This window comes from Trinickia soli, from assembly GCF_002879855.1.
Lineage (GTDB): Bacteria > Pseudomonadota > Gammaproteobacteria > Burkholderiales > Burkholderiaceae > Trinickia > Trinickia soli.
Genome location: NZ_PNYB01000009.1, coordinates 57,672 through 115,342 on the forward strand (window position 1 = coordinate 57,672; position 57,671 = coordinate 115,342).

Here is a 57,671-nt window from a genome sequence, read left to right on the forward strand (position 1 = left end):
CCGGCGAAACGGCCCGCCCGGCTCGAAAGAGGCGCGTGTTTACGCGAGCGAAGTCATCATGAAGAACGTCTTGAGCATTCAACCGCACGTCGTGTTCGGCCATGCGGGCAATAGTGCCGCCGTCTTTCCGATGCAGCGGCTGGGGGTGAACGTCTGGCCGCTGGACACGATGCAGTTTTCGAACCACATGCAATACGGCCATTGGGCAGGCAGCGCGATCGACGCACCGCAGATGGCCGAGCTCGTCGAAGGCATCGGCGCGATCGGCATGCTCAGGCGCTGCGATGCGATCCTTTCGGGCTATCTCGGCGCCAAGCTGCACGCCCAGGCCGTGATGGACATCGTCCGCACCGTGAAGGCGACCAACCCGGAAGTCTGGCACTTCTGGACGCCCGTCATCGGCGCCGGCGCCGGCGCGAGCGTCGACGAATACCTGCTCGAAACGATGCCCGCGCTGGCCGACGGCCTCTCGCCCACGCACGACACGTTGCAAAAGCTCGTGGGCCGCGCCATCGATAATGTCGACGAAGCCGTAGCGGCCTGCCGCGAGTTGATTCGCCGCGGCCCGCAGATCGTGCTCGTCAAGCAGCTGGTCGACCGCCATAGCCCGGCCGACCGCGTCAACCTGCTGCTCGTCACGGAACGGGAAGCCTGGATGACGCAACATCCGCGCTACCCGTTCGCTCGTCAACCGGTCGGCGTCGGCGAGCTCATGAGCGCGACCTTCGTCGCGCGGCGCTTGAACGGCGATTCGTTGCGGACCGCCTTCGAGCACGCCGTCTCGGCCGTCCACGCCGTGCTTAAAGCGACCTACGCCGCGGGTCGCTATGAACTCGAACTGATCGCCGCACAGGACGACATTGCGCGGCCGCGCGAGTGGCTTGGCGCCTGGACCGTCGATACGGCGATCGAACGTCGCAAGCGCCCCTGACGGCGAGGCAGGCCCACCCTCGCGCCCGGATCGGCGGGTCAGCTTCGCGCGATCACCCCGCGCCCCACGGTCCGCTCCGCTCAATCGAGCTTGAACTGCGCGACGGCCGTCGCCAGATTGACCGCCTGCGTCTGCAACGCCGCTGCAGCCGCCGCCGATTGTTCGACGAGCGCCGCGTTTTGCTGCACCATTTCGTCGAGTTGCGAAACGGCGCGATTCACTTCCTGAATGCCGCGTGTCTGCTCGCCGGCCGCATGCGTGATTTCGGACATGATCGTCGTCACGCTCGACACGTTCGAGACGATTTCCGTCATCGTGTCGCCCGCACGTCTGACCTGGCTCGACCCCGACGAGACGCTGTCGATCGTCGATTCGATCAACGACTTGATCTCCTTCGCTGCTTGCGCGCTGCGCTGAGCCAGGCTGCGCACTTCGCCGGCCACGACCGCGAAGCCGCGGCCTTGCTCGCCCGCACGCGCAGCTTCGACGGCCGCGTTCAACGCAAGGATGTTCGTCTGGAACGCGATGCCGTCGATCACGCCGATGATGTCGCCGATCTTGCCCGAGGCCGATTCGATCGTTCCCATCGTCGTCACGACTTCCGAGACGACCTGACCGCCGCGCGAAGCGACTGTCGAGGCCGATGCGGCCATGTCGTTCGCCTGCCGCGCCGAACTCGCCGATTGCGTGACCGTCGACGTAATTTCTTCCATCGACGCGGCCGTCTCCTGCAAGCTCGCCGCCGCCGATTCGGTGCGGCCCGACAGATCGAGGTTGCCTGCGGCGATTTCGTCGGCCGCCGTACGTACCGATTCGCTCGTATCGCGAATGTGCCGCATCACGTCGCGCAGCTTATCGACGAACGTATTGAACGAGCGCGCGATCTGCGCCACTTCGTCCCGGCCGTCAGCCGGCAATCGACGAGTCAGGTCGCCCGTGCCGGAGCCGATCGCATCCATCGCGTCGCGCACGAGCGACAGACGCTTGAACGAGTGCGACGTCACGGCCGAGACGATCGCCGCGGCCAGCGCGACGATGATGACGAGCGCGATCGCCGACGTCGTGAGGAACGAGCGAATGCCCGCCTTCGCTTCGCTTTCGTCGAGCGCGACGACGACGGTCCAATCCGTGCCGGGCACATTCATTCCGCGCAGCAGCACCTGGTGACCGTCCGCGTCGGTCGCGAGCGGCGCTGAAGCACTGCCGAGCGAGGCGATCGTCGCCGCACTCATGCGCGGCATCAACGTCGAAATGGGCTTGAGCGTGAGCTTGGCATCGGGGTGCGCGACGATGTCGCCCGCGCCGTCGACCAGCAAGCCGAAGCTCGCCGGGGTCGGATGAATCGACTTCACGTTCGCGATCACGCTATCCATGTTGACGTCGCCTGCCACGACCGCTTTGAGGCCGCCGTCGCGCACGATCGGCACGGCGAACGTCACCACGAGCTTGCCGGAGCCCGCATCGACGTAAGGCGCCGTCCCCACGGGCTTGCCGGCCGCGGCGGCTTGCTTGTACCAGGGACGCTCTGTCGGATCGTACGTAGGCGGCACGCCCGTCGGATCGCCAAATTTGGCCGTCTTGTCGGCATAGCCCGCATAGACATTCACGAACCCGCCCGAAGCCATGATCTGCTTGAAGGTCGGAATGGGATCGGCCGCGCTCAGCGCGACGTCTTGCAACGCGGCCACGGCCGCGGTCTTGGACGACACCCATTCGCCAATACCGGCGTCGTGCCCGTTTGCGAGTGCGACGAGGTTGTTATTGATCGTGTCGTTTTCGTGGGAATTGACTACAAAGAAGTTCAGGGTCGCGTTGACAATCAGAGAACCGACCACGATGGCAAGACAGGCCGCGAGCACGCGGCCGCGAATTGACGCAAACATTGAAACAGTTTCCTTCAGACGAATGGGTTGCGAGGATTCGTAGTCCCCGATCAGGTAAACGGCATACCGCACTGCAACTTGACGCTCTTCCTGCTAGGGAATATGCCGAGTGCTATTTACCATCCATTGCGCATTGCACTGCAAAAATACGACTAATAGGAGGTTTTAGCGGAATTGGCGCAGGCGTATTTCTCCCGATTGCCCCTGGTCAACCGGCTGTGCCGAAATGCGCATAGGAAGCGTCGCGAAAGGTCAAGACGGGGCCATATTGGCTTTCTATAGTCCCATCGAGCGATCGCAATGGCGCTTCTCTCGCCTAGCGGTTCGATCAATACAACGCCTTGCAGGAGGGATGCCGCCACACGCCGGACCATACGAACAAGAGACGTGCATCGAGCGCCCGCCTCGAAAGCGCGAGCGCCGCCAGAGAGCCGCACAAAAGCGGCGTCAGCGGCGCATGCACGCCACAGCACTACATTCATGCTTGCCGACAAAGGAAACAACATGCGTTTTGCGAAGAACTTCACCCCTGTCGCAGTTGCAGTTGGAGCACTTCTCGGGCTTGCCCCGCTCGCCTCTCATGCAGATACCGTCGTAAAGATCGGCTTTGCCGCTCCGCTCACCGGGCCTAATGCCAATTACGGCAAAGATCTGGAAAACGGCGTCAAGATGGCGCTCGACGATGCGAAGGCGCAAGGCATCAAGATCAACGGTCAGCCGGTTTCGTTCGAACTCGTCGCAGAAGACGACCAGGCGGACCCGCGCGTGGGCGTGCAAGTCGCGCAAAAACTCGTGGACGAAGGCGTCTCGGTCGTGGTCGGTCACTTCAACTCGGGCACGACGATCCCCGCTTCGGAGCTTTATGAAAAAGCAGGCCTGCCCGATATCGACCCGGCAGCCACGAACCCCATCATCAGCGGCCGCGGCTACAAGAACGTCTTCATGGTGATTTCGAGCGACGCGCAAAATGCCGGCACGGCCGGCACCTATGCGGTAAAGACAATGGGCAAGAAGCGTATCGCCGTGATCGACGACCGCACCGCATTCGGGCAAGGAGAAGCCGACGAATTCGTGAAGGCCGTGAAAGCGCAAGGCGGCGCTATCGTCGATCGCGAATACACGACGAATCAGGCGACCGACTTCAAAACGCAGCTCACGAACATCAAGGCGAAGAATCCTGATCTGATTTTCGTCGGTGCGCTCAATCCGCAGGCTGCCGGCATCATGAAGCAGATGAACCAACTCGGCATCAAGGCGCAATATGTCGGCGGCGGCGGCGTGAAGGACATCGACTTCATCAAGCTCGCAGGCGATGTATCCGAAGGCGCGATGGCATGGGAATACGGGCGTCCGCTCGATAGCACGCCAGTCGGCGCGAAATTCGCCGAACGCTTCAAGCAGAAGTTCGGCGAAGACGTGCTCTCCTATGCGCCGTTCGGTTACGACGCGGCGTGGGCCGCCATCAAGGCCATGCAGGCAGCCAATTCGACCAAGCCCGACGACTATCGCCCGAAGCTGCAAAGCATCAGCTTCGATGGCATCACGGGCCATATCGCTTTCAACGCAAACGGTTCGTTGAAGAATGGCTCGTCGACGGTCTATCAGGTCAAGGGTGGTCAATGGGTAACGGTCAAGACGGTCACCGGTCTCTGATCCACTGTTAAGCTCTGCGCACTTTTGCGCAGGCTATCCGCGCGGCGCCTGACGGGCGCCGCGCTTTTTGATTTTGTGTTTTACCGGAAATTTCTTTGGATGTTTTGGAGTCCTAATGATTTCGAAAATCGTCGTCGTGGGTGGCGGTGTGATCGGCAGCGCCGTGGCGTATTTTCTCCGCAGCATGGATACGAGCGTCGAAGTGACGGTGCTCGAACGCGACCCGAGCTACGCGCGCGCCTCCTCGGCGCTGTCGGCGGCGTCCATCCGGCAGCAGTTCTCGACACCCCTTTCCGTGCAGATGTCGCTCTACGGCATCGGGTTTTTGCGCTCGATCGGCGAGCGGCTTGCCGTCGGCGGCGAAGCGCCGTCGATCGATCTGCATGAAGGCGGCTACCTCTTTCTGGCCACTCCCGCGGGCGAAACGATCCTGCGCGAGAATCACGCGCTGCAAACGTCCCTCGGCGCACAGATCCGTTACCTGCAAAAGGATGAACTGCAAGCGACGTTTCCATGGCTGAACACGGAAGACCTCGTCGCGGGCACCTATGGCGTGTCGGGCGAAGGTTGGTTCGATGGCTATGGGCTCGTGCAAGCGCTGCGTAAAAAAGCGCAATCGCTCGGCGCGCGCTACCTGCCGGTCGAAGCGACGGGACTGCGCCGCGACGGACGACGCGTGACGCAGGTGCTGACCTCCGCCGGCGATGCGCTCGATTGCGACGTGATGGTCAACGCTGCCGGCCCCTGGGCCCGGCGTATCGCGCAACTGCTCGACATCGACCTGCCCGTCTACGCACGCAGGCGCAGCATCTTCAACGTCAGCTCGCCTGCGAAGCTCGAGCGCTGCCCGTTGTTGATCGATCCGACCGGCGTCTACTTTCGACCCGAAGGTTCGACCTATATTTGCGGGACGTCGCCGAGCGCCGACCGCGATCCCGACGACCTGCCGCTCGACGAAGTCGATCATGCGCTGTTCGACGACGTGATCTGGCCGACGCTCGCCCATCGCGTACCGCAATTCGAGGCGCTGCGCGTGCAACATGCATGGTCCGGCTACTACGAATACAACGTATTCGATCACAACGCCATCATCGGCTATCACCCCGACGTCGATAATTGCGTATTCGCGAACGGATTCAGCGGCCACGGCTTACAACAAGGCCCCGCTACGGGGCGCGGCGTTGCCGAACTGATCCTGCAAGGACAATTCGCTTCGCTCGACCTCTCCCCACTCGGTTTCGCGCGCGTGCTCGAAAACCGCCCCGTCATCGAACGCAACGTCGTTTGACGCGCAGGACAGGAACCGCGTAAGCCCGAGTACATTTAAGGCACGGGTAGCGGACACGCCGGCTCCGATCAGGCCACGTTGCGCGCTGCCTCTTCATGAAGCCATCGACGTAAAGCGTCGATGGCTTCATGCTTTGCGCTATCCGCACGCCAGACCACGTAATGGGCGTAGATGTCGGTGACGCTGCGCTTCCATAGCCGCATGAGACGACCCTCGGCCACATCCCGCTCGACGAGCGAGCCGCGTGCGAGCGCAACGCCCTGCCCGTTCGCCGCTGCTTCGAGCAAGGCGTTCGCGTCGTCGAACAGGGGGCCGCCACGCGGCTCGGTGAAGTCGAGTCCCACGGCCTGAAACCAAGGCTCCCATGGCTGCGAGCGATGCCTGAGCAGCGTGCAATGGGCGAGATCGGCGAAGCGGCGCGGACGTACGCCGTTGCGATAGATCGGGCTCATCACGGGGAAGATCGCTTCGTCCATGAAATGGTCCGCTTGGACGCCGGGCCATGTACCGGGGCCGTACCGCAGCGCTACGTCGATGCCGTCGCGTCCGTTCAAGCGCGCAAGCGCGACGTCCCTGCGCAGCTCCAGCGCGATCAGCGGATGCTTGCGCCGAAAATCTTCGAGCCGGGGCGCGAGCCAACGATCCGCGAACGGCGGCAGCACGCTGACCGTCAACGACACCGATTGGCGCGGCCGGCGATGCACGCGATTGCTTAAGCGTCCTGGCGGTTCGAATGCGCGCTCCAAGACATTCAACCCTTGTCGAATCTGCAATGCCAGGCTCTGCGCGCGCGGTGTCGGCCAAGCGCCGCCGCGCTCCCGCACGAACAACTGCACGCTCAGTCGTTCTTCCAGCGCGCGCACATGCTGGCTGACCGCGCCTTGGGTCAATGCAAGCTCGTCTGCGGCGCGCGTGAAGCTTTCCAAGCGCACGGCCGCTTCGAATGCACGCAGTGTTTGCAATGGAGGAAGGTGGGTTCGCTTCTGCATGCCGTCATTAGTATCACTAATACATGGGTCAGGCAAATTGTCGTTTGCATCCGGCCCTGCGTGGTCGATAAGCTTTCGCACTATCGCAACCGCAACCGCAACAGCAACCGCAGAACGCTCCCGTCACCATGACCTATCGACTCTACTATTCCCCAGGCGCCTGTTCGCTGGCCGTGCACGTCGTACTCGAAGAAATCGGCACACCCTATACGTTGCAGGAAGTGTCCGTGGCGCGTGCCGAGACACAGCAGAGCGCCTACCTCGCACTGAACCCAAAAGGCCGCGTCCCCGCGCTCGCGATTCCCTCCGAGACGAAGCTGCTGACGGAGTTGCCCGCCATCCTCGTCTACCTGGCTCGGCAGCGCCCGGAGGCCAACCTGTTGCCGATCGCGAGCGCGGTCGAGGAGGCTCGCGCACACGAATGGCTCGAATGGCTCTCAGGCTGGGTACATGGCGTCGGTTACGGCGGAATATGGAGACCTGAACGATTCTGCGCGCAGGACACGTCCGCGCACGAGGCGATTCGCGCCAACGGCCGCCGGGTCGTGCAAGAGGCCTACGCGACGATCGAACGCACGCTCGGCGATGGTCGCGAGTGGGCCCTGCCGAGCGGCTATACGATCGTCGACCCGTTCTTGCTCGTGCTCTATCGATGGGGCAATCGAATCGGGCTCGGCATGCGTGTCAATTACGCGGCATGGACTGCGCTGGCCGAGCGCACGCTCGAGCGCCCCGCTGTGCAGCGCGTGCTCGCGCGCGAGGGCATCTCGATCGAATGAGCCAAACACCCGTGCATCCGTGCATCCGTGCGTGAGCGCCACTCATTGAACCTTCTGCATTAAACCTTCCGTATACGCAATGACACGTGCACGACCCGCGCGTGTCACATTCCTTTCCCGCATCCGTCATCTTCGCCCGCTATCGTCTTCGTCGTAAACGTTTCCCCTACGACAAAACGAGGCCTCAAGGCCCGCGCGCCACATCGCTACGCTTCCAGTCCCCGCAGTCGGCTTCAGTCAACGGAGAGCTTCATGAAGCGATACAAGAAAGTCAGAGGTGGTCCCGCAACCCTGCGTACCGGCTTGGCGTTGGGCACACTTGCGCTCGCCGCGAGCGGCGCGCTGATGCCGGCACTCGCCGACAGTGAGCCGCAACGCGCTGTCGATCCGTCGATGGCGACCGTCTCGCCGATCAAGCATGTCATCGTCATCGTCGGCGAAAACCGCACGTTCGATCAGGTCTTCGGCGCCTACAAGCCGCGCGCCGGCCAAAGCATCTCGAACCTGCTGTCCAAAGGCATCATCACGGCCGACGGCCGCCCCGGTCGCAACTTCGCTCTCGCCGCGCAAAACACCGCACAAGCCGTCGATCCGACGCGGTTCGAAATGAGTCCCGGCGGCAAGGCGCCGTACACCGTGCTGCCCGCCCCGAATACCGGCTCCGCACCGAGCGCTGCGAGCGACACGAACCCGCCGCCGTTCGCGACGCTCGCCGCTGCGCAAGCGGCCGAAGGCGCCGTGCTCGAACCGCAAGACGTCGCCCAATTGATGACGGGCGCGACCGGTCTCGCCAAAGGCGTGCCCGACACGCGCTTCGGCGCGAATACCTTCACGCTGCCGAACGGCCCCTATCAAATCTCACGCGTCGGCCCGAACTACGATCAGTATGTCGCGAGCCCGGTCCATCGCTTCTATCAGGCGTGGCAGCAGGCCGATTGCAACGCGAAGTCCGCTACGCTGACGAACCCGAGCGGCTGCGCGATGGACCTGGTCGCATGGGTCGAGACGTCGGTCGGGGCGGGCACCAACGGGAAGCCGCAGCCGCCTGGCTTCAACGATCAAACCACGCGCGAAGGTTCGACTGCACTCGGCTACTACAACGTGCAGACGGGCGACATGCCCTACTTCAACGAACTTGCGCGCAAGTACACGATCAGCGATAACTACCACCAGCCAGTGATGGGCGGTACGGGCTCGAACAGCATCATGATCGGGACGGCCGACGCGCTCTATTACACCGATGGCCATGGCAACGCCACGACGCCGCCTTCGAATCAAATCGAAGATCCGCGTCCGCAAGCCGGCACCAACAACTGGTATGCGCAAGACGGCTACTCGGGCGGCTCGTACAGCAACTGCTCGGACACGTCGCAACCGGGCGTCGGTGCCGTGCGCAGCTATCTGAACTCGCTGCCGTACCACCCGAAGGCCAATTGCGCGCCGGGTGCCTACTATCTGCTCAACAACTACAACCCGGGCTACAACGGCGACGGCACAGTCAACACGAGCGCCTTCACGATTCCGCCCTCGCCGGTGCGCACGATCGGCGATACCTTGCTCGCGAAGGGCATTTCGTGGAAGTACTACGGCGAAGGTTGGAATTCGTTCGTGGCCAATTCTCCGACGAGCACGTATTGCAACATCTGCAATCCGTTCCTCTATGAAACGGCGATCATGACGAACCCGGCGACCGTCAAGGCACATCTGCAGGACACGACAGACTTGTACGCCGACATCTCGCGTGGTGCACTGCCTGCGGTGTCGTTCGTGAAGCCGGGGTGGCTGCTGGACGGGCACCCTGCTTCGTCGAAGTACGGCTTGTTCGAAGCGTTCTCGCGCAAAATCGTCGATGCGGTGCGCAGCAATCCGAAACTGTGGGCATCGACGGCGATCTTCATCACGAACGACGAAGGCGGCGGCTACTATGACTCAGGCTACATTCAGCCCGTCGACTTCTTCGGCGACGGCTCACGTATCCCGCTGATCATCGTCTCGCCTTACTCGCGCGGTGGCCGCGTCGTGCATCAATACACCGATCACGTCTCGATTCTGAAGTTCGTCGAACGCAACTGGTCGCTTGGACCAATCACGAACCGCAGCCGCGACAATCTGCCGAACCCTGTACAGCTCGTCGGCAATCCGTACGTACCGGTGAATTCGCCCGCGATCGGCGACCCGTTCGATGCGTTCCACTTCGATCATCGTCATCACGGCAACGGCGATCGCGACGGCGACGACAAGCACGACGATCACGGCGATCACGACAATCAGGGCGGCTCGCTCTGGTCGCCGTTCTAACGCCAAACGTCGCATCGCCAGCAGCAACATCATCGTATCGGGCGAGCGCTGCTCGCCCGAACGATGATTTGCGCCGACGTATCGCGTTCGATGCGCACCAGCGTCTCGCGCATCGCATCGAATTCGTTAGGACTACAAACCTGTTTTCCGAATTCGGCTTGCAGTCGGCGCGACACCTGCACGACGCGCGAAGCCGGATCGAAAACATAGTGCGCCGAGTAGCGCAGCATGTCGGCGTCGATCGTCAGATCCTGCGGGAGATAGACGAGCGCGACGTCATGCGGCAACGTCAGCGTGCCCTGCTCGTCGAACGTCCCCCCGATGCAGACGAACGGTTGGACACGCCGCGAATGGGCCAACCACGCTTGCACTTGCGACGCAATCCCGCCCGCGAGGCTCGATAGTGCGGGAATGGCCGTCATACCGTCAGGCCAAAGGACATGTTCGAGGCCGCCTGTCATCGAGACCGCAAACGGCCCGCTCGTGGCGTTGACATCGTCGGTCTGCACCGAACTCGTGCCGCGCAATCCCGTCTGGCGCAACCGCTCCTGTGCAATCTGCACGGTATGGGCGTGCGTGGAGCGCCGGAATACGTTGCGTTCAAGCTCGGCGGTGAAGCCATCGTCCTCGACACGATATCCGTAGCGGGCATCGCCGTTCTCGTCGATCTCCAGATCGAGCCGCGCCTCGCGCGATCGAAGTTGCGTCGCCGGCGTGCGTGCCAGCACACCGTCATCGACGAGCAGCGCCGGCCGGTCCATGACGCTTGCCGGCAAAAATCCGAACGCGATGCCGCCACCCGCAGTGGTATCGGCGTAACGCGCAAGCTCAGGAATCCAGACGATGACGTGATTGATCGCGCTCGCACCGTAGCCCGGCACCGACGGCAGCGTATAGACCGAACCGAGGCTGATCAGGGCCGGTTCGCTCCGGATGCCGACGGCTGCAAGCAGCGCCACGTACACCGCGACATGGTCTTTGCAATCGCCGTATCGATTCCGAAGAATATCCACGACGCGATGGGGCTTGCCCGCCGTCTCGCCAAGAAAAAGCGCTACGTAGCGAATATTCGTGCGCGTCCAATCGTAAAGTCGCGCTGCTTTCGACCAGTCGTCGGGTACATCGCGTGTCAGTGCATGCGCGAGCGCAACGACCTGCGGATCGCCCGCCGTTGCATCGACGGCGTCCTCGCGATAGCGCTCGGCAAACGCCGCGAAGCTCGGAAACGTCGTGACCATGAGACGGTCGCCGTCGTTCGCATAGCCCACCGCGCCGTGTTCGATCGGTGCGAACGGCCCGTGCCGATAATCGAACTCGTAGCGCGTTCGCCCGTTCGCAGTCACGGGTGGACGAGCCTGATAGCCGCGGGCGTCCGCGTAGAGCGGCATGTCGGCAGGCAGATCGAAGATCAGACGTTGATCGAGCACCGGCTCGCGTGCGGGCGTCGCAAAGTACTGAAAGACGCCGGCGTGGGTCGCCTTGCGCGACTTGCGAAACGTCAGGTGCTCGCGCCATCCCGGTTCGATGCCTGGAAAAATGACCGACCGCAGCACGCCGTCTGCGAATGTGGGCGCCCCCGCCGCGCGTGGCTCCTGGACATCTCTGATTGCCTCGGGTCCGACGCGATGAATACCGCCTTCAGGGTCGATCGATTCGGCCGCCAACGCATCGATGCGCTCGATGTCCTTGTTGAACCAGACATAGCGCTGCGCGACTGCGTCCACGCCCGCCGCCGTTTCGACACGAAGCGTCGTGTCGTCATCTTCGACGACGGAGCCGTCATGCTCCACCTTGAACACGTGGACGTCCGACTCGATCGTTGCAGGCGCAGCGTCGAGCGTGGTCGACGGGACCTCGATCGGCGCTGCCGGCGTTGCGCGGGCATCGATGCTTGCCGCCACGCCTATGCCGATACCCAGCAAAACGGCGGAGACAGCACGAAGGCGCCTCGTCGCCCACCCCATCCCGCGCTTCCCACAGATCGACATCGCTGATCCGGATCTGGTTAGGACTGCATCTTGTTTTTCGTCGCCCGCCCGGCATCCTGTCGTTTCCAGCCAGCCTGATATCCGAGCGGCGACGTGCCGAATTCCATTCGAAAGGCGCGATTGAAATTCGACAGATCGGAAAACCCGCAGTCGAGCGCAATCTCGACGACTTTATCGCGCGTTTCGACGAGTCGTTGCGTCGCGGCGCGCAAGCGCGCGCGCAACACGTATTGGTGCGGGGTCACGCCCGTCGCGCGTTCGAAGGTCCGTAGAAAGTGATACGGGCTGAGCCCCGCATGTCCGGCCAGCCGATCGAGGCCAAGCTCGGCATCGGGCCGCTCGTCGATCCATCGCAACGTGTCGACCACGCGCGCCAACGCCGCCGCTGGAATCGGCTTCGCCCGATCCGCGGGCGTCCCCTCGAGGAGCCGCAGCACGCGTACGGCCAACGTCAACCCGATCTCATCCCACGCCAAATCGGCGGTGACCGTCACTGCGTTGCCTGCCGCCGCAACGAATGGAGCCAGCGCCCGCGACGGCTCAATACGCGCCGCCTTCAACGAAACGCGATGGCCCCCGATGCCGGCGTCGGCATACAAACGTTCGAAGTACTCGGGCCGATAGCGAAACGCGACGCAGCGATCCCCGGCTCGATGACGATGTCCGCATTCGAAACACTCGCCGGCGTTGCCGAGCATCGCCGCACCCGGTGCGAGCAGTCCCGCCCCGGTTTCGGAGCGGTATTCGAACGCCCCCGCCGCGACAAGCGCGATGCAATACGAGCCATGGCGTTCCTCGAACGGAGGATCGCCGGGCCCGCAGGTGCAGAGCACGTCGGCCACGCTCCAGCCTTCGCCTTGCGCGATCGTGCGCGGTGCGGTCGTGCCGCGCGCTGCGTCGCGGGCGCGGCGGGCTAGTGCTTGCTGCAAATCCACCGCAATTTTTACCAAGATTCGCCTCGTCCCGTTGCTTAGCATTGCGATGGGTTCGAACAACACGGGAGATCAAGATGAACCGATCGCAAAGCGACTTGCCGCAACCCTTCCTATCCGCGTTGGCCACGTCCGGCCGCGCCGCCGGGATCGATGAAGCCGACGACGTCTACGGCTGGCTGGTCGGCAGTTGGTCCCTGCAGGTGCTGCATTACCGCGGATTCGACCTGCGCAATGAGGGTTTGACCGGCGAAGTACACGCCGGTTGGGCGCTCGAGGGACGTGCCGTGCAAGACGTATGGATTATGCCTCTACGCGAGGACCGCCGCGCGGGCCGGATGGCGCGCGATCCGCAAAACGACATGTATGGCACGACGCTGCGCAGTTGGGACCCCACATTGCGCGCTTGGCGCATCGACTGGAACAACCCCGCGCGCGGCCACCGCGAATCGCAGATCGGCCGCCGCGTCGGCGCGGAAATCGTGCAGACGGGCGCGCGCAGCAACGGCCAGGCGACGCGCTGGCGCTTCGTGGACATCGAGCCGAGCCGCTTTCATTGGATTGGGGAAGCGCTCGACATCGACGGCAAGACGTGGCGGCTCGAAGGCGAATTCATCGCCACGCGCATGGGCGCCTGACCCGGCGCGGCGCAAAGGGCTCAAGGGGTTCAAGGGGCGAGCGGCACGCGGCGGCAGGCCAAGCGCGACGCGCCTCAGCGCTCGCGCCGCGCGCCTTCATCGAGCGCCTTGCGCAGGGACAGCGCAATCGCCTGCCCCGCCTGCTCGATTTCGCCGAGCGACGGGCAGCTCGGCGCAATTCGCAGATGCCGGTCGCGGGGATCCAGGCGATAGGGAAACGCCGCGCCGGCAGGCGTGAGGACGACGCCGGCCTGGGCCGCAAGTTCCACGGTCCGCTTCGCGTAGCCATCGGGCGTATACAGGCTGACGAAATAGCCGCCGCACGGCTTCGTCCACGACACGCCCGGAACGTCGCCGAGTAGCGCGCGCAACGTTGCGTCGAGCGCATCGAACTTCGGTTGCAAAATCGCGCGATGGCGCTCCATCAGGCGTTCGAGCGTCGCCCGGTCGCGCAGGTAACGGACGTGCCGCAGCTGGTTCAGCTTGTCGGGACCAATCGTGCGCACGCCGTTGTGACGCTGCCACCAGGCGATATTCGCGGGCGAGGCCGCCAGCATCGCGATACCGCCGCCCGCGAACGTGACCTTCGATGTCGACGCGAATACCAATGCCCGGTCCGGGTGGCCGGCGCGCGCGCACGCCGTCAGGATGTCGGGGCTCGCGTAGCGTTCGTCCGTCAGATGATGAAAGCGATAGGCATCGTCCCAGAACAAGCGGAAATCGGGCGCTGCCGTCGGCATACGCGCAAGACGATCCACGCAGCCGCGCGAATAGATCGCGCCCGTCGGATTGCTATAAAGCGGCGTACACCAGATGCCTTTGATCGCGGGGTCGGCCGCAACGAGCGCCTCGACTTTCTCCATATCGGGACCGTCGTCGTTCATCGGCACGGCAATCATGCGAATGCCGAGTGCCTCGCAAATCGCAAAGTGTCGGTCGTACCCGGGCACCGGGCACAAGAACGCGACCTCGTTCGCGCGCCGCCACGCCTCGCCCCCGGGCATGCCGTGCAGCATCCCGAAGGCAAGCGCATCGTGCATGAGTTCGAGACTCGAATTGCCGGCCGCGACGACCTGCTCCGCAGGCACCCCAAGCAGTTGGGCACCGAGTTCGCGCGATTCGGGCAACCCGAGCACGTGCCCATAGTTGCGGCAATCGATGCCGTCGCGCGAGCGATAGCCCACGCTCGGCGCAGCTTCGATCAGATCGAGCGAAAGATCGAGCTGCGCGGCTGCGGGCTTGCCGCGCGTCATGTCGATCGAAAGGTGGAGCGCTTTGAATTCGTCGTAGGTCATCGTCATCGCCATCGTTCTCATTGTCAGGACGTGAATCGGTCGAACCCGGGCAAGTATGCCGAGCCGGGTGCCTTCAGGCAAACGCGTTATATTGATCGTTTGCCTCAGTTTTTCTGATAGGAATCCCAACGATGAAAACACTCGATCTGGATGTGTTGTCGATGGTCGTCGCTGTTGCCGATGCCGGCAGTTTCGTGCGCGCCGCCGCGCTCGTGCATCGCTCGCAGTCTGCCGTCAGCATGCAGATCAAGGCGCTCGAACAATCGCTCGGCAAAGCGATCTTCGAACGGCGTCCACGCAGCGTCGTGCCGACGCAAGAAGGTCTCGTGCTGGCCGACTACGCGCGGCGCATGCTCGCGCTGCGCGACGAGGCCTGGGCTTCGCTCGTTCATCCCGACGTGAAAGGACGCGTCGTGATCGGGGTGCCGGACGATTACGCGTCGTCGCTGCTGCCGCCCGTGCTGCGAAAATTTTCGGCCACTTACCCGAAGGTCGAGATGCAGGTGATCGGGCTGCCGAGTCATGCGCTTGCACCGCTCGTTCATGAGAACAAGGTCGATCTTGCCTGCATGACGCGCGTGAAAGGCCTGCGCGGCGAACGGCTACGATCGGAGCCCACAGTGTGGGCTGGTGCGCCGCGCGGGCCGGCCGTCTGGCGCGAGCGTCCGCTGCCGATCGCCGTGTTCGCGGCGGGCAGCGTCGCGCGGGACAACGCGATTCGCGCGCTCAAACACGCGCGGATCGCTTATCGCACCTCGTACGAAAGCCCGAGTTTGCTGGGGCTGTTCAGCATGGTCGAAGCGGGACTCGCCGTGGCGCCGATCGCGCGCTGCGCCCTGCCGGAGCATTTCGTCGAATTGGGCCGCGCGCACGGTTTGCCTGCGCTGCCGCCGCTCGAAATCGTGCTGGCGCGCAGTCCACGCTCGAACCGGCCCGAATGCGACTTCCTCGCCGAGCAAATCCTTGGCGAACTGAGGATCTGAAGGGCGCAGGCGCACACGGCCCACGCGCACACCCACCCCGCACGGCGTACGTTGCGGGCCTGGCTTCGAAGAAGGATGAAAAAATCAGAACAGCGCGCGCTGCCGCTGCTGCGCCATCGAAACGACGTCGAGTTCGTCCAGGCGCTTGCGCGCCTTGGCAAGGTCATGCACGAGCTGCCGCTGCAGCCACGTTTCGGCGCCGCCGCCGAACGCCTTGTCCAGGCGCAGGGCCATCTCGGGCGAGATGCCGGCCTTGCCGCTGAGCAGGTTCGTCAGCGCCTGACGGCTCACGCCCAGCACAGTCGCGCCTTCCGTTACGCTCAAATTGAAGCGCTCGAGGCAGAGCTGGCGCACGATTGCGCCCGGATGAATGGTGTCGGTATCGGCCATGGGGCCAAACCATATCGGGGAAGCATCGGGCCGTCAACTGACAAGCGCCGATTGTCATTCAATTGACGCTCGACTGTCGCTTTCACGCATCAGATCGACGACCGTTTCGTTGTCATAGCCCGCCCGCGCATCACTTCCGCATCGGCCCGAAGGCGGCCGTGCATAGCTACGCGCCTCGCACTTCCTGGCGGCATCAGATGCGCGAAAGCGCTTCATCGAGCAACGTGTCGAGCAGGCCTTCGACGCGTGCGGCAAGCGCCTCGTCATACGCATACGGCCGCGTCTCCTGCATGTAGGTGATCTGCGACAACTCGAGCTGCACGGCATGGATGCCCTGCTCCGGGCGGCCGTAGTGCCGCGTGATATAGCCGCCCTTGAATCGCCCGTTCGCCACGGCCGTATAGCCGCCATGGCGCGTGACGCACTCCGCCAAAGCGTCGGCCATTCCGGGGGCCGCGCTCGCCCCGTTCGACGTCCCGAAATTGAAATCGGGCAGCCGGCCTTCGAAGAAGCGCGGCACCTGCGAACGGATCGAATGCGCCTCCCATAGCAGCACCGCGCCATGCCGCGCTTTCAGTTCGACGAGCGTGCGCTCCAGGGCATCGTGATAGGGCTGCCAGTACAGGGCGACGCGACGCGCCAACTCGACCGCCGTCGGTTCGCCCCCCGGGTGGTAGAGCGGCGCCTTGTCGAACGTGTCGACCGGCAGCAGCCCCGTCGTGTCCTGCCCCGGATACAGATTGACGTTGTCGGGCGGACGATTGAGATCGACGACGTATCGCGCATGCGACGGCGCGAGCATCCAGGCCCCTTTACGCGCCGCAAACGCGTACAAGCGTTCCAGGTGCCAGTCGCAATCGTCCACATGGCGCGCGACCTCGGTCATTGTCGCCAGGACGTCGGCAGGGATGTGCGTGCCGATGTGCGGCATCGAAATCAGGAGCGGCAGCGTGCCGGGCCGAAGAGAAAACACCGCGGGGTCGAGAGAAGCGTTCATGGGTTCCCAGACGAAAATAGGAATGAGCGTCAGCTTAGCAGCGCGCCGCCAGTTGCGTCAGGCGGGCACGCGCACGGTGTCGCCGCCCGCTAGGCCAACAATGCGGCAACCGCATCGCGATAGGCCGTGTAGGCGCCTGGCTCGTCGACGTGCCGCCGGTCGCGCACGACGCACTGCCCGCCCGTATGGACTTCGACGATCGGCGACGCCCCGTGTTCGCAAAACACGACGCCCGCCAGCCAGCTCTCGGGCTGCCGGCCGCCGATCGCCGGATGTTCGGCGTCCAGCACGAGCCAGTCGGCCCGATGCCCCGGCGCCAGCGCGCCGACGGCCCGGCCGCAGGCCTGCCCGCCGCCTGCCAGCGTCGCATCGAAGAGCCGCTCGGCCACTTGCGGCCGCGCTTCGGACGCAAGGACGTTGCGCTGACGGTGCACGAGCCGCTGGCCATATTCGAGCAGACGCAATTCCGCGCGCCAATCGACGGCGATATGGCTGTCCGAGCCGATGCCGATACGCCCGTTCGCGCCGAGATAGGCCTGCGCGGGAAAGACGCCGTCGCCGAGGTTTGCCTCCGTCGTCGGGCACAGACCTGCGACGGCGCCGCTGGCGGCGAGCGCATTGGTCTCGTTTGCATCGATGTGCGTCGCGTGCACGAGACACCAGCGCGCATCGACGTCGAAACGATCGAGCAGCCATGCGACGGGGCGCGCACCTGTTGCGGCGAGACACTCGTCGACTTCGCCAGTCTGCTCGGCGATATGAAGGTGTATCGGCGCCTGCGGCAGCTCGGCGTCGAGACCGGCGAGCAACGTTCGTAGCGATGCTTCCGATACGGCGCGCAGCGAATGCGGCGCTACGCCGTACCTCAATCCTTCATGTTCCGGGCGAGCGCGGCGCAAGGTCGTCAACAGATCGAGCAACGCCTCGGGCGTATTGAGAAAGCGGCGCTGATCGGCGCGCGGCTCGCGCAGACCGAAGCCGCTGTACTGATAGAGCACGGGCAGCATGGTCATGCCGATGCCGGCTTGCGAAGCCGCATCGACCACGCGCTGCCCGAGTTCGGCGCGGTTCGCGTAGGCGCTGCCATCGCCGCTGTGATGCACGTAATGAAACTCGCAGACCGACGTATAGCCGGCCTTGAGCATCTCGACATAGAGCCAACGCGCGATCGCTTCAAGGCGCTCGGGCGTGACGCGTGCAGCGAAGCGGTACATCAGATCGCGCCAGCTCCAAAAGTTGTCGCTTGCTTGGGCGCGGTATTCGGCCAACCCTGCCATCGCGCGCTGAAACGCGTGCGAATGCAGATTCGGCATGCCCGGCATGATCGGGCCGCGCGCGCAGGCGACATCCGCGGCGGGCGACGCATCGGCAGTCACGGCGGTGAGCAGCCCCGCGGCGTTCCACTCGAGCAGCACATCGCGACGCCACCCCTGCGGCAGATAGGCATGCGCCGCGAACAGCGCGTGGCGGTCGGTCGTCACATCAAGCTCCTTCGAATGAAGTGGGCTGCCCGCCGGCATGGCCCGTCCACTGCCGCTCGCCCGCACGATAGACGGTGGCGCCCGCGCGCACGACCCTCGCCGCGAGCGGGCGCCCGATCCAATATGCGAGTTCTGCCAACGTCGTCACGGACCATGCAACGAAGTCGGCTTGCCGGCCCGGCGCAAGTTCCCCGTGATGTTCGCTGCGCCCCAACGCCCGAGCGGCGTGGCGCGTGACGCCCTGGAGCACTTCCGGCACCGTCAAACGAAACAGCGTGCAGCCGAGATTGAGCATCGCCAGCAGCGACACGGCCGGAGACGTGCCCGGATTGCAGTCGGTGGCGAGCGCAATCGGTACCTCATAGCGGCGCAGCAGTTCGATCGGCGGCAATTGCGTTTCGCGGATGAAGTAGTAGGCCCCCGGCAGCAGCACGGCCACGGTGCCCGCTTCTTTCATCGCCTGCACGCCGGCTTCGTCGAGAAACTCGAGGTGGTCGGCCGACAATGCGCGATAGCGCGCGGACAGCGCGGCCCCACCGGAGAGGCTCAACTGCTCGGCGTGCATCTTCACGGACAAACCGTGTCGTGCCGCCGCCTCGAACACGCGTTCGCTCTGCGCAAGCGTGAAACCGATGCGCTCGCAAAAGACGTCTACCGCATCGACGAGGCCCTCATCGGCCAGCGCCGGCAACATACGATTGCAGACCTCGTCGATATAGGCATCGGCGCGGCCTGCATACTCGGGCGGTAAAGCATGAGCGCCGAGGAACGTCGTATAGACCGACACCGGATAGCGTCGACCGAGCGCGCGCGCCACCCGTAGCATTTTGCGCTCCGTCGCCAACTCGAGCCCATAGCCCGACTTGATCTCGATCGCACCGACACCTTCGGTGAGGAGCGGCTCCAGGCGCGCGGCGGCCGCCTCGAACAGCGCGTTTTCGTCGGCCGCGCGCGTCGCCTTCACCGTCGACACGATGCCGCCGCCACGCCGGGCGATCTCCTCATAGCTCGCGCCTGCGAGCCGCAGCGCGAACTCGTCGGCGCGATGCCCGCCGAACACAAGGTGGGTGTGACAGTCGACGAGACTCGGCGTGACCCAGGCGCCGCCCAGATCTTCGCGCGGCCACGCTGCGAACTCGCGCGGCAGATCGCTGGCGGCGCCGAGCCACATGATCCTGCCGTCGCGCACGGCTAACGCCGCATCGGAGATGACGGTGCCCGGATCGCCGCCCGGGCACAGATTCATGTGCTGCCAAACCAGATCGCTCATGACGGCCTCGAATACACGGATAACGGAATTGCAACGTGAGTCATAGGCGGCGGCATCAGAGGTAGCGTAGCTGGACTACGATCGCAGCGCCGTCGCCCGTCAGCTCGCACGTGCGCGAGCGCGCCGCATCGACGACGAGCGTGTCCATGGCCGCGAGCGCAGCGCGCGGCTGCGACACGTCGCCCCACCGCGGCCCCTCACCGTCGATCCGAACCTCAAGCGAGCCGCGCGCGCAGAAGATCAGCGCCGTGTCGGCGTCCAACACACGCGTGCGCGCCTGCCCTGCCATCCAGATATCGAGCGCAGCTTGCACACGCTCGCGCCGCACCATCAGATTGAAATCACGCGTCGCGCCGTCGACGAGCTGGGCATCGAGCGCCACTGCGCCGTCGAACCGCGCGACGGCCAGCGGTTGCATCAAGACATGCGTGGCCCCGTGGGCTTCGACGAGATGCATCCCGGCACCGGCGAGCAATACGAGCGTGCGGTCGACCCCCGGAAAGCGGGAAAACGGCCCCGAGCGCTCGACCTCGGCCACGCTGACGCGCCAGGCAAACGATTCGAGGCCCGCGCCGGCCGGACCGGCCGCAATCTCGCGCGTCACGCCGCCGCCATTCTTCCATGGCGTGGCCTGCAACGCCGCGCCGCGCACGATTCGCAGCGACGCGCCCGGCGTGGCGCTGGCGCCCGGCTGCGGCGCTGTCTGAGAGTGAGCGTGCATGTGCATCAACGTCCGAGCATCGGCAGGTTCAGGCCGACTTCGCGCGCCGTCTTGCGAGCCAGATCGTAGCCTGCGTCGGCATGGCGCATGATGCCCGTGGCCGGATCGTTGAAGAGCACGCGCTCGATGCGCCGCCCCGCGGCATCCGTGCCGTCGCAGACGATCACGACGCCCGCGTGTTGACTGAAGCCCATGCCCACGCCGCCGCCGTGATGGATCGACACCCAGGTCGCGCCGCCCGCCGTATTGAGCAGCGCATTGAGCAGCGGCCAGTCGGAGACAGCATCGGAGCCGTCCATCATCGATTCGGTCTCGCGATTCGGGCTCGCGACGGAGCCGGTATCGAGGTGATCGCGGCCGATCACGATCGGCGCCTTCAGCTCTCCGCGCTTGACCATCTCGTTGAAGGCGAGCCCGAGGCGATAGCGATCCTTGACGCCGACCCAGCAAATGCGTGCCGGCAACCCTTGAAATGCGATGCGTTCGCGAGCCATGTCGAGCCAGTTGTGCAGATGCGGATCGTCGGGGATCAACTCCTTGACCTTGGCATCGGTCTTGTAGATGTCCTCGGGGTCGCCCGAGAGCGCGACCCAGCGGAACGGCCCTTTGCCTTCGCAAAAGAGCGGCCGGATATAAGCCGGCACGAACCCCGGGAAATCGAACGCGTTGGTCACGCCCATGTCCTGCGCCATCTGCCGGATGTTGTTGCCGTAGTCGAGCGTTGCTGCGCCGCGCGCCTGCAGCGTCAGCATCGCCTGCACCTGCTTCGCCATCGATTGCTTGGCCGGGGTGACGATGCTTTGCGGATCGGTCTTCTGCCGCTCGCGCCATTGCTCGACGCTCCATCCCTGCGGCAGGTAGCCGTTGATCGGATCGTGCGCGCTGGTCTGGTCCGTCACGCAATCGGGCGTGATGCCACGCGCGACACACTGCTCGAACACGTCGGCCGCGTTGCCGACGAGCCCCACCGAAACGGGCTTGCCGCTCGCTTTCGCAGCTTCGATCAGCGCGAGCGCTTCGTCGAGCGTCTTCGCCTTCTTATCGACGTAGCGCGTCTTCAAACGAAAATCGATACGGGTTTCATCGCACTCGACGGCGACCATCGAAAAGCCCGCCATCGTCGCCGCGAGCGGCTGCGCCCCACCCATGCCGCCGAGTCCGCCCGTCAAAACCCAGCGCCCCTTCGCATTGCCGTTGAAATGCTGATTCGCAACGGCGTAGAACGTTTCGTACGTCCCTTGCACGATCCCCTGGCTGCCAATGTAAATCCAGCTACCGGCCGTCATTTGGCCGTACATCATCAGGCCCTTGCGATCGAGTTCGTGGAAGTGCTCCCAGGTGGCCCAATGCGGCACGAGGTTCGAATTGGCGAGCAACACGCGCGGCGCGTCCGCGTGCGTGCGGAACACGCCGACGGGCTTGCCCGATTGAATCAGCAGCGTTTCGTCGTCTTCGAGATTTTTCAGCGAGGCGAGGATCTGATCGAAGCAATCCCAGTTGCGCGCGGCCCGACCGATCCCGCCGTAGACGACCAACGCGTGCGGATGCTCGGCCACCTCGGCGTCGAGGTTGTTCTGGATCATGCGGTATGCCGCTTCGGTCAACCAGCTCTTGCAGGTCTTCTCGGCGCCACGCGGCGCACGGATCGTACGAGTGGGGTCGAGGCGCGGGTCGAAGGGTTTCGGATCGTTCATGGATTCCTCTCTGTCTGCATGCGTTGCGTTCGGGTGCGGCGGTGCGGCTCGGTTTGGCCGCCGCTGCGGCCGTGACTGCGAATGTGCTGCGAATGTGCTGCGACTATGACTGCCGCGGTGACTCAAAAATGCCCCGTGAAGCGATAGCGGCTGCCCGGGTGCCAGAGATCGACGACGGAAGCGACCTGCTCGCGCGACCAGGTGCGGCGATGCAGCACGAGGCACGGCTCGCCTTCCTCCATCTTCAACACGTTGCTCGTGGCCGGGTCCGGTTGAGCCGCCTCGATGCGGTACTCGACGCGCTGCAAGGGCGCCACGCGCATCAGGTACTGATTCGGTGTAATGCGCGAGAAGTCCTGCAGCGCGTACTCTGGCGCAACGGCCGGGTTGACCCAGCGCGCTTCCACTTGCACAGGCTCGTCATTCTCGAAATGCAGCACGCGCGAATGAAACACGGGGCTGCCCGGCTTGAGCTGCATTTCGTCGGCAAGCGTCTCGCTCGCGACCGTCGCCCCGAGTTCGAGCACGAGCGCGTGATGCCGATGTCCGCGCGCCGCGATTTCATCGGAGATGCTGCGAATCGCCACGAGCGTCGATTCGTACTTCGGGCGCGCGACGAACGTGCCCGCGCCTTGCACGCGCGTGAGCACCTGCTCGGACGTCAACTCGCGCAAGGCGCGATTCACGGTCATGCGCGCGACCTTGAATTCACGCGCAAGCTCGTTTTCGGAGGGCACGAGATCGCCCTCGGCCCACTCGCCCGAGTGGATCCGTTCGAGGATGAAGTCCTTGATGCCCTGGTACGCGGGAGCGTTCATCGGCTTGACGCAGTCCATCGGTTAATCTGCCGCGCGCGCTTCGGACGCGAACGAGAACGGGCTCGCCTGCGCGATTTGGCCTTCTTGCACGAGACGCGCGATGGCCGCGATATCGGGCGCGAAGTAGCGATCGAGGTCGTAGTGCGGCACCTGGGCCCGCAGTATGTCCATCACGCCTTCGAGCGCTGCGCTCGTGCGATGCGGCGCGCGCAGATCGACGCCCTGCGCGGCGGCCAGCAACTCGATAGCCAGAATGTTCGCCGTGTTGCCGGCGATATCGGCCAACTTGCGCGCCGCAAATGTCGCCATCGACACGTGATCTTCCTGATTCGCGGAAGTCGGCAGCGAATCGACCGACGCGGGGTGGGCCAGCGTCTTGTTCTCCGACGCAAGCGCGGCCGCCGTCACATGCGCAATCATGAAGCCCGAATTGACGCCGCCGTCTTTGACCAGGAACGGCGGTAATCCCGACAGGGTGGCGTCGATCAAAAGCGCGATACGACGCTCGGCCAGCGCGCCGATTTCGGCGGCGGCCAAGGCCAGATTGTCGGCCGCGAACGCCACGGGCTCGGCGTGGAAATTGCCGCCCGACAGCACTTCGCCCGTATCGGGGAACACGAGCGGGTTGTCGGATACGGCGTTCGCTTCGATGAGCAGCACATCGGCCGCATGACGCATCTGGTCGAGACATGCGCCCATCACTTGCGGCTGACAGCGCAGGCTGTACGGATCCTGCACTTTGCCGCAATCGCGATGCGACAGGTTGATGCGCGAGCCATCGAGCAGCGCCCGGTAGGCGGCGGCGGCTTCGATCTGGCCGCGGTGTCCGCGCAGTTCGTGAATGCGCGCGTCGAACGGCTTTACCGAGCCCGCGGCCGCATCGACCGACAACGCCCCCGCGACGAGCGCTGTGCGGAACAGATCCTCGATTGCGAAAAGGTTGTACAAGGCCAATGCGGTCGACGCCTGCGTGCCGTTGAGCAGCGCCAGCCCTTCTTTCGCTTGCAAGGCAAGCGGGGCGAGGCCCGCGAGTTTCAGGCCTTCGGCCGCGCTCATACGCTCGCCGCGAGCACTCACTTCGCCGATGCCGAGCAGCGCGGCCGACATATGTGCGAGCGGCGACAGATCGCCCGATGCGCCCACCGAACCTTTGACGGGAATGATCGGCAACACATCCGCGTTGAACAGCGCGATCAGTGCGTCCATGACTTCGCCGCGGATGCCCGAATGACCGCGGCCCAGGCTCGACAGCTTGAGCGCGATCAGGAGTCGCACGACGGGCGCCGCCATCGGCTCGCCCACTCCGACCGCATGCGAAAGAACGAGATTGCGCTGCAATAGCTCGAGTTGATCGTGCGGGATGTGGGTGCTGGCCAAGCGGCCGAAGCCCGTGTTGATGCCGTAGGCCGGTTCGCCTTTCGCGGCGATATCGGCAACGGCCTTCGCCCCGGCGTCGATTACGGGCCGGCTGGCGGGATCGAGCGTGAGCGTCACACGCTCGCGCGCAATGCGGCGCAGTTGGGGAAGCGTCAAATGGCCCGGCGTAAGAATCATCATGGAAGGCATCCTGTGTTTGTTTCCGTGTTGCGCGGTGAACCGCGTCGGTCGATTCCGACTTGAAAGCGAGTCTAGTGCAGCCAACTTGTATAGACAACTCGTTTTTACACACTCGGAGTCAGGGATTTCCATTAGACGAACCAGAAGCAGCGTGTCAGCTGAACCGGGCGCGATCGGTCGCTGCGGCGCGGCATGAATCGGATGACGGGGGCGGAAACGGCCGAGGGGCGTGGAGCGCCATGTCCTTACCGAATGGCGCCCGATGTTGTCTATACAAATCGGTCTAACCGACCCACAGGAACAGCGTTGCAGCGAGGTCGTCGCGTAGTTGTCCCCCGGTTGTCGGCAGCCGCCCCCCTTTGCACCTGCGGCGGGGTCCGCGCGCACCAAGACAGCGCATCGTCTGGTTGAAGCGGTGCCTATCCGTCCCTCGGCCGCCTGCGTGGCCGGCGGCCCGCGACGGGTACGGCTTGTGCTTCCACATAGGCAGAACAGGCGCAGCATTCATGCGCTCGGCGAGTTGGCGGCGATCGCACGCAGTACGCTCGACGGTTCAGCACACAGGCGATTCTTTCGACGACCATGAACAAGACGCAAGGGCAACGACAGCAAACGGACCTCATCGAACTCGCACGCGAATCGGGCATGGCGGTGCTGCTTGACGCGACGATCGGCCGCGAGCAATACGTGAGCGTGAGCGGATCGCTCGCAGCGCTCGCGCGCTTCGCGGATGCGGTCCGCAGCGAATCTGAGGCCGACGGAACCGATAACGGGAACAAGCGCTGACGGTGCGCGACTGACCGACTGACGCGCGAGCGCCCCCCCGGGAACGTTCGCGTGCAATTGCCGCCACGCATCGCTATGACGCGCGCGGCGAGCACTCCCCGTTGTTCACGCACCGCCCCTGCAACCTGCCTTCAACCCGCCTTCCGACGCACCGAACCGGCGCGCATGCCACCGCCGCCTACCAAAGGTGTCAGTTACAGATCCGCATAGGAATGCTTAAATCCGGCACGACCGAATGCATTCGGCGCGGCGCACCACGGCGGCCGTCGCCATGAAGGTCCGAGCGCAGTCCGCTCTCGCCCAGGGCTCCGTCTACTCCCCGCAACTTTCGCATGAGGTACAAGCATGGCAACGCCTCTCGTCCGACTCGCATCGCTCGATCTGATTCGCGGTTTCGTCGCGGTCGGTCGCCGCATGAGCGTCACGCTCGCGGCAGAAGATCTATGCCTCACACAATCTGCCGTCAGCCGACAGATCCATTCGCTCGAAGATGCGCTGGGCGTGGCGTTATTTCACCGCGGCTACCGCTCTATCTCTTTCACGCAGGCCGGCGAGCGTTTGTTCCGCACGGCCGATAGCGTCGTGCGCCAACTGCAGGACACCTGCGACACCATCATGCGGCCTGCCGAGCGGCAGCCGGTGACGATCACGGCCGGCATCGGCGCGACCGCGGCCTGGTTGCTGCCGCGCCTCACGCAGTTGCAGCAGCGCTATCCGTCGCTCGACGTGCGCATCGCGGCGAACGACAAGGTGCTCGACCTGCATACCGAGGGCATCGATCTCGCGCTTCGGTACGCGAGCGTCGCTCACGCCCCGACCGGGGCGAAGCGGCTGTTCGACGACTCCATCGTTCCCGTTGCCCATCCGTCGCTCGGCGTGAGCCGGCTCGACGCCGAAGCGCTCGCCAGCCATGCGCTGATCGAATGCGACGAAGCAAGCGGGCCGCCGCTGCGATGGTCCGATCAATTGGCTGCCGCGGGGCTCGGCACAGTCGCGCCGTGCGCCATACTGCACTTCGAGCGATTCGAGCAGGCGCTGCAGGCCGCGCTCGCGGGGCAGGGTATCGCGCTGGGACGCGCCGGGCGCGTCGATCCGCTGATTGCGGAAGGCAAACTGGTCGCGCTCGGCACCGGCAAGGGCCGTCCCGGCGGCTACGCCTACTGGCTCGTGCAAGCCGACGCGGCCCCGCGGCAGGAAGTGCGTGATGTCGCCCAATGGCTGCTCGATCAGGCGCGCACGCAAGGCTCGACCGGCAGGCCTACCCCAACCAGCGGCGGCGCCGGACGAAACGCTACCGCATCCGAATCGGTTGCGGGCCAACCGGCGCCCTCACCGCAGCACAGCGAACCGGACAACCGTGCGCCCATGGCTACTGCCGCGATGGCCGTGGACAAGGCCGCGGCAGGCCAGCGGGTCGCACTTTCGTAAAGCGAGCGACGCGGGGCTCTTATCCCACTATTTGTGGTAGTTGTCGCCGAACGATCCGGCGGGTGAAATCGACGGCGTTCGTACCGGGCGTGCGCTACAGCGCGCCGGGCGAGCGTCCCGGAGGTGACACCCGATGCGCATGCCGTTGCTGCAAATCGAATCGCTCGCCGCCGGCTACGGCAAGAGCGACGTACTCGACGACATTTCGGTCGCACTGTTCCCCGGCAGCCTCGCCTATGTGTTGGGTGCGGGCGGCGCCGGCAAAACCACGCTGCTGATGACGATCGCGGGGCTGGTGCGCCCAAAGCGGGGAGCAATCCGTCTCGACGGCGAAGATATCCGCCGCAAACGCCCAAGCGAGCTGCTGGCGCGCGGCATTGCGTATGTGCCGCGCAACCGCCTGCTCTTCAGTTCGCTATCAGTGCGGGATAACCTGCTCGCCGGCGTCTGGCGCGAGACGGACCGGCCGCGCATCGAAGCCGACGTCGCGCGCCTCACGCAACGCTTTCCCTTTCTCGCAACGTGCGGCGGACAGAGCGCAACGCGCCTCACGAACGGCGAGCGCCAATTGCTCGCGATCGCACGGGCGCTGATGACGCGGCCGCGCCTGTTGCTATTGGACGATCCGTTCGACGCATTGGCGCCGCTCGAAGCCGAGCGCGTTGCGCGCCTGGGCGCCGAACTTGCCGCCGAAGGCGCTGCCGTCGTGATTGCGCAACGAAATGCGACGCCGGCCGCATGGCCCGGCGAACAGGCCTATCTGCTCGACGGCGGGCGCCTCTGCCGTTCCGAGCCGTGCATCGGGCGTTCGTGGCCCGGGCTTGCGGCTTCCCCGTGAACGATTACGCTGTGGGCCGACATTGCGCGGTTCGGGCATCCCGTCAAATGACGGACGGTATGCGCCGCCAATTCGACGATCGCAATTTCCGGAAAATGGCTCCAATCAGTGCGGCCGAATATTCCCTTCTCATTAGCGAGCGAACCGATAAACGCAGATAAACGCGCACATTGTCATGCGCAATCACTGAAGCAAGCCAAGCATCGCCGCACGAACGACGGCTGCCGTCTTGTTCGTCGTTTTCAGCTTCATGACGGCGTTCTTCACATGGAAATTGACCGTATCGACCGAAATCACGAGGATCTTCGAGATCTCGCCGGACGTCTTGCCGTCGGCGGCCCATTTGAGGACTTCGACTTCGCGATCGGTCAGGCCGCGCTCGGGGTCCGACATCAGCGTCGGCATCAGCACACGCTTGAGCGACAGGTGCGCCGTACTGACGAGCCAACGCATCTTGACCTCGTTTTCGTTGAGCTCGTCAGTCGTGAGCGGATCGGCCGAGCGCGCGAGCGTCAACATGCCGCCGACGCCGCAGCTGTCGAAGGCCGACTGCGCCCAGCCGAAACGCAGGCCGTGCGACTGCGCCTCGCGCCACAGCTCGGGCACGCCACTGAACAGCGCATCGCTCCAGATGATCGGCGATTGCGAGCGCCGTGCGTGTTGCACGGTCGGGTCGATCTCGACATAGCGCGCTTCCTGATACCGCTTCTTCCACGCCTCGGGGTAGTTGCTCAACATGCGCGTTTTCGGCTTGGACAACGGCCAGGGCGCGCGCAAACCATACGCGCAGAACTCGAAACCCAGACCTCGCGCCGCCGCCTCGATCTTGCTGAAGATCTCCGTATCGGAGTTCGTGCGATTCACTTCGTACAACAATTCCTCGGCCCAGCTTTTCATTTATGCCCCCTTGTCGTCGCGCAAGCCATGCGATCGACCTGCGCGATACCGAAACGGCCGCGCCACGCGGCCGGAGTATCGACATCCCGTCATGCATCTCCCACGACCGGCACAAGCCGGGCCGCGGCTCTCGGTGAGATGCACGCCAAAGGCTCTTCTTTGGTTCAATGCAGAACTTCAATTGACGATGGCTTGACGCCCGCCATTTCTCCACGTGCGACTCGCTGACGGCTGCACGTCGCGGCCCGCGACAATCACGGGCGATCAGTTGCGTCTGCCACGGGCAAGCGGCGCTTCGTTGTTGATTGCGCCAGCGCCCCGTCTGCCGTATTGCTTAAATCTCTGCAGCGCTTTTGTGTCGTTTAGTCGGCGCCCGCCCGAGCGCAGATTTAAACGAACGTAATCATCGCACATTTTCGGCGTTGAAAATTCGTAGCAAACCTCGGTTAACGTTGAATCGCGCGTTGAATTCGCGCGCGCGAGAAAGTAATACCGGCGGCATTATCAGACTAACAACACGCAACGTCATATTTACGCAGCGAAGGAGCATCGATAATGCACGCTATGCGTTCCGGGTTTCTGGCAACGCGCGTCGACGCTCGCCGTGGTGCGCGACCTCCGGCGCGCTGAAACACACGCGCGACTTCAGGTGTACGGGTTGCTCCGATCGACGCGGAAGGCCGCCGATGCGACCCCGGCGGCAAACGCGCGAGGCGATCCGTGTGTGCGGTCACACAACGCACACTGCACAGGCGTCCGGCGCACGATTACACTAGTACGAGCGTCGTCAGTGCGCTATTGCGCCTGCGACGCGATCGCGCACGGTTTGCGCGACGCGGCCCACGGAGCCTGATCATGAACCGCCCACTCGCCCGCCTGCCCTTGCGCTACATCGCCACGATGTCGCCGGGCGCGCGATGGAAATGGCTCACGTTCGTCGGCATCGCTGCGCTCGTCGGCGTATGTGCGTACTTCGTCTCCCTGGAAATGCAGACTTCGCGGCTGCAAGCCCGCTATTTCGCCAATCTCGGTCGACAGGTATCGTTTTCAGTCGAATCCGGCCCGAGCAACGACATTCGTTTCCCATCACCGGGCGGCCCTTACGACCTGCGTCTCGGCTATTCGCGGCTGCCCGATTTCGAAGCCCGGCTGCGCGCGCGCGGCTACGTCGTCACCAGCCAGGCCCGCGATTCGTCGATGATGAAGTCGCTTGCCGAGCGCGGCTTGTTCATTCCTTACGCAGAAAAGGATCAGGCCGGATTGCGCCTGTTCGATGATGTCGGGGTGCCGCTGTTCAGCGCACGCTATCCGGCGCTTGCCTACGACGACTACGATTCGATTCCGCCGCTGATCGTCGGGGCGCTCGTGTTCATCGAAGACCGCTACCTGCTGGATACCACCCAGCCCGACCGCAATCCGGCTATCGATTGGGGCCGTTTCGGGCGCGCCCTGTCCGATCAAGCGCTACGTTTGGTCAATCGCAATCAGCACACGCCGGGGGGCAGCACGCTCGCCACCCAGACCGAAAAATTCCGGCACTCGCCCGGGGGGCGCACCGCTACGCCGCCCGAGAAACTGCGGCAAATCATCTCCGCGTCGATGCGCGCTTATCTCGGCGGCGAAAACACGATGGCCGTGCGCAAGTCGATCGTCGTTCACTACCTCAATACGGTGCCGCTCGCGGCGCAGCCCGGGATCGGCGAGGTCGAGGGGCTCGGCGACGGGCTCACGGCCTGGTACGGACGCGATTTCGCCGAAGTCAATCGCCTGCTTGCGCAAGCGGGCGCCGAAACGGGCAACGGCCCGGTCGCGCCCGGCGTGCTCGCGGACCAGGCGCTCGCGTTCAAGCAAGCGCTCTCGCTGTTGATCGCGCAGCGCGCGCCGTCGTACTACCTCGTGCGCAACCGGCCGGCGCTGACGACGCTGACCGACAGCTATATCCGCGTGCTCGCCGCCAACGGCGTCATTTCCGCGCCGCTGCGCGACGCCGCGCTGTCGGCCTCGCTCGAGACGCACAAGGCCGCGCCACCGCAGCCCACGATGTCGTACGTCGCGCGCAAAGCGGTCACGCTCGTGCGCTCGCAATTGCAGCGGGCGCTGGGCGTGCAAAGCTTTTACGACCTCGACCGGCTCGACCTGACCGTGCATTCGACGTTGGACGACGCCGTGCAGCGCGCCGTCAGCGAGCGACTGGCCCAGGCCGCCACGATCGAGGGCGCCAAGGCGGCGGGCCTGTATGGCTTCGAGATGCTGCGGCCCGGCGACGATCCGTCGAAGATCTCCTTCAGCTTCGTCCTCTTCGAACACAAGGACGGCGCCGACGTCGTCCGCGTGCAAACCGACAGCGTGAATCAGCCGTTCGACATCAACGGCGGTGCGCGACTCAATCTTGGCTCGACGGCGAAGTTGAGAACACTGGTCACCTATTTGCAAATCGTGACGACGCTGCACGATCGGTATGCAACGCTTAGCAACACTGAGCTCAAGCATGTGAACGTCGATACGCTCGACGGTCTTTCGCGCTGGGCCGTGGATTACCTCGCTCACACACAGGACCGCTCGCTCCCGGCCATGCTCGACGCCGCCGTCGAGCGCAAATATTCAGCCAGTCCCGGCGAAACGTTCTATACGGGCGGCGGCGCGCAGACCTTCACGAATTTCGACAAATCGGACAATGGGCGCATTCTGACTGTGCGCGAAGCATTCCAGCATTCGGTGAATCTGGTGTTCGTGCGGCTGATGCGCGACATCGTCCACTACGAGATGATTCAGTCGGCAGGGCCGTCCGCGCACTGGTTCGACGACCCCGCGCTGCGCCGCCGCTACCTCTTGCAATTCGCCAATCAGGAGAGCCTCGTCTACCTGCACCGGTTTTACGTGAAGTATCAGGGGAAGACGCCTGACGAAGCGCTCGATGCGCTCGTGGCCGACATGCGCAAAAGCCCGCCCAGGCTCGCGACGGCGTTGCGCAGCGTCGCGCCCGATGAACCCTTCTCCCGGTTCGCGCAGCGCATGCGCGCCGCGCTGAAGAATACGCCGAGCGCGTCGCTCGCCGACGAGGACCTCGCCAAGCTGTACGCGAAGTACGCCGTCGACAAATTCAACCTCAACGACCGCGGCTATATCTCGGGCGTGCATCCGATTGCGCTGTGGATGCTCGCTTATCTGCGCATACACCCCGATGCCACCGAGGCCGAACTGCGCACGGCAAGCCGCGACGCGCGCCTCACGTCGTATGCATGGCTGTTCAAGACGCGCCATCATCTGACGCAGGATCGACGCATCCGCCATATGGTCGAGCTGCAGGCCTACGCGGCGATCAGCAAGTCGTGGCGCGCGCTCGGCTATCCGTTCGAGAACGTCACGCCGTCGTACGCAGCGGCGATCGGGGCATCCGGCGACCGGCCCGACGCGCTCGCACAACTGATCGGCATCATCGCGGGCGACGGCAGGATGCGCCGCCCGCACAGCGTCGATACGCTCGCCTTCGCCGCGGGCACCCCCTTCGAGACGCAGTTCGCGCGAGCGCCGAGCGCCGGCGATCAGGTCGTTTCGCCGGAGATCGCCGCCGTTGCGCGGCGGCTGCTGCGCAGCGTCGTTCTCGGCGGCACGGGCGCGCGCTTATCGACAGGGCTGCCGCTCGGCAATGGTCGCACGCTCGATGTCTACGGCAAGACCGGCACCGGAGACCAGCGCTTCGATGTCTATGCGCGCGGCGGGCGGCTCATCGAGTCGCGCAAGGTCAATCGCACGGCAACGTTCGTGTTCGTCATCGGCGACCGCTTCTACGGCACGCTGACCGCCTACGCTCACGAGCCCTACGCCGCTCGCTACGATTACACGAGCGCAATGGCCGTGCAGTTGCTCAAAACGCTCGGTCCTTCGCTCGCCCCGCTGCTCGCGGCAAACGATGCCCGCCCAGGCACCGCGCCTACGGCGGTTCGTGCCTCCACCGACATCTCTCGTTCCTCGGAATCCGCCCCGGCCTTTTGAAGCCAGCGATGGTGAAGCCAGCGATGCGCCGGCGGCTCGCTCTGTCCCCGACGTAGCCGGGGGCAGGCACGCCCGTTGCGAATCCTACGACGTCGCACGTGCGGCATACCGAAAAGGAGAGCTCACATGAACAAGGACCAGGTGAAGGGCGTAGCAGAGAAAGCAAAGGGCAAGGTCAATCAGGCAGTCGGCAACGTCACGAACGACCCGGCCCGCGAAGCCAAGGGCGACCTGCAGGAAGCCGCGGGGAACGTCCGCAAGGGATACGGCGATGCCAAGGAGGACTTGAAGGACGAGCTCGACCGCGATAGTGATGCAAAGAAGCATTGACCTGTAGGACGCTTCCTGAATCGACAGCCGGGCCGGAGAGCCGGTAACGGCCGCCCCGTTGGGCCACCGGTGGAGATGGGGCGGCACGCAAGGTCGGCCGAAGAGGCGAGGCGCACTTAAACACGCGCCGACAGGCGGGGCGGTTTCCTACGGGGTCCGCCCCGCTTTTGCTGCCTGTTCCAAAACGAAATCGATGAACGCGGCCGCGGCACGCGTCTGATGACGATCGGGCATGTAAAGCAGGTACATTCGCGTTCCAAATATGCTGAGCCGCCATTCGTCGAGCGTCGTGACGACCTCCCCGCGGCGAATATCGTCCTGCACGACGTAGTCGGGGACAATGCCGACACCGAGCCCCGCTCGCACCGCCTGCCGTAGAAACAAAAAATTCTCCGAAATCAACGTGGGCTCGAGCAACACCTCATGACGGTCATCGTCGAGGTAGGCCGAGACGCGCAACTGCCGTCCGACCACCGTCGCCGTGATAAGCGGCGTCGTGCGCAACGCATCGAGCTGCGTAGGCAGTCCATGTTCGGTCGCATACGCTCGCGACGCGCACGCGACGTAACGCACCGGGCCCATATCCCGGGCAACCAGATTTTGCGGCGGCTCCGACATCACGCGCACGGCGATATCGACTTCGTCGCGCAGCAAGTCTTCGACGCGGTTTTCGAACATGACGTCCAGCACGATGCCAGGGTGCAGACGTTTGAACTCGAGCAGCCACTCGGCCATGACCAACTGCCCGTAGCCGCTCGGCACGGAAAGCCGCACGCGGCCCTGCAGCGTGCGGCCGAGCGTCTCGACCGTCTCCTGGGCGGCTTCCAGCGCACGCCTGATCGCGCGGCCATGCTCGACCAGCAGCAGCCCCGCTTCGGTCGGCTCGACGCGGCGCGTCGTACGTCGCACGAGTTGCAGGCCCAGCGTGCGTTCGAACTGGTTCAGGTGATAGCTCACGTTGGCGCGCGTCATCTTGAGCCGGCGCGCCGCCTCGCTGAGGTTGCCCGCTTCGAGGATTTCGACGAGCAGCGAAAGGGAGTTCAAATCCACGGTAGGGGGGTGCCGTACCAGCGCAGGCACTGTCAAATCTGATTTGACAGTCTGTCAACCGGCGCAGAGATTGTCAATTGTAGCTATCCCCCCCACAATCGCAGGACTCCCATCCTCGATCGGTACCCGCCATGACCGCCTCGACCGCTTCCCCTGCCTCACCCGCCTCCCCCGTCGTCTCCCGCACGCTGCACGGCAACGTGCTCGTCGTCGGCATCGATCACCCGCCCGTCAATGCGCTGAGCGTGGACGTGCGGCGCGGTCTCGTCGAAGCGATCGAGGCGGCGCAGGCCGATCCGGCGGTCACCGCCGTGCTGATCGTCGGGGCGGGACGCAACTTCATTGCGGGCGCCGACATCCGCGAATTCGGCAAGCCGCCGCTTGCGCCGCTGCTGCCGACGGTGTGCAACCGCATCGAGGCATGCCCGAAGCTCGTCGTGGCCGCGATCCACGGGGCTGCACTCGGCGGCGGTCTTGAAATCGCGCTTGCGGCCCACTATCGGCTCGCCGTGCGCGGCGCCAAACTCGGTTTGCCCGAGGTTCAGCTTGGCCTGTTGCCCGGCGCCGGCGGTACGCAACGCACGCCGCGCCTGATCGGCGCCGCGGCCGCACTCGATCTGATGCTCTCGGGACGTCATGCGCGAGCCGAAGAGGCGCTGCAGCTCGGCCTCATCGATCGTCTCGGCGCCACCGACGACGTGCTCGGCGAAGGGCTCGCCTATGTGCGCGAACTGCTTGCCGCTCACGCCGCAGTCCGGCCGACGCGCGCAGCCAGCGCGTTGTCGGACGCCGGCGTCGACGCGATGCGCGCCGCCGTGGAGGCGGCCCGGAAGGAAACGGCCACGCGTGCGCGCGGCCTGTTTTCGCCGATGAAGATCATCGATGCGGTCGAAGCCGCCTTTACGCTTCCCTTCGACGAAGGCCTCGCGCTCGAACGCAGGCTTTTCGTCGAATGCCTCGAAAGCCCGCAGCGCGCCGGGCTCGTCCACGCTTTTTTCGCGGAACGCGAAGTCGCGAAAGCGCCCGAAACCAAGGCCGCGACCCCGCGCGCGGTCGCCACGATCGGCGTTGTGGGCGGCGGCACGATGGGTGCCGGCATCGCCGTGGCCGTGCTCGACGCAGGGCTGCCCGTCACGATGATCGAGCGCGACGACGAGGCGCTCGCGCGCGGCCGCGCTCATGTCGAGCGCGTCTACGACGGTCTCGTCGCCAAAGGCCGCATCAAGACCGATGCAAAGGCCGCGGCCCTCGCCCGCTTCACAGGCAGCACGTCGTATGAGGCGCTCGCCCAGGCAGACCTCGTCATCGAGGCCGTATTCGAGGATATGGCAGTCAAGAAGGCTGTCTTCTCCGAACTCGATCGCGTCTGCAAGCGCGGCGCCGTGCTCGCGACGAACACCTCCTATCTCGACATCGACGAAATCGCGGGGGCCACATCGCGCCCCGCGGACGTGATCGGTCTGCATTTTTTTTCGCCGGCCAACATCATGAAGCTGCTCGAAATCGTCGTGCCGGCCCGCGTCAGCGCGGATGTCGTCGCGACCGCGTTCGAGCTGGCGAGGCAATTGCGCAAGGTGCCCGTGCGCGCGGGCGCGTGCGACGGCTTCATCGGCAATCGGTTGCTCGCCGTCTATCGCACGGCGGCCGACTATCTGATGGAAGACGGCGCCTCGCCTTATCAAATCGATCGCGCCATGCGCGAGTTCGGTTACCCGATGGGTCCCTATCAGGTCGTCGATCTGGCCGGCGGCGATATCGGCTGGGCGGCGCGCAAGCGACGCGCGCCGACGCGCGATCCGCGCATGCGCTACGTCGAAATCGCCGACCGGCTCTGCGAGCGCGGCTGGTTCGGTCAGAAGACAGGCCGCGGCTTCTATCGCTACGAGCCAGGCGCACGCACGGGCGCCCCCGATCTCGAAGTGGAGGCCATCGTCGAGGCCGAGCGCTTGCGTGTCGGCATTTCGGCGCGTAGTTTCACCGATGACGAAATCGTGCGACGGCTGATGTGCGCCATCATCAACGAAGCGGCGAACGTCGTGCGCGAAGGCATCGCGCTGCGTCCGCTCGATGTCGATATCACGCTGATCTACGGCTACGGCTTCCCGCGCTATCGCGGCGGCCCGATGAAATACGCGGACATGCTCGGGCTGCCCACTGTGCTGGCCGAGCTCGAGCGCTTGTCGCAAGAAGACGCATTCTTCTGGCGGCCGTCGCCGCTGATCGTCAAACTTGTCGAGCGCGGCGCCGATTTTTCGAGCTTGAACGGCACGGCGTCGTAACGCGCCGCACGTTGCGCGGCCTGCGCGGGGACATTGCAGAGAAGCGGGCCGCCGCGCGCGCCGGCGTGTGACCTGCCCATACGCGCTCATCCTGAAGGACGAACCGATGGATCTGAATTTCACGGCAGAAGAAGAGGCGTTTCGCACCGAGGTTCGATGCTTCCTCGACGAACACCTGCCGCCGCGCACGGCCCACAAGGTACGACATGGGCTGCGGCTCACGCGCGAGGACATGGCGCAATGGCATGCCATCCTCAACGCCCGGGGCTGGCTCGCGATCCATTGGCCGCGCGAATACGGCGGGACGGGTTGGAGCGCCGTCGAGCGTTTCATCTTCGACAACGAGTGCGCGCTCGCGGGTGCCCCGCGGATCGTGCCGTTCGGCGTGAATATGCTCGGCCCCGTGTTGATCAAATACGGCAACGAAGCGCAGAAGCGCCATTGGTTGCCGCGAATTCTCGACGGCGCCGACTGGTGGTGCCAGGGCTACTCGGAACCGGGCGCCGGTTCCGATCTCGCATCGCTGTCCACGCGCGCCGTGCGCGGCGTCGACGCGCACGGCGATCATTACGTCGTCAACGGACAGAAGACGTGGACGACGCTCGGCCACTACGCCAACATGATGTTTTGCCTCGTGCGCACTGCCACCGATGTGCGCAAGCAGGAAGGCATCAGCTTCCTGCTGATCGACATGAATACGCCCGGCATCGAAGTGCGTCCCATCGTGACGCTCGACGGCGAGCATGAAGTCAACGAAGTGTTTTTCACCGACGTGCGCGTACCCGCCGAAAACCTCGTCGGCGAGGAAAACCGCGGCTGGACCTACGCGAAGTATTTGCTGACCTACGAGCGCACGAACATCGCCGGCGTCGGATTTTCGGTGGCTGCGCTCGAGCGCCTCCAGCGCGCGGCGGAACAGATTTCGCACCGGGGGCGGCCGTTGGCCGACGATCCCTTGTTCGCCGCGCGCATCGCACGCGTCGCCATCGATCTGGAAAACATGAAGACGACGAACCTTCGCATGATCGCGGCCGCCGCGAGCAGCGGCGCACCGGGTGCGCAAAGCTCGATGTTGAAGGTGCGGGGCACGCAGATTCGCCAGGAGATCGCCGCGTTGATGCGACGCGCACTGGGCCCGTACGCTCATCCGTTCGTCGACGAAGCGTTCGACGAGGGCTATGAAGGCAACCCGCTCGGCCCATTCGACGCGCCGGACGCGGCAAAGAGCGACTTCAACAACTACAAGCTGTCGATCTTCGGCGGCTCCAACGAGATTCAAAAGAACATCATCGCGAAAGCGATTCTTGAGCTCTGAGAGGGTCTCGACGATGAACTTCGAGTTGACCGAAGAGCAGCGTATGCTCGCTGACACGCTCGCACGCTTTGTCGCCGCGCAGTACGGTTTCCCCACGCGTGAGCGGATAGCGCGCTCGCCCGAAGGCTTCGACCGAGGCATGTGGCGACGCTTCGGCGAACTCGGTGCGATCGGCGCGTTGTTCGCGCCGGAGCACGGCGGTTTCGGCGGCGCAGGAGACGATATCGCAGTCGTCTTCGAACAACTCGGCCGCGCGCTCGTGGTCGAGCCATTCCTCGGCGCGCTCATGGCCGGAAGCGCGATCGCGCGTGTGGGTAACGCGCAGCAGCGTGCCTGGCTCGCGCGGCTGATCGACGGCGAGGCGGTCCTTGCGTTCGCGCACGGGGAGCCTGACTCGCGTTACGAACCCGCGCGTGTAGCGACAGAGGCCGAACGCGCGAACGGCGGCTGGCGCTTGAACGGCGCCAAGGCCGTCGTCCTCTGCGGCGAAGCGGCCGACGGCTTCGTGGTGTCGGCCCGCACGAGCGCCGCTGTCGATGCCGAGCAAGGGATTTCGCTGTTTTGGGTGCCGCGCGATGTACCGGGCATGACGCTGCGCGGCTACGCGCTGATCGACGGCGGCCGGGGGGCCGAACTCGCGCTTCGCGACGTGGCGCTGCCTGCCGATGCGCTCCTTGGCGAAGCGGACGACGGCTTTGCGACGCTCGAAGCTGCACTCGGCTGCGGTCTGCTTGCATTGTCGGCGCAAGCGCTCGGTGCAATGGAACAGGCGTTCGGCGCGACGCTCGACTATCTGCGCACGCGTCGCCAGTTCGGCGTGCCGATCGGGAGCTTCCAGGCCTTGCAGCACCGCATGGCCGATCTGGCGATCGACATCGAGCAGGCGCGCTCGGCCGTCATCAACGCTGCCGCGGCGCTCGCCGGGCCACGGCGCGCGCGCGAACGCGCGCTCTCGGCGGCCAAGTACACGGTCGGGCAAGTGGGCTCGAAGCTCGCTCGCGAAGCCGTACAACTGCATGGCGGCATTGGCATGACCTGGGAGTTGCCGCTCGCGCACTATGCGAAGCGCCTCGTGATGATCGACCACCAACTGGGCGATGAAGACCATCATTTGGCGAGGTACATCGGGTTCGGGTTCGAAGGAGATGCCGTGCAACGTCGTTGACGAGATGACTTGGGATAAAGAGCGACCAGGTTCGACGAACGACCCAGGCGCTCTCGTTGCACCTTTTAGCCTTGCACTTTCAAATCGCCCCGCCCGCCCGCGTTTGAGTTGGCGTTTGCGCCTGCGCCTGCGCCTGCTTCCCTTGATAGGCACGCAACGCCTCGGCCGTCGCTGTATCGGCGGGAAAGAAGGCTTCGATGGCCAGCTCCGACAGCGTCACGTCCACGGGTGAGCCGAACACCGTCGTCGTACTGAAGAACGACAACACGCCGATGTCCGTGCGCAGACTGAACGGCACGACGACGTCCGCGAGCGGCGCCGGCTCGCGCTCGGGTTCGGCATCTGCGCCGGCCGGCGCCGGATAGCCGGCAAGCTCCTCGACGAGCGCGGCAAGTGTAGCGTCTCCGCTCGCTTGCGCTTGCCGCTCGACGCGCTGCAGCGCATGCGCGCGCCAACCTGACCAATCGACGATATGAGAGGCAAGGCCATCCGGGTGCAGCGACAGCCGCATCACGTTGACGGGCGGCTCGAGCAGTCGCGGGTCGGCCCGCGACACGAGCGGCGCGAGCGCGCCGTTGGCGGCGACCATCGTCCAATGCCGGTCGATTGCGAGCGCGGGATACGGCTCGTGTCCACGCAGCACGAGCTGAACCGCTTCGCGCGCCGCATCGAGCTGGGGATCGGTCAATGCGCGCTCGGCATACATCGGCGCATAGCCCGCGGCGACAAACAACGCATTGCGCGCACGCAACGGCACGTCGAGCTGTTCGGCCAGATGCATGAGCATCTCACGGCTCGGGTGCGCACGGCCCGATTCGACGAAGCTCAAATGACGCGTCGAAATCTGGGCTTCGGTAGCGAGCACGAGCTGACTCATGCGGCGCCGTTGACGCCACTCGCGCAGCAAATCGCCGACGGGACGTTTGGCCCGCGGCACGACGGGGCGCGACGAGGCGCGCGAAGCAGTGGGGATCGGGTTCATGACGTGGATCATAGCGAAACGGTGCACGGATTCCATTACCTATGAGGTAATCGACCGGTCGCCGACTCACGCGTGTCACGGGTTTCCCGGATGCTGTGCCGGAGGGGACGGAGGGGACATAGTGAGAAGCGCGATCGTTTGGCGAGCGCGGGCCATGATCGGCGCACGAGCGACGATAAGTCGCCCGCACACCGATCACACGTGCATGACGTGCATCAAGAGCAGCTCAACACGGCAAGACCGTTGATCAGACCTGCGGTCGGTGCATGCGCGCCATATGAAACGACGAGGTAGGGCTTCGAGGCGTCCGGGCCGAGAAACGTTGTGGAGAGCGACGATCTGGACAGTCGGGACGCTGCAATCATCCCCAATGGGACGCGATCCGCGAAAGCCTGATTCAGATCGCTGCCGATCGAGTACTGCATCGTCAGCGAGACCGTGTTTTGTACAACGCCGCGCGCATCTCTCGCGCCCGCCACGGTTGCCGTGGCGCTTTTGAGTACGCCCGGTAGCGTGTTGCCGTCGCTGGAGGTGGGGCGCGTGGCCGCGACCAACGTGCACGTAAAGCCGGTCCAAGGAACCGCAACATTGACCGGCGCACCGACGGCCCACACCTGTCCTTGATTCGCGTTGTACGAATGCCCGGCCGAATCGCTGCCGTCGGTCCAACGACCGATCGCAAATTGCCCGTTGCCGGCCATGTCGGTAACGCTGCCGCGCGACAACGAGAGCGCCTCGGTTCCCCACGGCAATGTCGTATAAGCGCCCGGCGCATGGGCCTTCAAGGTTGACACCGGATATCCGCGTCCGCTGAGCCAGAACGGGCCTTGCGGGAACGATCCATCGGCCTTCCATGTCACCGGCGGAGTGACGATGCTGACGGTCGTCAGCTCGCTCGACAGGGCCATCGACTGCCCTTCGACCTTGATCGATGCCGCGCCCCCCGCGCTATTGGCAGAAGCGCCGGCAGCCTGAAGGCCGTCTTTGCCGCCGCCCCCGCAAGCGCTCAGCGCGGCTGCGCTCAATGCCACCACTGCTGCGGCAACTGCCGCCCTGCCGCACTGCTTCGTCCGTTCGTTCCTGGTTTCCATGCTCTGATTGCCTTGATCCCCGGCTCGATTAAAAGCGGCAATCTACGTTCGACACGTTCCAGGCAACCGATCTGGCGAAAAAAACCGGACTAGATGAAGGTTCGACGCGCTGCGGCGAAGCACCGATCGCCAAACATCCACCGAAGCATCGATCCAAGCATCGATCAAAGCCTCAATCGCCGACCGCGATCTTCAGCGTTTCTTTGATTTCCTCCATGACCACATAACTTTTGGACTGCACGGCCCCGGGCAGTTGCAACAGGATGTCGCCGAGCAGTTTGCGGTAATCGGCCATCTCGCCGATGCGCGCCTTGATGAGATAGTCGAACTCACCCGAGACCAGATGACATTCGAGCACTTCGGGGATCTTCTGCACCTCGCGGCGAAACTGGTCGAACATGTTTCCGCTCTTGTTGCCGAGCGTGATCTCCACGAAGACGAGCAACGCAGCGCCAAGCTGCGTCGGATCGACGCGCGCGTAATAACCCATGATGACGCCGTCGCGCTCCATGCGCTTCACGCGTTCGATGCAAGGTGTCACGGTCAGTCCCACGCGTTCGGCAAGATCCTTCATCGCGATGCGGCCGTCCTCCTGCAGCACCTTCAGGATCTTGTGATCGAGCTTGTCGAGCTTGCGGACCGGCTGGCGCTGCGTTCTCATAATGTTTCAACCAAAAATCAGAAAAGTACAGGAACAAAAACTGCTTTTGTCGCAATAGTATAGCGCCATAAACTGGATTGATCGGTGTTTGGGAGCGGATATGCGAGTCGTCGTTTTGGGCAGTGGTGTCGTCGGGGTGACGAGCGCGTATTACCTGGCGCGCGCGGGTCATGAAGTCACGGTGGTGGATCGCGAGGCCGGCCCTGCGCTCGATACGAGCTTTGCCAACGCCGGCCAGATCTCGCCCGGCTATGCTGCGCCGTGGGCCGCTCCCGGGGTTCCGCTCAAAGCAGTGAAGTGGATGTTCCAAAAGCACGCGCCTCTCGCAATCCGTCTGGACGGCACGCAGTTCCAATTGCGCTGGATGTGGCAGATGTTGCAGAACTGCACCGCCGAGCGCTATGCCGTCAATAAAGGCCGGATGGTGCGCCTCGCCGAATACAGTCGCGACTGTTTGCAGGCGTTGCGCGCCGATACCGGCATCCAATATGAAGGTCGCACGGGCGGCACGCTGCAGGTGTTTCGCACGCAGCAGCAGCTCGACGGCGCACAAAAAGACATCGCCGTGCTGAAGGACGCCAACGTCGCGTACGAGCTCTTGAGCCCCTCCGAGCTCGCGCACGCGGAGCCGGCACTCGCCGCCGTCTCGCACAAGCTGACGGGCGGCCTGCGGCTGCCCGGCGACGAAACGGGCGACTGCCAGTTGTTTACGACGCGTCTGGCGGCGCTCGCCGAATCGCTCGGCGTGAAGTTCCGCTTCAATATGTCGATCGACGCGCTCGAAACCGCCGGCGGCCGCATCGCCGGGGTCCGCTGCGGCGGCGAGACGCTGCGCGCCGATGCGTTCGTCGTCGCACTCGGCTCGTATTCCACGCAGTTGCTGTCCGGCATCGTCAAGATCCCCGTCTACCCGCTCAAGGGCTACTCGATCACGGCACCGATCGTCGATGCCGCGAAAGCGCCGGTTTCGACGGTGCTCGACGAAACCTACAAGATTGCGATCACGCGCTTTGACGATCGCATTCGCGTCGGCGGCATGGCCGAAATCGTCGGCTTCAGCAAGACGCTGCGTCAGGCGCGCCGCGAGACGCTCGAAATGTGCGTCAACGATTTGTTCCCGGGCGGCGGCGATACGGCCGGCGCGTCGTTCTGGACCGGCTTGCGCCCGATGACCCCGGACGGCACGCCGATCGTCGGCCGCACGCCGGTGTCCAACCTGTTCTTGAACACGGGGCACGGCACGCTCGGCTGGACCATGTCGTGCGGCTCGGGCCAGTTGCTCGCCGATCTGATTTCGGGCCGCCGTCCCGCCATTCAGGCCGACGACCTGTCCGTCCATCGCTACCTTGGCGAGCGCGGCGCGGCACCGCAACCTGCTTACGCGTAACGGCTCGCGCATACCTCAGTAGCCGATAGCAACACGAACGGCGCCCTAACCGGGCGCCGTTTGCTTTGGTTCGCCCGCATGACGACGTCATCCGATTCGAAGCGGAGGCTTCGACGGCCTTACGCTTCAACTCTGCTCCATGCATCCGGCTTCCTTCCAGATGTGAAAAAGGGGCGCAGCCCGCTTAGGCTACGCCCCTTGTCTCGCCGTCATGCGCCCGCTTGCGCGGCGCTACTCGCTCAACCCAACGCGCTGACGAGTTCGGGCACCAGTGTAAACAGATCGCCGACGAGACCGTAATCGGCCACGCTGAAGATCGGCGCTTCGGGATCCTTGTTGATCGCCACGATCACCTTCGAATCCTTCATGCCCGCCAAGTGCTGAATCGCACCCGAGATCCCGACTGCCACGTACAGTTGCGGCGCGACGATTTTGCCCGTTTGACCGACCTGGTAGTCGTTCGGCACGTAACCGGCGTCCACCGCGGCGCGCGAGGCGCCCAGTGCCGCACCGAGCTTGTCCGCCAGCGGCTCGAGCACCTTGGTGTAGTTCTCGCCGCTGCCCAGCCCGCGGCCACCCGATACGATGATGTTCGCGCTCGTCAGCTCCGGACGATCGAGCTTCGTCACTTCGCGATTCACGAACTGCGAAATGCCGCGGTCAGCCGCCGCTTCGATCTTCTCGACCGCTGCGCTGCCGCCCTCGGCTGCCACGGCATCGAAGCCCGTCGCGCGCACCGTGATGACCTTGATCGCATCGCCCGATTGCACCGTCGCAATCGCGTTGCCGGCGTAGATCGGACGCTCGAACGTGTCGGGCGAGATCACGGCCGTGATTTCGCTGATCTGCGCCACGTCGAGCTTAGCCGCCACGCGTGGGGCAATGTTCTTGCCGTAGGCCGTGGCCGGCGCGACGATGTGCGAATAGTCCTTCGCGATGTTCAGCACGGTGGCTTCGACGTTTTCTGCGAGGCCTGCGGCCAGTTGCGGCGCATCGGCCAGCAACACCTTCGCCACGCCCGCAATCTTCGCCGCCGCGTCCGCCGCGCCTTGCGCGTTGTGGCCCGCCACCAGCACATGGACATCACCGCCGATCTTTTGAGCAGCGGCAACGGTGTTCAGCGTCGCGCCTTTGATCGACGCGTTGTCGTGTTCGGCAATAACCAGAATCGTCATTTCTTTCGTCCCCCTCACAGCACCTTGGCTTCGGTCTTCAGTTTCTCGACCAGCGTTTGCACGTCCGGCACCATCACGCCGGCGCTGCGCTTGGGCGGTTCGGTCACCTTGAGCGTCTTCAAACGAGGAGCGACGTCCACGCCGAGGTCTTCGGGCTTCAGCGTTTCGAGCGGCTTTTTCTTCGCCTTCATGATGTTGGGCAGCGTCACATAACGCGGCTCGTTCAGGCGCAGGTCGGTCGTCACCACGGCCGGCAACGTCAGCGTCAGCGTTTCGGCGCCGCCGTCGACTTCGCGCGCAACCGTAGCCTTGCCGTCGGCGACCGTCACCTTCGACGCGAACGTTGCCTGCGGCAGGCCAGCCAGCGCGGCCAGCATCTGGCCCGTTTGGTTCGAATCGTCGTCGATCGCCTGCTTGCCCAGGATCACGAGTTGCGGTTGCTCTTTGTCGACCAATGCCTTCAGCAACTTGGCCACCGCCAGCGGCTGCAGATCTTCATTCGATTCGATCAGGATCGCGCGGTCCGCGCCGATCGCCAGCGCCGTGCGCAGCGTTTCCTGCGCCTGAGCGACACCGGCCGACACCACCACCACTTCCGTGGCCACGCCCGCTTCCTTCAGACGCACCGCCTCTTCCACGGCGATTTCGTCGAACGGGTTCATCGACATCTTTACGTTGGCGATATCGACGCCCGTGCCGTCCGACTTCACCCGGACCTTGACGTTGTAGTCGACCACGCGCTTGACTGGCACCAAAATTTTCATGCACACGCTCCAAAGTTACGAATACGTCAACCCAGCGCCATTATAGCGATAGCCCATGCCGGGACCGCGTTGACCGACGTCTTCGGCAAACCCCCAATGGGCAAATCGATCCGCCCATGCCCGAGCGGCTTACGTTGGCGCAGCCGCGCCAATAACGAACGATCGTTTTATTTTATGAGCAAGGCGCTTGAGGTGCCAAGCCCGCGTTTCGACCAACGCCTCTAACGGGCAGCGTCGCGTTCATCGGTGGCTCAGGCGGCGCACGAGCCAGTCGCCGAACGATTGCACGAGCTGCACGAAGACAATCAGGATAACGACGACCGTGACCATCACTTCGGGCAAAAACCGCTGGTAGCCGTAGCGGATGCCGAGGTCGCCCAGGCCGCCGCCGCCGATCGCGCCGGCCATCGCAGAGTAGCCGACGAGCGACACGAAGGTGATCGTGAGGCCGGCGACGTTGCCTGGCAGCGCTTCGGGCCACAACACCTTGAAGACGATCTGGCGCGTACTCGCGCCGAGCGCCTCGGCCGTTTCGATCAGACCGCGGTCCACTTCACGAGCGATGCCGACACGTTGCTTTTGCCCGCCGCTGATGTGCGCGGGATAGCGGTCCTTCAGCGCCGTCAGGCCGACCAGTTCGAGCAGCGGCAACACCGTGGCCTCGATCGCGGCGCGTTTCATGCCGGCGGGTTCCAGCGGCAATGCGACGTTGTCGAAGACCGTGCGCGAATTGAGCAGGTTGAAATGCTGAAAAACCATGCCGATCTCGCGGCGCGCTTCTCGCAGCGCCTGCGCGGGCAACGTGTTCAACACCTTCCCATCGACGACGACTTCCCCGGCGCTGGGCCGCGCCAGCAGATTGATCGTGCGCACGAGCGTGCTCTTGCCCGCGCCGCTGCGGCCGATGATGCCGAAGATCTGCCCGGCCGGAATACTCAGATTGATGTCGTGCAGCGCCTCGACCCAGCCGTTTGGGCCGGCGAAACGCTGCGAGATATGACGAAGTTCGATCATGAAAGACAAAGACGGCGGCGCCTGCCAGAGGCCGCGTGGCGCGTGCCGCGCCGAAGCAGTGGGCCGCCGTCGCTAGTGGTAAATGGAATCGAATGACGACCGTGCGATTTTATCGCGCCGCACAAATAGGCTTTAATAATTAATCGCCACTTCTTCATAAGTTTTAGAAATTAGAGGAAGGCGCCGCGTCGGTGGAGCGGCGACTCGCGGGCCGTACCGCTATGATCCCGCCCAAGACCAAAGCGAGGAGACGAACAATGTCCAAGGCGAGCGCAACGCAAGACGAAACAGGGTTTGCGGCGAAAAGCGACAGGAGCGACGAGAGCGACGCGAGCGACGATGTCAGTTGCGTAAAAGCGAACCCCGTCGGCACGGTACGCACCTCGGACGGTTTGGAGCTTGCGCTGTACCGTTGGCCATTGACCGCGCCCCTTCGTGCAACCGTTGCGTTGCTGCATGGCCTGGCCGAGCACGCGGGCCGCTACGCGGCACTCGCCGATCGGCTCGGCGCTGTCGGCATCGAACTCGTCGCCGTCGATTTGCGGGGACACGGCCGCTCGCCGGGCGAGCGCGCCTGGATCACGCGTTTCGACGATTACCTTCTCGATGCGCAAGCCCTGCTCAAAGCGGCAGCACGCCCCGGCGTTCCGCTTTTTCTGATGGGTCACAGCATGGGCGGCACCCTCGCCACCCTGTTCGCCATCGAACGATTGCAGGCATTCGCGACGGAGGTGCATCCAATCGCTGGCCTCGTGCTGTCGAGTCCTGCGCTTGCGCCGGGCAAAGACGTCCCGCGCTGGATGCTCGCGGCAAGCCGCATCGTCAGCCGTTGGTGGCCACGCTACGGGGCCATGAAGATCGAGCCGGCACTGCTCTCGCGCGATGCGCGTGTCGTACAGGCGAACCGTTCCGATCCGCTCGTCCATCACAGCGCCGTCCCGGCCCGCACAGGCGCCGAGATTCTGGCGGCGATGGCGCGTATCGAGCACGGCCGCGCCGCGCTGCAACTGCCGGTGCTCGTCTATCACGGGACGGCGGACAAGCTGACGGAACCCGAGGGCAGTCGCGCATTCGCCGCGCATGTCGGTTCACCCGATCGCACGCTGACGCTGTACGAAGGCGCGTATCACGAAACGATGAACGACCTCGATCGAACGCGTGTCATCGAGGCGTTGACGCAGTGGATCCTCAGTCGCGCGTAGCCATGTGGCGATCGCGCCGCTCTATCGCGAGCCGCGCCAATCGCCAACCCATGTAACCGTCGACCTGCTGCGATCGCGCGGCGCCGCGCACTTCACGCGCGCCAGTTCGGCGTGCGCTTGTCGATGAACGCCTGCATCCCCTCTTGCGCAACCGGATCGATCGCATTGCAGGCGATCGTCTGCCCCGCTGCCTGATAAGCCGCTTCGATGCCCATTTCAAGCTGCCGATAGAACAGCGATTTACCCATGGCGACCGCCGCGGCCGGCTTCTCGCAGATCCGTTTGGCGAGCGCCGCGACGTCGGTGTCGAGCGCATCGAGCGGGGTCATATGGTTGATGAGCCCGAGTTCCCGCGCTTTGGCCGCATCGATGAAATCGCCTGTCATCAGCATTTCGAACGCTGCCTTGCGCGGGATATTGCGCGAGAGCGAGACGGCCGGCGTCGAGCAGAACAAGCCGTAATGAATGCCCGAGGTGGCAAAGCGCGCCGTATCGGCGGCCACCGCGAGGTCGCACATCGCAACGAGCTGACAGCCCGCCGCCGTGGCGATACCCTGCACGCGCGCGATGACGGGCTGCGGCATGCGCTGTATCGTCATCATCAACGCCGAACACCGCCCGAACAGCGTTTGGTAGAACTCGAGCGAAGGCGTCGCGCGCAACTCTTTCAAGTCATGCCCCGCGCAGTACGCACGCCCGTGCGCGGCCAGCACCACGACGCGCGCATCGGACTGCGCCACTGTCGAGAGCGCCGCCTGCAGCTGCGCGATGAGCGTTTCGGACAACGCGTTGAAGGCGTCGGGCCGATTCAACGTGATGCGTACGACACCGGCAATTCCGTACGCGTCGTAGTCGATCAAGACCGCGTCGGAAGCGGAACCGGAACCGGAACCAGAAGCTGAAGCAGATGGAGACGTTGCACTGGGTTGCATGGTGAGATGGCTCCTCGCAGCGAATGCGATCGGGAAAAATTCAGATACCGGCCAACGCGCGCACATGCGCGACGACGCTGCGACCGAGCGCCGATAAGTTGTAGCCGCCTTCCAGGCAGCTGACGATCCGTCCGTGCGCGTAGCGCGCGGCGATGCGGCGGACTTGATCCGTGATCCACGCGTAGTCGTCCTCGACGAGCCCCAGGTTGCCGAGGTCATCCTCCCGATGGGCATCGAAACCCGCCGAAATGAAGATCATTTCGGGCTTGAACGTTTCGAGCCGCGGCAGCCAAAGCAGATCGATAGCCTCGCGCACGGCAGCGCCTGGCGTGCGCGCCGCCATCGGCAGATTGACCATGTTCGCCGCTTGATTCTCCGCGCCGCTGAACGGATAAAACGGATGTTGAAAGAAACTGCACATCAACACGCGTTCGTCGCCGGCGAACGCGGCCTCCGTGCCGTTGCCATGATGCACGTCAAAATCGATGACGGCGACGCGCGCAAGGCCGCGCACTTCCAGCGCGTGACGAGCGGCGATCGCCACGTTGTTGAAAAAGCAGAAACCCATCGCGCGCGCAGGCTCCGCGTGATGCCCCGGCGGACGCACGCTGCAAAACGCGTTGTCGTAGCGCCCGTCGATGACGGCATCGGTCGCAGCCACCGCGGCGCCGGCCGCGCGCAGCGCAGCTTGCCAGGTGTGCGGGTTCATCGCCGTATCGGGATCGATCCACGCGTGTCCCTGAAGCGGAGCGCTGCGCTCGATGAAATCGATGTGCGCGCGCGTATGCACGCGAGCGAGCGAGGAGATCTCGGCAAGCGGCGCGCTCTCGCGTTCGATCAACTGGGCGATACGGCTCGCGATCAATTGATCCTCGATCGCAACGAGACGCTCCGGGCATTCGGGATGCCCCGGGCCCATTTCGTGCAGCAGGCAATCGGGGTGTGAGTAGACAGCGGTCGCCATGGTCGTTCGTTCGCCGCAGGTGCGGCATGTCTCCTTGTTTGCCCGGTTCGAACGTCGAGCGTCGAGCGTCAAGCGACAGATGTGACGCGCCAGCCGTGACGCGCTCGCCGTTCGGACCTTGTATCGGACTACGTTACCACAGCCGGCCGTCCTGCTTCTCGTGCGCAGCATGTCGATATGTGGCGGCCGACGCACACGCGCTGTTGCGAAAACTCGCCATCCGGGGTGTCGCCGCCGTGCTTCGGTTCCGCCTGCGACGGCCGTTCGCTATACTGCGCCGAACGCCAAGCCGAGTTCTGTCCGTCGTCCTCTTTCGCCCTCATTTATGACCGGTCAATACGCATTACCCGCAGCACAACGCCGGCGCCTCGCCGTCCGCGCTTTCCATCTCGCGCTGTATGTGGGCGCCGCGGTTTCGTGGCAGGGCGCCTGCGCCCAAGACGCGACGCCGGCCACGCCCGCGCCCCAGGTTGCGCCGGCCCAGTCGCCGCAGGCGGCGTCGCCGGGCGGCACGTTCGAAGAAGAGATCATTCCTCAACGCTACGCTGACAACGCGGACGTGAATGCGTTCATCGACGACATGGTGGCACGCTACGACTTCGACGCCACAGCGTTGCACGCGCTGTTCGCCGGCGTCAGCTACTCGGCTACCGCGGTCAAGCTCGTCACGCCGGCGGCCACGCCGTTCCCGAAAAACTGGCGAACCTATCGCGCGCGCTTCACCGACCCGGTGCGCATCAACGCCGGCGTCAGGTTCTGGCGCGAAAATCGTGCGACGCTGCAGCGCGCCTACCAGCAGTTCGGCGTGCCGCCCGAGATCATCGTCGGCATCATCGGCGTGGAGACGATGTACGGGCGCTACATGGGCAACTTCCGCGTGCTCGACGCGTTGACCACCCTCGCATTCGACTATCCGAACACGCCGAATCGCGCCGATCGCGAAATGACGTTCCGTAAGAATCTCGAGGACTATCTCGTCTGGACGCGCGATGCGCAGCTCGATCCCAGCACGGTGTTGGGCTCATATACCGGGGCTATCGGCATTCCGCAATTCCTGCCGAGCAGCATCGTCAAATACGCGGTCGACTACGAAGGCAACAAGCACATCGATCTGCGCGCGAGTCCGGCCGACGCCATCGCCAGCGTGGCCAATTATCTGAAGGAAAACGGCTGGGAGAACGGTCGTCCCGTCGTCTGGCATATTGCTCAGGACACGGGCAGCCTCGGCGTCGCGCAAGCTGCCGCCGACGGGATGCCGGAACCGCACTGGCCGCTCGCCCAGCTGCTGCGCGCGGGCATGATGCTGGATCAGCCCGGGATCGACATGACAGCCGAGGCAGGGACCCCCGTCACCGTCATCGATCTGCCCACGCCTGCGCAGCCGACCCAGTACATGCTGGGGCTGCAAAACTTCTACGTGCTCACGCGCTACAACCGCAGCTTCTTCTATGCGCTCGCGGTGTATGAGCTGGGCCAACGCGTCAAGGCGCGCGTGGACGAAGAGACGGCGAGCGCCGCGCCAACGTCAACGCAGACGCCAATCGCAGCGCCGGCGCCCATGCAGGCGGTGGTGCCGAACCAGCCGACGCCCGCTGCCGCGGCGCCCGCGGCCCCGCATCCCGCACAAACATTGCAGTCGCCATCCCAACCGCCGCAGCCGCAGCCTCAACAACCGCCGCAACAACCGCAATAGCGGACGGCCGCGATTCCGACATCGAGGCGACGCACGGTAGCGCGTCCGCTACCGTGCGTCGGCGGTGCGCCTCAGAACGTCAAGCTTGCGCTGGTCGGCGTGACGGTGACGCCGTAGTTGCAGGTGGGCGCACCGCCTTGCAACAGTCCGCTCGCTGCCCAGCGCACCTTGCGCATGGGCTTCTTGTCGACATTGAGCAGCGAGACCTTCGTGAAGTCGACGAACCCGTTGCTCGAATACTGATCGCACGCGCCCACGCCGTAGACCTCGACCACGCCGGCGAACGCCCAATCGAACGTTTGCCCGTAGCTGCTTGCGCGCTTGAGTGTCGACGCGCGGCCGCGCGTCTTGTCAAACGTCACGATGTCCCATGTCGAGCAGACGTGGCCCGCGGGGCAGTCGCCGCTGATCGTGCCCACAATCAGATTGCCCGTCGCGGTGGGCTCGGGCACGCTGTGATCCGCATTGCCGCCTCGGCAGCAGTTCCAGCTCGCGATCGTCCAGCCGTGATCGTTGAAGGCGTTCCAACCGAGCACCGGCTGCAGGATCGTGACGATGTTTTCATAATCCTCGAGGCCGGGAAAGTAGTAGAGCACTTGGCCAATGTCCAACGTTGGCGCGGAAGGCACGAGCCAGTCCGCGCTGATACCACCGAACGGAGCTGCGTCGTGGTACCAGCTCGCTTCGAGCCAGCCGTCGGCTTCGGGCGGCACCGTCTTGCGGCCGTCCAACGGTGCCGCGATCGCTTGCGGCGGCATGCCCGGTTCGATGCGTCTGCCATTTTGCATATAGCGTGCGTAGGCGCATGTGCGTACTGGCGCGCTTGTGCCATCCGCATGCTTGATCCTTCCGTCGGCCAACAAGACATCGCTGCGCGCAATCGTGCGCACGCATGACGGGTGAAAGTATCCGAATGGCGTGACGACATAGCCCGGCGGCACGTCCGGGGGTGCGTGGCGCGCTAGCGTAGGCGCTGGCTCGGCGTCAACCTGCGCGGTCGATTCACCGGCCAGGCCGGTAAGCGGGACAGCACAGCAAAGAGAGAAGCAGAGAAGGAAAAAAGCGACCGCGCCGACTCGCGCGGCCGGCGTCTTGACGTGACGATGTCCCATATCAACTCCTGTCGGGCGGCCAAGCGCACCGCTCCCTTGCGAGGGGCGGCAGCCGACCGCGAAGCATGGGGATCATGCGTGCTTGCTCGAGCCGCACGCTGATCGACCGCGAAGCAGGCGATCGCGGAAATGCGACGCTACCGACGCGGGTTGACAGGACTATAGGACGCGCCCCTGGCGAGGCGTAGCTATACAGATGATCAGGTCGGGCGATGCACGTGGAACAGCGCGGCGAAGCAGAGCGCGCCGACCGACCCTTCAACGGGCGCTCAAGCGGGAAATACGCCCGTCGACAGGTAGCGATCGCCGCGATCGCAGACGATGAAGACGATCGTCGCATTCTCGACTTGCCGCGCGACACGCAAAGCCACTTCGCAGGCACCGCCAGACGAAATCCCGCAAAAGATCCCTTCTACGGCCGCCAGACGCCGCGCCATCGCCTCGGCAGCGCCCTGCGACACATTCTCGGTGCGATCGATGCGGGTACGGTCGAAGATCTTCGGCATATACGCCTCGGGCCACTTCCGAATGCCGGGAATCCGCGATCCCTCCTCGGGCTGAGCGCCGATGATTTCGATCGAGGCATTCTGTTCCTTGAGGTAGCGCGAAACGCCCATGATCGTGCCGGTCGTGCCCATCGACGAAACGAAGTGCGTCACGCGCCCTTCCGTTTCGCGCCAGATCTCGGGACCCGTCGTCTCATAGTGAGCGACCGGATTGTCCGGGTTCGCGAATTGGTCGAGGATGATGCCGCGCCCGTCGCGCTGCATTTGCTCGGCCAGATCGCGCGCGTATTCCATGCCGCCTTTCACGGGCGTCAGCACGATTTCGGCGCCATACGCGGCCATGCTTTGACGCCGCTCCACCGAAAGATCCTCCGGCATCAGCAAGACCATCTTATAGCCGCGAATCGCGGCCGCCATGGCAAGGGCAATCCCGGTATTGCCGCTCGTCGCTTCGATCAACGTGTCGCCGGGCTTGATGCGGCCGCGCTCCTCCGCTTTGCGGATCATCGACAAAGCAGGCCGATCTTTCACCGAGCCTGCGGGATTATTACCCTCGAGCTTGGCCAGGACGACGTTGTTGCGGCTGCGGACTTCGTCGTCGGGCAAGCGCACGAGTTGAACCAGCGGCGTGTTGCCGATCGTATCTTCGATAGTTTTGTAAGGCATGGGCGTGGCGCGCGACGCGCTGATCTCTGGCGATGGAATGGGTCGATTGTAAAGCACCACGCCCACCGTCGCCGCGTAGGGTCTTTCAGCCGCGGACGCGCGGCCCGCACGAAGCAAAAAACCCGCGAACGATCGCGGGAAACCGTCTAGACAACGTGACGGCTGAAGGAGCCTCTCGAACGCGACGCCGCGCCGCACGCAGGCGTTCAGTGCTTGACCACGACGGAATCGGGAGTATGAAAAGGAGGACGGTCGCCGCCGTCGATGCGAACGCCCCCGGGCACGCGGCGACTCGATGCAAGCGACGTTGCCAGCGGCTCGCGCGCCGCGCCGATCGTGAGCCCTTCGGCGCGCAGGCGTTCGACCGCTTGACCGCCCAGACCCTTCACACGCCGGCCGAGATCGTCGGCGTCCCTGAACGGCCCGCCCGCACTGCGTTCTTCGACGATCGCCCGCGCCTTGGCGGGGCCGATTCCTTTGAGTGCGCGCAACGCCGCCTCGTCGGCGACGTTGGCATCGACAGCGTGAGCGAAAGCGCAGGTCAATGCAGCGACGAGCGCCGCCGCGAAAGAAAGAAAACGCTTGAGCATCGGGCCTCCCGGCAATCGGTGGCCGGCGAGCGCCGACCGTGAAGCCCAGTTTATGTGTTGCGCGGCGCGGCTTACACCTGGCCGGATAGCCAACGCACGTAGCGATCGACGCCTTCTTGCACGGTCAGGAACGGCGCATCATATCCGGCCGCGCGCAGCCGCGTGGGGTCGGCCTGCGTGAAGCACTGGTACTTGCCGCGCAGCGCATCGGGGAACGGCACGTATTCGATGAGGCCGCGCTGCACCATCTCGGCCAGCGACAACGCCGGCTGGCTGTCGAGCGCGCGCAGCGTGTTCACGACCGACGTCGCAATATCGTTGAACGGCTGTGCGCGACCCGTCCCAAGGTTGAAGATGCCCGACTTCTCCGGATGGTCGAAGAAGAACAGGTTCACTTTGGTGACGTCCTCGACCGAGATGAAATCGCGCGTCTGCTCGCCGGCCGCATAGCCGTTGTATTCACCGAACAGCTTGACTTTGCCGTCGGCGCGGAACTGATTGAAATTGTGAAACGCGACCGATGCCATGCGTCCCTTATGCGTTTCGCGCGGCCCGTACACATTGAAATAACGAAAGCCCGCGATCTGACTTTTCGCGGTCGGCATCACGCGGCGAACGATCTGGTCGAACAGGAATTTCGAGTAGCCGTAGACGTTCAGCGGCGCTTCCACGGCCCGCTCTTCGACGAAGCGGGTCGAGCCGCCATAGATCGCGGCCGAGGATGCGTAGAGAAACTGCGCGCCTTGCGCGAGACACGCGTCGAGCACGGCGCGGCTATAGCGGAAGTTGTTGTCCATCATATAGCGGCCGTCGGTCTCCATCGTGTCGGAGCAGGCGCCTTCGTGAAACACGGCTCGGACCTGACCGAAGTCCCCGCGCGCGAAGCGCTCGACGAATTCGGTCTTGTCCAGGTAGTCGTCGATTTCGCAATCGACGAGATTCTTGAATTTGTCGGCGCGCGTCAGATTGTCGACAGCGATGATGCGCGTCTCGCCGCGCTCGTTGAGCGCCTTGACGATGTTTGCGCCGATGAAGCCCGCGGCGCCGGTGACGATGAGAGTCATGATCGTAATAGCGGTAGTTCGATAACGATGAGAGGCGCTGATAGCAGGCGGCCGGGCACGGTGGCCGCCGCGCTTCTAACGAACGTCGGCCCCGAACAGCTCGTCGTAGTCGACGGTGGCTGTGCCGAGTTTGCCGACCACAATGCCTGCGGCCCGATTCGCAAGCGTTACGGCAGTGACGAGCGGCAGCTTCGCAGCAAGCATGACCGCCAACGTCGCGATCACGGTATCGCCCGCACCCGAGACGTCGAAGACCTCGCGCGCGACAGCCGGTGCAGTCAGCACGCTGCCTTCGGCCGTAAACAGCGTCATGCCTTCCTCCGAGCGCGTGAGCAACAGCGCTTCGATGTCGAGCGAAGCACGCAGCGCGTCGACGCGCTCGCGCAGGTCTTCCTCCGATTTCCACTGCCCCACGACCTCCCGCAACTCCGCGCGGTTCGGCGTAATCAACGTGGCCCCGCGGTAGCGCTCCCAGTCGTCGCCCTTCGGATCGACCAGCACAGGTTTGCCGGCAGCGCGCGCCTTCGCGATCATCTGCGTGACATGCGTCAAGCCGCCCTTCGCGTAATCGGACAGCAGCACGACATCGTGCGAAGCGAGCAGTGCGTCAAAGCGCACGAGGCCCGCCAGCAACGCTTCGTGCGCCGGCGTTTTTTCGAAGTCGACGCGCAGCAACTGCTGCTGGCGCGAGAGCACGCGCAGCTTGATCGTCGTCGGCAAGTCGGGATCGCGCTCGAGATGCGTCGCAACGCCGCTATCCTTGAGCAATTCGACAATGCGCTCGCCGGGCTCGTCATGGCCGACGACGCAGAGCAGACCCGCCCGCGCGCCGAGCGCCGCCACGTTGCGCGCGACGTTCGCGGCGCCGCCCAGCCGGTCCTCCTGACGCTGCACATGCACGACCGGCACAGGCGCTTCGGGGGAAATGCGGTTGACGTCGCCGAACCAATAGCGATCGAGCATGACGTCGCCGACGATCAGGACACGGGCCTCGCCGAGCCGCTCGCGCGACACGCGGGCGGCGCCGGCCAGGCTCGTCGCCGCTCGGCTCGACGGCTCGGGCGTCGCGTCAGGCGCGCGCATCGGGTGCGGTTTCGAGTTGGACATAGGGGCGTCCGATTGCGTAGTAGTCGATGCCAAGTTCGGCCATCGCCAGCGGTTCGTAAAGGTTGCGGCCGTCGAAGATGACAGGCGCCTTCAGCACCGATTTCAAGTGGGTGAAATCGGGGCTCTTGAATTCCTTCCATTCGGTCACGATGACGAGCGCATCGGCGCCCGCAAGCGTTTCGTCCTGCGACGTCGCAAACGTCAGGCGAGAGAGCGCGTCAGGCGCGTCGGCCAAATCGAGCGGGAAAACGCGCCGCGCTTCGTCGAGCGCCACGGGATCGTACGCGCGTACCTGAGCGCCGCGCGCGAGCAGCGCCGCGATCAGGCGCCGGCTCGGCGCCTCGCGCATGTCGTCGGTGTTCGGTTTGAATGCGAGCCCCCACACCGCGAACGTGCGCCCCGTCAGATCCTCGCCGAGACGCTGCACGATCTTTTCGACCAGCACCTGCTTCTGGTCGTGATTGACCTCTTCGACCGCTTCGAGAATGCGCAGACGCTGCCCATTCTCGGCGGCCGTACGGACGAGCGCCTGCACATCCTTCGGAAAGCACGAGCCGCCATAGCCCACTCCCGCGTACAGGAAGTGGTAGCCGATACGCGGATCCGAACCGATGCCGCGCCGCACCGCCTCGATGTCGGCGCCGACGCGATCGGCCAGATTCGACATTTCGTTCATGAACGAAATACGCGTCGCGAGCATCGCGTTGGCCGCGTATTTCGTGAACTCGGCCGAGCGCACATCCATGTAGAGCGTGCGCTCATGGTTGCGGTTGAAGGGAGCGTACAGCCGCTTCATCTTTTCGCGCGCGCGCAGGCCCGCTTCGTCGTCGTCGATACCGATGACAATGCGGTCGGGCCGCATGAAATCGTCGACGGCGGCGCCTTCCTTCAAAAACTCGGGATTCGAAACGACCGAGAACCGATGCGCTGCGCTATCGCCCAGGCCGCGCGCTTCGAGTTCGGCCGCGATCACGGCGCGTACGCGTTCGGCCGTTCCGACCGGCACCGTCGATTTGTCGACGACAACTTTGAAGCCGTTCGAGTAGCGCCCGATATTGCGTGCCGCTTCGAGCACGTATTGCAGATCGGCCGAGCCGTCTTCGTCGGGTGGCGTGCCGACGGCGATGAATTGCACGTCCCCATGTTCCACGCTCGCCTTCACATCGGTGGAGAACGTAATGCGGCCATGCGCTCGCGTGCGCGCGATGATCTCCTGCAACCCCGGCTCGTGGATCGGCACGCCACCACTGTTGAGGATATCGATCTTGCGCGGATCGACATCGAGGCAAAACACGTCGTTGCCGATTTCGGCCAGGCAGGCGCCCGTGACGAGACCGACGTAGCCGGTCCCGATGATGGTGATTTTCATAGGCGTTCCGATAATGAATGCATCAGGCTTGCGACGCAATGGGCTCTATACGGCGCGGCGCATAGGTTTCCCAGCCGCTGCAGCCGGGACACTGCCAATAGAAGAGACGCGCCCGGAAACCGCAATTCTGGCATGTATAGCGTGGCAGATTTTTGGTGCGCTGCTTGATCAGCGTCCGCATCAACTCCAATTCTCCGCGCCGCGGCTCGTCGGCCGATTCGATTTGCGCGTCGAGCAGACGCGTCATGCCGGCGAGGTTCGGCGCAGCTTGCATCTGCGCGCGCGCCAGCGCATGAGCCGCCTCGGCGCCGCATAGTTGCGCGACATGCGGATAAGCGACATCGAGCAGATCGCTCGAGCCGTACTGTTCGACATAGCCTCTGAGCAGCGCCGCGCCCTCCTGCGGACGCGAAAGCGCCGCGTAGGCTTTCATCAGTTTTTCGGCGACAAGCGGCAAATAGGAAGGGTTTTGCGTTTCGACGCGACGCCATGCATCGATCGCCGCGCCATGGTCGCCACGTGTCTGCGCGACATCCCCGCGCAGAATCGTCGCGCGCACATTGCCCGGATTGGCTTGCAGCGCAAGGTCCAATTGTATTGCCGCCTCTGCTGCGTCCTGGCGCTGCAACGCCTCTTGCGCAAGCTCGCAATAAAACTGCGAGATCTCTTTGCCGAGGGGATCGGCACCCATCGTTTCGAGCCGGTGCGCCGCGTCGATCGCTTTGA

General features: G+C 64.5%; 48 protein-coding genes (1 of these 48 only partly in view). 18 read left to right on the forward strand and 30 right to left on the reverse strand.

Annotated features, from left to right (window positions below):
• Positions 1–58: 58 nt before the first annotated feature.
• The gene (pdxY, locus tag C0Z19_RS12450; RefSeq protein WP_102610143.1) at positions 59–931 is read left to right on the forward strand and encodes a pyridoxal kinase PdxY; all 873 of its coding nucleotides are present in this window, start codon (positions 59–61) and stop codon (positions 929–931) included.
• Positions 932–1,011: 80 nt separating this feature from the next.
• Here pdxY and C0Z19_RS12455 read toward each other — a convergent pair whose 3' ends face one another.
• The gene (locus C0Z19_RS12455; protein ID WP_102610144.1) at positions 1,012–2,814 is read right to left on the reverse strand and encodes a methyl-accepting chemotaxis protein; all 1,803 of its coding nucleotides are present in this window, start codon (positions 2,812–2,814) and stop codon (positions 1,012–1,014) included.
• Positions 2,815–3,318: 504 nt separating this feature from the next.
• On the opposite strand from C0Z19_RS12455, the gene C0Z19_RS12460 reads away from it, so the two are divergent.
• Positions 3,319–4,467: a branched-chain amino acid ABC transporter substrate-binding protein gene (locus tag C0Z19_RS12460; protein WP_102610292.1), complete on the forward strand. Its 1,149-nt coding sequence runs from the start codon at positions 3,319–3,321 to the stop codon at positions 4,465–4,467.
• Between the two features lie 115 nt (positions 4,468–4,582).
• Positions 4,583–5,755 carry an NAD(P)/FAD-dependent oxidoreductase gene (locus tag C0Z19_RS12465; RefSeq protein WP_102610145.1) on the forward strand — a complete coding sequence of 391 codons (1,173 nt, stop codon included), beginning with the start codon at positions 4,583–4,585 and terminating at the stop codon, positions 5,753–5,755.
• Between the two features lie 68 nt (positions 5,756–5,823).
• Here the strand turns inward: C0Z19_RS12465 and C0Z19_RS12470 are convergent, their stop codons facing one another.
• Entirely contained in the window at positions 5,824–6,744 is a 921-nt protein-coding gene (locus C0Z19_RS12470; protein ID WP_102610146.1) for a LysR substrate-binding domain-containing protein, read from the reverse strand.
• Positions 6,745–6,872: 128 nt separating this feature from the next.
• On the opposite strand from C0Z19_RS12470, the gene C0Z19_RS12475 reads away from it, so the two are divergent.
• Positions 6,873–7,523 carry a glutathione S-transferase N-terminal domain-containing protein gene (locus C0Z19_RS12475; protein ID WP_102610147.1) on the forward strand — a complete coding sequence of 217 codons (651 nt, stop codon included), beginning with the start codon at positions 6,873–6,875 and terminating at the stop codon, positions 7,521–7,523.
• 252 nt (positions 7,524–7,775) lie between these two features.
• Positions 7,776–9,821, forward strand: a complete 2,046-nt coding sequence (locus C0Z19_RS12480) for an alkaline phosphatase family protein (RefSeq protein ID WP_102610148.1) — start codon at positions 7,776–7,778, stop codon at positions 9,819–9,821.
• A gap of 29 nt (positions 9,822–9,850) precedes the next feature.
• Here C0Z19_RS12480 and C0Z19_RS12485 read toward each other — a convergent pair whose 3' ends face one another.
• Together C0Z19_RS12485 and C0Z19_RS12490 are read right to left on the reverse strand one after the other, a co-directional pair.
• The gene (locus tag C0Z19_RS12485; protein WP_233196118.1) at positions 9,851–11,809 is read right to left on the reverse strand and encodes a DUF3857 domain-containing transglutaminase family protein; all 1,959 of its coding nucleotides are present in this window, start codon (positions 11,807–11,809) and stop codon (positions 9,851–9,853) included.
• 17 nt (positions 11,810–11,826) lie between these two features.
• A complete protein-coding gene (locus C0Z19_RS12490) occupies positions 11,827–12,759 on the reverse strand; it encodes a helix-turn-helix domain-containing protein (protein WP_102610150.1) in 933 nt (310 codons plus the stop codon).
• A gap of 59 nt (positions 12,760–12,818) precedes the next feature.
• Between C0Z19_RS12490 and C0Z19_RS12495 the strand changes: the two genes are divergently transcribed.
• On the forward strand, positions 12,819–13,379 hold the full coding sequence (locus tag C0Z19_RS12495) for a hypothetical protein (RefSeq protein ID WP_102610151.1): 561 nt from the start codon (positions 12,819–12,821) through the stop codon (positions 13,377–13,379).
• A gap of 74 nt (positions 13,380–13,453) precedes the next feature.
• Here the strand turns inward: C0Z19_RS12495 and C0Z19_RS12500 are convergent, their stop codons facing one another.
• A complete protein-coding gene (locus C0Z19_RS12500) occupies positions 13,454–14,686 on the reverse strand; it encodes an aspartate aminotransferase type Ic (protein ID WP_102610152.1) in 1,233 nt (410 codons plus the stop codon).
• Between the two features lie 119 nt (positions 14,687–14,805).
• Between C0Z19_RS12500 and C0Z19_RS12505 the strand changes: the two genes are divergently transcribed.
• Complete coding sequence (locus tag C0Z19_RS12505) at positions 14,806–15,657, forward strand: LysR substrate-binding domain-containing protein (protein ID WP_102610153.1); 852 nt, start codon at positions 14,806–14,808, stop codon at positions 15,655–15,657.
• A gap of 84 nt (positions 15,658–15,741) precedes the next feature.
• On the opposite strand, the gene C0Z19_RS12510 is transcribed toward C0Z19_RS12505, so the two are convergent.
• The 8 genes from C0Z19_RS12510 to hutH form a co-directional block, all read right to left on the reverse strand.
• Positions 15,742–16,047, reverse strand: a complete 306-nt coding sequence (locus C0Z19_RS12510) for a HigA family addiction module antitoxin (protein WP_102610154.1) — start codon at positions 16,045–16,047, stop codon at positions 15,742–15,744.
• 193 nt (positions 16,048–16,240) lie between these two features.
• Entirely contained in the window at positions 16,241–17,044 is an 804-nt protein-coding gene (hutG, locus tag C0Z19_RS12515) for an N-formylglutamate deformylase (protein WP_102610155.1), read from the reverse strand.
• An 89-nt stretch (positions 17,045–17,133) separates the two neighbouring features.
• Positions 17,134–18,525, reverse strand: a complete 1,392-nt coding sequence (locus C0Z19_RS12520; protein ID WP_233196119.1) for a formimidoylglutamate deiminase — start codon at positions 18,523–18,525, stop codon at positions 17,134–17,136.
• A gap of 1 nt (position 18,526) precedes the next feature.
• Positions 18,527–19,795 (reverse strand): imidazolonepropionase, encoded by a 1,269-nt coding sequence (gene hutI / locus C0Z19_RS12525; protein ID WP_102610157.1) that lies wholly within the window; start codon positions 19,793–19,795, stop codon positions 18,527–18,529.
• A 55-nt stretch (positions 19,796–19,850) separates the two neighbouring features.
• Entirely contained in the window at positions 19,851–20,516 is a 666-nt protein-coding gene (locus tag C0Z19_RS12530; RefSeq protein ID WP_102610293.1) for a HutD/Ves family protein, read from the reverse strand.
• 5 nt (positions 20,517–20,521) lie between these two features.
• Entirely contained in the window at positions 20,522–22,210 is a 1,689-nt protein-coding gene (hutU, locus tag C0Z19_RS12535) for a urocanate hydratase (RefSeq protein ID WP_102610158.1), read from the reverse strand.
• 122 nt (positions 22,211–22,332) lie between these two features.
• Positions 22,333–23,028, reverse strand: coding sequence for a histidine utilization transcriptional repressor HutC (gene hutC / locus C0Z19_RS12540; protein WP_102610294.1), 696 nt, complete (start codon positions 23,026–23,028; stop codon positions 22,333–22,335).
• Between the two features lie 21 nt (positions 23,029–23,049).
• Positions 23,050–24,585: a histidine ammonia-lyase gene (hutH, locus tag C0Z19_RS12545; RefSeq protein WP_175083956.1), complete on the reverse strand. Its 1,536-nt coding sequence runs from the start codon at positions 24,583–24,585 to the stop codon at positions 23,050–23,052.
• A gap of 582 nt (positions 24,586–25,167) precedes the next feature.
• Between hutH and C0Z19_RS12550 the strand changes: the two genes are divergently transcribed.
• The 3 genes from C0Z19_RS12550 to C0Z19_RS12560 all read left to right on the forward strand — a co-directional run bounded on the left by C0Z19_RS12550 (position 25,168) and on the right by C0Z19_RS12560 (position 27,637).
• Positions 25,168–25,371: a hypothetical protein gene (locus C0Z19_RS12550; protein ID WP_102610160.1), complete on the forward strand. Its 204-nt coding sequence runs from the start codon at positions 25,168–25,170 to the stop codon at positions 25,369–25,371.
• A gap of 345 nt (positions 25,372–25,716) precedes the next feature.
• Entirely contained in the window at positions 25,717–26,799 is a 1,083-nt protein-coding gene (locus C0Z19_RS12555) for a LysR substrate-binding domain-containing protein (protein WP_102610161.1), read from the forward strand.
• A gap of 133 nt (positions 26,800–26,932) precedes the next feature.
• Positions 26,933–27,637: an ABC transporter ATP-binding protein gene (locus C0Z19_RS12560; RefSeq protein WP_102610162.1), complete on the forward strand. Its 705-nt coding sequence runs from the start codon at positions 26,933–26,935 to the stop codon at positions 27,635–27,637.
• 183 nt (positions 27,638–27,820) lie between these two features.
• Here the strand turns inward: C0Z19_RS12560 and C0Z19_RS12565 are convergent, their stop codons facing one another.
• A complete protein-coding gene (locus C0Z19_RS12565) occupies positions 27,821–28,534 on the reverse strand; it encodes an autoinducer binding domain-containing protein (protein WP_102610163.1) in 714 nt (237 codons plus the stop codon).
• Positions 28,535–29,389: 855 nt separating this feature from the next.
• Here C0Z19_RS12565 and C0Z19_RS12570 point away from each other — a divergent pair.
• Together C0Z19_RS12570 and C0Z19_RS12575 are read left to right on the forward strand one after the other, a co-directional pair.
• Entirely contained in the window at positions 29,390–32,527 is a 3,138-nt protein-coding gene (locus C0Z19_RS12570) for a transglycosylase domain-containing protein (RefSeq protein WP_102610164.1), read from the forward strand.
• Positions 32,528–32,653: 126 nt separating this feature from the next.
• A complete protein-coding gene (locus tag C0Z19_RS12575; RefSeq protein WP_102610165.1) occupies positions 32,654–32,857 on the forward strand; it encodes a CsbD family protein in 204 nt (67 codons plus the stop codon).
• Positions 32,858–33,004: 147 nt separating this feature from the next.
• On the opposite strand, the gene C0Z19_RS12580 is transcribed toward C0Z19_RS12575, so the two are convergent.
• Entirely contained in the window at positions 33,005–33,907 is a 903-nt protein-coding gene (locus C0Z19_RS12580; RefSeq protein WP_102610166.1) for a LysR family transcriptional regulator, read from the reverse strand.
• A 131-nt stretch (positions 33,908–34,038) separates the two neighbouring features.
• Here C0Z19_RS12580 and C0Z19_RS12585 point away from each other — a divergent pair, with 131 nt between their 5' ends.
• The 3 genes from C0Z19_RS12585 (at position 34,039) to C0Z19_RS12595 (ending at position 38,666) form a co-directional block, all read left to right on the forward strand.
• Positions 34,039–36,186 carry a 3-hydroxyacyl-CoA dehydrogenase NAD-binding domain-containing protein gene (locus tag C0Z19_RS12585; protein ID WP_102610167.1) on the forward strand — a complete coding sequence of 716 codons (2,148 nt, stop codon included), beginning with the start codon at positions 34,039–34,041 and terminating at the stop codon, positions 36,184–36,186.
• Between the two features lie 106 nt (positions 36,187–36,292).
• Positions 36,293–37,501: an acyl-CoA dehydrogenase family protein gene (locus tag C0Z19_RS12590; protein ID WP_102610295.1), complete on the forward strand. Its 1,209-nt coding sequence runs from the start codon at positions 36,293–36,295 to the stop codon at positions 37,499–37,501.
• A 13-nt stretch (positions 37,502–37,514) separates the two neighbouring features.
• Positions 37,515–38,666, forward strand: coding sequence for an acyl-CoA dehydrogenase family protein (locus C0Z19_RS12595; RefSeq protein WP_102610168.1), 1,152 nt, complete (start codon positions 37,515–37,517; stop codon positions 38,664–38,666).
• Between the two features lie 79 nt (positions 38,667–38,745).
• On the opposite strand, the gene C0Z19_RS12600 is transcribed toward C0Z19_RS12595, so the two are convergent.
• The 3 genes from C0Z19_RS12600 to C0Z19_RS12610 all read right to left on the reverse strand — a co-directional run bounded on the left by C0Z19_RS12600 (position 38,746) and on the right by C0Z19_RS12610 (position 41,400).
• Entirely contained in the window at positions 38,746–39,648 is a 903-nt protein-coding gene (locus tag C0Z19_RS12600; RefSeq protein WP_233196120.1) for a helix-turn-helix domain-containing protein, read from the reverse strand.
• Positions 39,649–39,863: 215 nt separating this feature from the next.
• Positions 39,864–40,739, reverse strand: coding sequence for a hypothetical protein (locus C0Z19_RS12605; protein WP_102610170.1), 876 nt, complete (start codon positions 40,737–40,739; stop codon positions 39,864–39,866).
• Between the two features lie 172 nt (positions 40,740–40,911).
• Entirely contained in the window at positions 40,912–41,400 is a 489-nt protein-coding gene (locus tag C0Z19_RS12610) for an Lrp/AsnC ligand binding domain-containing protein (RefSeq protein ID WP_102610171.1), read from the reverse strand.
• A 100-nt stretch (positions 41,401–41,500) separates the two neighbouring features.
• Here C0Z19_RS12610 and C0Z19_RS12615 point away from each other — a divergent pair, with 100 nt between their 5' ends.
• Entirely contained in the window at positions 41,501–42,787 is a 1,287-nt protein-coding gene (locus tag C0Z19_RS12615; protein WP_102610172.1) for a D-amino acid dehydrogenase, read from the forward strand.
• A gap of 239 nt (positions 42,788–43,026) precedes the next feature.
• On the opposite strand, the gene C0Z19_RS12620 is transcribed toward C0Z19_RS12615, so the two are convergent.
• The 3 genes from C0Z19_RS12620 to C0Z19_RS28920 form a co-directional block, all read right to left on the reverse strand.
• A complete protein-coding gene (locus C0Z19_RS12620; protein WP_102610173.1) occupies positions 43,027–43,962 on the reverse strand; it encodes an electron transfer flavoprotein subunit alpha/FixB family protein in 936 nt (311 codons plus the stop codon).
• Between the two features lie 14 nt (positions 43,963–43,976).
• Complete coding sequence (locus tag C0Z19_RS12625; protein ID WP_102610174.1) at positions 43,977–44,726, reverse strand: electron transfer flavoprotein subunit beta/FixA family protein; 750 nt, start codon at positions 44,724–44,726, stop codon at positions 43,977–43,979.
• 240 nt (positions 44,727–44,966) lie between these two features.
• The gene (locus C0Z19_RS28920; RefSeq protein ID WP_102610175.1) at positions 44,967–45,740 is read right to left on the reverse strand and encodes an ATP-binding cassette domain-containing protein; all 774 of its coding nucleotides are present in this window, start codon (positions 45,738–45,740) and stop codon (positions 44,967–44,969) included.
• 257 nt (positions 45,741–45,997) lie between these two features.
• On the opposite strand from C0Z19_RS28920, the gene C0Z19_RS12635 reads away from it, so the two are divergent.
• Positions 45,998–46,942: an alpha/beta hydrolase gene (locus C0Z19_RS12635; RefSeq protein ID WP_102610176.1), complete on the forward strand. Its 945-nt coding sequence runs from the start codon at positions 45,998–46,000 to the stop codon at positions 46,940–46,942.
• 92 nt (positions 46,943–47,034) lie between these two features.
• On the opposite strand, the gene C0Z19_RS12640 is transcribed toward C0Z19_RS12635, so the two are convergent.
• Together C0Z19_RS12640 and C0Z19_RS12645 are read right to left on the reverse strand one after the other, a co-directional pair.
• A complete protein-coding gene (locus C0Z19_RS12640) occupies positions 47,035–47,874 on the reverse strand; it encodes an enoyl-CoA hydratase (RefSeq protein WP_102610177.1) in 840 nt (279 codons plus the stop codon).
• A gap of 40 nt (positions 47,875–47,914) precedes the next feature.
• On the reverse strand, positions 47,915–48,838 hold the full coding sequence (locus tag C0Z19_RS12645) for a histone deacetylase family protein (protein WP_102610178.1): 924 nt from the start codon (positions 48,836–48,838) through the stop codon (positions 47,915–47,917).
• 325 nt (positions 48,839–49,163) lie between these two features.
• Here C0Z19_RS12645 and mltB point away from each other — a divergent pair, with 325 nt between their 5' ends.
• A complete protein-coding gene (mltB, locus tag C0Z19_RS12655; RefSeq protein WP_102610180.1) occupies positions 49,164–50,531 on the forward strand; it encodes a lytic murein transglycosylase B in 1,368 nt (455 codons plus the stop codon).
• Positions 50,532–50,602: 71 nt separating this feature from the next.
• On the opposite strand, the gene C0Z19_RS12660 is transcribed toward mltB, so the two are convergent.
• The 7 genes from C0Z19_RS12660 to lapB all read right to left on the reverse strand — a co-directional run.
• Positions 50,603–51,643: a hypothetical protein gene (locus C0Z19_RS12660; RefSeq protein ID WP_146012048.1), complete on the reverse strand. Its 1,041-nt coding sequence runs from the start codon at positions 51,641–51,643 to the stop codon at positions 50,603–50,605.
• Positions 51,644–51,912: 269 nt separating this feature from the next.
• Entirely contained in the window at positions 51,913–52,815 is a 903-nt protein-coding gene (gene cysM / locus C0Z19_RS12665; RefSeq protein WP_102610296.1) for a cysteine synthase CysM, read from the reverse strand.
• Between the two features lie 206 nt (positions 52,816–53,021).
• Positions 53,022–53,405: a ComEA family DNA-binding protein gene (locus C0Z19_RS12670; RefSeq protein WP_102610182.1), complete on the reverse strand. Its 384-nt coding sequence runs from the start codon at positions 53,403–53,405 to the stop codon at positions 53,022–53,024.
• Positions 53,406–53,476: 71 nt separating this feature from the next.
• The gene (gene rfaD / locus C0Z19_RS12675) at positions 53,477–54,469 is read right to left on the reverse strand and encodes an ADP-glyceromanno-heptose 6-epimerase (RefSeq protein WP_102610183.1); all 993 of its coding nucleotides are present in this window, start codon (positions 54,467–54,469) and stop codon (positions 53,477–53,479) included.
• A gap of 75 nt (positions 54,470–54,544) precedes the next feature.
• Positions 54,545–55,576, reverse strand: coding sequence for a D-glycero-beta-D-manno-heptose-7-phosphate kinase (rfaE1, locus tag C0Z19_RS12680; protein WP_102610184.1), 1,032 nt, complete (start codon positions 55,574–55,576; stop codon positions 54,545–54,547).
• A complete protein-coding gene (locus tag C0Z19_RS12685) occupies positions 55,539–56,945 on the reverse strand; it encodes a UDP-glucose dehydrogenase family protein (RefSeq protein ID WP_102610185.1) in 1,407 nt (468 codons plus the stop codon). Before C0Z19_RS12685 ends, rfaE1 begins: the two co-directional genes overlap by 38 nt.
• A gap of 22 nt (positions 56,946–56,967) precedes the next feature.
• Positions 56,968–57,671: the 3' portion of a lipopolysaccharide assembly protein LapB gene (lapB, locus tag C0Z19_RS12690; RefSeq protein WP_102610186.1), read on the reverse strand. Its footprint extends 472 nt past the window's final position; only the last 704 of its 1,176 coding nucleotides appear in the window; the start codon falls outside the window, past its right edge; it ends in the stop codon at positions 56,968–56,970.

Coding starts and splice junctions, on each gene's coding strand:
- pdxY (WP_102610143.1), top strand. CDS start 59: ATGAAGAACGTCTTGAGCATTCAACCGCACGTCGTGTTCGGCCATGCG.
- C0Z19_RS12455 (WP_102610144.1), bottom strand. CDS start 2,814: ATGTTTGCGTCAATTCGCGGCCGCGTGCTCGCGGCCTGTCTTGCCATC.
- C0Z19_RS12460 (WP_102610292.1), top strand. CDS start 3,319: ATGCGTTTTGCGAAGAACTTCACCCCTGTCGCAGTTGCAGTTGGAGCA.
- C0Z19_RS12465 (WP_102610145.1), top strand. CDS start 4,583: ATGATTTCGAAAATCGTCGTCGTGGGTGGCGGTGTGATCGGCAGCGCC.
- C0Z19_RS12470 (WP_102610146.1), bottom strand. CDS start 6,744: ATGCAGAAGCGAACCCACCTTCCTCCATTGCAAACACTGCGTGCATTC.
- C0Z19_RS12475 (WP_102610147.1), top strand. CDS start 6,873: ATGACCTATCGACTCTACTATTCCCCAGGCGCCTGTTCGCTGGCCGTG.
- C0Z19_RS12480 (WP_102610148.1), top strand. CDS start 7,776: ATGAAGCGATACAAGAAAGTCAGAGGTGGTCCCGCAACCCTGCGTACC.
- C0Z19_RS12485 (WP_233196118.1), bottom strand. CDS start 11,809: ATGTCGATCTGTGGGAAGCGCGGGATGGGGTGGGCGACGAGGCGCCTT.
- C0Z19_RS12495 (WP_102610151.1), top strand. CDS start 12,819: ATGAACCGATCGCAAAGCGACTTGCCGCAACCCTTCCTATCCGCGTTG.
- C0Z19_RS12500 (WP_102610152.1), bottom strand. CDS start 14,686: ATGGCGATGACGATGACCTACGACGAATTCAAAGCGCTCCACCTTTCG.
- C0Z19_RS12505 (WP_102610153.1), top strand. CDS start 14,806: ATGAAAACACTCGATCTGGATGTGTTGTCGATGGTCGTCGCTGTTGCC.
- C0Z19_RS12510 (WP_102610154.1), bottom strand. CDS start 16,047: ATGGCCGATACCGACACCATTCATCCGGGCGCAATCGTGCGCCAGCTC.
- hutG (WP_102610155.1), bottom strand. CDS start 17,044: ATGAACGCTTCTCTCGACCCCGCGGTGTTTTCTCTTCGGCCCGGCACG.
- hutI (WP_102610157.1), bottom strand. CDS start 19,795: ATGAGCGATCTGGTTTGGCAGCACATGAATCTGTGCCCGGGCGGCGAT.
- C0Z19_RS12530 (WP_102610293.1), bottom strand. CDS start 20,516: ATGCACGCTCACTCTCAGACAGCGCCGCAGCCGGGCGCCAGCGCCACG.
- hutU (WP_102610158.1), bottom strand. CDS start 22,210: ATGAACGATCCGAAACCCTTCGACCCGCGCCTCGACCCCACTCGTACG.
- hutC (WP_102610294.1), bottom strand. CDS start 23,028: ATGAACGCTCCCGCGTACCAGGGCATCAAGGACTTCATCCTCGAACGG.
- hutH (WP_175083956.1), bottom strand. CDS start 24,585: ATGATGATTCTTACGCCGGGCCATTTGACGCTTCCCCAACTGCGCCGC.
- C0Z19_RS12550 (WP_102610160.1), top strand. CDS start 25,168: ATGAACAAGACGCAAGGGCAACGACAGCAAACGGACCTCATCGAACTC.
- C0Z19_RS12555 (WP_102610161.1), top strand. CDS start 25,717: ATGGCAACGCCTCTCGTCCGACTCGCATCGCTCGATCTGATTCGCGGT.
- C0Z19_RS12560 (WP_102610162.1), top strand. CDS start 26,933: ATGCGCATGCCGTTGCTGCAAATCGAATCGCTCGCCGCCGGCTACGGC.
- C0Z19_RS12565 (WP_102610163.1), bottom strand. CDS start 28,534: ATGAAAAGCTGGGCCGAGGAATTGTTGTACGAAGTGAATCGCACGAAC.
- C0Z19_RS12570 (WP_102610164.1), top strand. CDS start 29,390: ATGAACCGCCCACTCGCCCGCCTGCCCTTGCGCTACATCGCCACGATG.
- C0Z19_RS12575 (WP_102610165.1), top strand. CDS start 32,654: ATGAACAAGGACCAGGTGAAGGGCGTAGCAGAGAAAGCAAAGGGCAAG.
- C0Z19_RS12585 (WP_102610167.1), top strand. CDS start 34,039: ATGACCGCCTCGACCGCTTCCCCTGCCTCACCCGCCTCCCCCGTCGTC.
- C0Z19_RS12590 (WP_102610295.1), top strand. CDS start 36,293: ATGGATCTGAATTTCACGGCAGAAGAAGAGGCGTTTCGCACCGAGGTT.
- C0Z19_RS12595 (WP_102610168.1), top strand. CDS start 37,515: ATGAACTTCGAGTTGACCGAAGAGCAGCGTATGCTCGCTGACACGCTC.
- C0Z19_RS12600 (WP_233196120.1), bottom strand. CDS start 39,648: ATGAACCCGATCCCCACTGCTTCGCGCGCCTCGTCGCGCCCCGTCGTG.
- C0Z19_RS12605 (WP_102610170.1), bottom strand. CDS start 40,739: ATGGAAACCAGGAACGAACGGACGAAGCAGTGCGGCAGGGCGGCAGTT.
- C0Z19_RS12610 (WP_102610171.1), bottom strand. CDS start 41,400: ATGAGAACGCAGCGCCAGCCGGTCCGCAAGCTCGACAAGCTCGATCAC.
- C0Z19_RS12615 (WP_102610172.1), top strand. CDS start 41,501: ATGCGAGTCGTCGTTTTGGGCAGTGGTGTCGTCGGGGTGACGAGCGCG.
- C0Z19_RS12620 (WP_102610173.1), bottom strand. CDS start 43,962: ATGACGATTCTGGTTATTGCCGAACACGACAACGCGTCGATCAAAGGC.
- C0Z19_RS12625 (WP_102610174.1), bottom strand. CDS start 44,726: ATGAAAATTTTGGTGCCAGTCAAGCGCGTGGTCGACTACAACGTCAAG.
- C0Z19_RS28920 (WP_102610175.1), bottom strand. CDS start 45,740: ATGATCGAACTTCGTCATATCTCGCAGCGTTTCGCCGGCCCAAACGGC.
- C0Z19_RS12635 (WP_102610176.1), top strand. CDS start 45,998: ATGTCCAAGGCGAGCGCAACGCAAGACGAAACAGGGTTTGCGGCGAAA.
- C0Z19_RS12640 (WP_102610177.1), bottom strand. CDS start 47,874: ATGCAACCCAGTGCAACGTCTCCATCTGCTTCAGCTTCTGGTTCCGGT.
- C0Z19_RS12645 (WP_102610178.1), bottom strand. CDS start 48,838: ATGGCGACCGCTGTCTACTCACACCCCGATTGCCTGCTGCACGAAATG.
- mltB (WP_102610180.1), top strand. CDS start 49,164: ATGACCGGTCAATACGCATTACCCGCAGCACAACGCCGGCGCCTCGCC.
- C0Z19_RS12660 (WP_146012048.1), bottom strand. CDS start 51,643: ATGGGACATCGTCACGTCAAGACGCCGGCCGCGCGAGTCGGCGCGGTC.
- cysM (WP_102610296.1), bottom strand. CDS start 52,815: ATGCCTTACAAAACTATCGAAGATACGATCGGCAACACGCCGCTGGTT.
- C0Z19_RS12670 (WP_102610182.1), bottom strand. CDS start 53,405: ATGCTCAAGCGTTTTCTTTCTTTCGCGGCGGCGCTCGTCGCTGCATTG.
- rfaD (WP_102610183.1), bottom strand. CDS start 54,469: ATGACTCTCATCGTCACCGGCGCCGCGGGCTTCATCGGCGCAAACATC.
- rfaE1 (WP_102610184.1), bottom strand. CDS start 55,576: ATGTCCAACTCGAAACCGCACCCGATGCGCGCGCCTGACGCGACGCCC.
- C0Z19_RS12685 (WP_102610185.1), bottom strand. CDS start 56,945: ATGAAAATCACCATCATCGGGACCGGCTACGTCGGTCTCGTCACGGGC.